We start from the raw sequence: 57,671 nt of genomic DNA on the forward strand, positions 1-57,671 counted from the left end.
ACTCGGAAAAGTTGGTGGCGTGGAGGATAATATTGTTGTCTCCGAGCAAGACGCACAAAAAGCCGTACCTAGCGAATGTGTCACTTTTGTAGAACAAACCAAGATTCCAACATTAGCACCAGCAATAGGTACTGCTCATGGGATTTACACAGGTGACCCTGACATTGATTTTGATCGAATTAAAGAGATTGCTTCATTAGTAGATATACCACTTGTATTACATGGTGGTTCGGCCATTCCAGATGTGGATGTGAAGCGGTGCATTTCCTTAGGTATGGTGAAAATGAATGTATCAACAGAGCTTAAAAATACCTATTCTAGAGCAATTCTCGAGCACTTTAATCAAGAGCCAGATTCATTAGACCCAAGAGCTTATTTAACTAAAGCAAAAGAAGCAGCTAAAGCACTAGTAAAAGCCAAAATAAAATTAGTTGGCTGTGATTATAAAGCTTAATAGCTATTTTAACTAACACCCAAAAGTAAATGCTAATTTTCTTTTGGGTGTTTACATTTTTTAACAAACGGCATTTCTCGATTGTATACAATGACATAACGATCGCCTATGACGGCAATACCTATATTTTCACCTCAAATGACCGAAAAGCTCTTATTATACACCTCTTCTCTTTTTCCTATCATGCAGAAACAATAAACCAACTTTATTACGCCAATTCGTTTATTCCTTTGCCATCAACGTACGATAAACTAATCGTAACCGATCACAGCCACTATTTTTTTACTGAAAATGGACATTAAATAAAAAAGCCTTATCATATCAATACTCAATTTTAGAACTTGCATGCGTAAATGTGCTAAAAATGGATAACCTAAAGTAAACAAAATTTAAATATAGGGGGCATTTAATGAATATACAGTCAGGAAGCTATTATTGGCCAACCACACTGATCGATACACCAATTTATCCAAAATTAGCAGAAGATATTAATTGTGATGTATTAATCATAGGAGGAGGAAGTTCAGGTGCACAATGTGCTTATTATCTAGCAGAAACTGATTTAAATGTAGTTTTGATTGAAAAAAATACGATAGGAAGTGGAAGCACAAGCGCCAATACAGCGCTTATTCAATATGCTGGAGAAAAGATGTTTATCAATTTACAAAACACATTTGGAAAGGCTTATATTTTCAAGCATTTATCACTGTGTAAACAAGCTATTGATGACATTGAAAAGGCAGCAGCACAGATCAAACGTGACTGCTCTTTCATTAGAAGGGATACTTTATACTTTGCAAGTCATCATGAAGATGTTGAAAATCTAAAGAAAGAATATCAACTATTAAAAGAAGCACAGTTTCCACTTCAGTTTTTATCAAGAGAAGACATTGCATCCATCTATCCATTTTCAAAAGAAGCAGCAATTTACTTTCAAAACGACGCAGAAATTAATCCATTTATTTTCACACATGGTTTAATCGAATTTGCTAATAACCATGATGCTAAAGTTTATGAGCAAACGAAAATGACCGGACATGCTTATCATGAAGATGGCGTTACCATCTATACAGATACAAAACAGAAGATTCATGCAAAAAAAGTTATCTATTGTGCTGGATACGAAAATGTCGAGTTGAAAAATGAAAAGCAAGCTTCATTTGTCAGCACGTATACCGTTACAACAGAACCTGTTAATGATTTTTCCACTTGGCCAAACCGTACATTAATATGGGAAACAGCTCGCCCTTATCTATATATTCGAACGACCGCAAACAACCGAGTCATTATTGGTGGATTAGATGATAATGCCATCTATGCAGAAGATCGTGATAACAAACTTATACATAAAAAAGATAAACTAATTCAAGAATTTAACAAGCTTTTCCCCGACATCCCCGTCAAGCCAGCTTACTATTTAGCTGCTCATTATGGTGGAACGAGAGACGGACTTCCTATTATTGGGCAATATAAAGAAGCACCACACAGTTATTTCTTATATGGGTATGGAGATAACGGGATGGTATATAGCCAACTATTAGCCCGTATTATTTCAGAAGATATTATTACAGGTGAAAGTGCCAACTTGCCCTATTACTTACAACATAGACCGAAAAAAAAACGAAACATAACATGCTGCCTTTGCATTTTTATAAATACTACGATTAGCTTGAGAGAAGCAATCGTAGTATACTTTAGTTAAGAATAAAGGGGACAAATTAAAGAAACGAGGTGGCAAAATGAAAATTGGATTGATCGGTTTAGGAGATATTGCTAAAAAAGCATATCTTCCAGTGTTGTCAGAGAAAGAAGGTGTTGAAATAGTCCTTTGCACACGTGATCAAACTACATTACATCAACTTGCAAAGAAATACCGAATTTCTACCTACGTTCAAAAAGTAGAAGCGTTAATTGAAGAAAATATTGATGCAGCAGTTGTTAGTACGGCTACCACAGCACATGTTGATATTGCAGAAAAGTTATTAGACCAAGGGATTCACACTTACATTGATAAACCCATTTCTTTTCATTTGGATGAGACAAAACGGATAATTGACAAAGCAAACGCAAATGACACAATAGCAATGGTAGGGTTTAACCGCAGATTTGCTCCTATGATAAAGAATCTAAAGGAAAAAAGAAAGCCTAACCTCATTTTAATACAAAAAAACCGTTTCGCTTTGCCCGGAGTTCCAAGACAGTTTGTTGTTGAAGACTTTATTCATGTCGTAGATACGCTTCGTTTTTTAATGGATACTGAAGTAACCGACATAAAAATCGACTTTTTATACAAAGAAGGCATGCTCCATCATTTAATTCTTCATTTAATTGGAGAAGAAACTACAGCAATTGGAATGATGAACAGAAATAGTGGGATAACAGAAGAAGTTGTTGAATATACAACAGATCAACACAAATACGTGATTGATAGTTTAGTAACTACAACACACTATCATAATCGAGAGAAAAACTTACAAACCTTCGGTGATTGGGAGCCTACTTTGTATAAACGAGGATTTTACCAGATTGTTGATCATTTTATTGATTGTGTACAGCATAACAAGACACCACAGCCGTCAATCAATGACTCCTTAATTACCCATGATATTTGCGAACAAATTGTTAGTAAGATAGAAGCGTCTCTATCTAATTAACAATGAGGTCACTAGCAAGCTAGTGACCTCATCATTGTGAGCTAAATTTAACAATATGCTTCTTCTGCCGTCATGTTTACTAATTTTATTTGGTATGCACCGGACTCAATTTCAGATTGAATACTCGTAATATATTCCTCTATATCTTTCGGTTGTTCATTTTTCTTTGACAATGGAAAATATATAAACCCTTTATCTTGATGAAGAACGGTTAACTGAACATCTTCTTTTTCTTTCACCGTTGCAACTAGTCTACACGTATCACCTTTTGGCGCCATTTCCAATGAGATCGTAATCTCCTCCTGATTGTGTGTTTTCTTAAGTTCTTCTTACTAATAAAAATTGTATCATAGCTACTTAAGGAATAAAAATGTAATAAGTAAGCCTATTTTTAAAGATATGCTGATAAATAACAAATAACGCTATATAAGTCAGCGGAACTTTTAATTCATTAATTATTCCTCAAAATCGGTCCAAATACTTTAAATTTGATAGTATTTAAGAAAAAATGAATACCGTGCTGCAATGGCTTAGGCAATCGCAAATCATACAACTGTATGAATTTGTGTAATACATTACGCTTGCTGACTTTCCCAAACACGAAAAAAATACAGACTTGAGTTTTAGACACACAACAATTTCTTTAAGATGAGCGCTTTACTATAAATTTATCCTACAGAAATGATATAGTTGAACCAAGACATTAGAATTCTTTTAGTAGCACAATCTAGCAATAACGATAAACAAAGGAGTGGATCATATGCTAGAAAGTCAACTAGAAACGATGAAAAAAGGGAATGGATTTATCGCAGCACTAGATCAAAGCGGAGGTAGTACCCCAAAAGCGTTAGCTGACTATGGTATTAGCAAGGATAGTTACAACACAGAAAAAGAAATGTTTGATCTGGTACATGAAATGCGCACACGAATCATCACTTCCCCAGCTTTTGACTCAAACAATATTTTAGGTGCTATTCTTTTTGAACAAACAATGGATAGTAAAATTGAGAATCGCTATACAGCAGATTATCTAGCAAATGTTAAAGGTATTGTACCTTTCTTAAAAGTCGACAAAGGATTAGCGGATGAAAAAAATGGTGTGCAAATAATGAAACCAATCACTAACCTTGATACACTATTACAACGGGCAAACGAGCGTGGTATATTTGGCACAAAGATGCGCTCAGTGATTAAAAAGGCAAATCAGCTAGCGATTAAAGAAACGGTTGATCAACAATTTGAAATCGGCAAACAAATCATTGAGGCTGGCTTAGTCCCAATTATTGAGCCAGAAGTAGATATTCATAGCCCTGAAAAAGAGCGAGCTGAAGAAATTTTAAAAAATGAATTATTGCAACACCTTAATAAACTTTCACCACATAAACACGTTATGTTAAAATTATCGCTTCCTACTAAACCTAATTTATACAAAGATTTAGTAGAACATCCACAAGTCGTTCGTGTAGTTGCTTTATCTGGTGGTTATTCTCGTGAAGAAGCAAATAGTAAGTTGAAAGAAAACAATGGTATGATTGCTAGCTTCTCCCGAGCGTTAAGCCAAGATTTGAGTGCAAATCAAACAGATGAAGCATTCAACGAAGAATTAAGAAAAGCAGTAAACTCGATCTATGATGCATCTGTTTATAAAAAATAATTACATTATACACCCTGGTTCATAATGACAATAACGTTAATTCATTTTAGGAGGCTGGGACATAAGCAAAAGGTGATTATCAAAAGACGAATTTTAATTCTGAAAAGAAGATTTAAGGTTCGTCTACTTGTTTGTAGCAACCATTTAGCTGTAGAAATACACGACACTCCTCGAAAATGAAGTGCAATTTTCTTCGCACGATGTATTGCTGTCGAAGTATTCCTTGTCCTGTAGGAACAGCACGAGCTGAAGCCGTGCCTACGGAAAGGGAGTGCATTTCCACAGCGACGTTTGTTCTCTTACATTAAAATAAATGTTCGGCTTTTCTCTTGAGAAATGTTGTTTTGTCCCAACCTCTTAAATATAGTTGTTTAACTTTTGATATAAAATAATTCAATTTTACTTAATTGAACAAAATCAAAGATTAAAAGTTGGATTCCTTTCCCATATATAACTATTCAGCTTCCTATGAATTACTATCCTCATCTTTTAAAACCATTTTTTTTATAACTTATTTTACTTCCTTCTAAACTCGTATTAATATAGATTTAAATAGATAATTAAAGTGTGGTGAACGTTTTGTTTACAATTATGTTGATCGAAGATGATCAAACACTATTTCAAGAAGTGAAAGATAGGCTCTCACAGTGGTCTTATCATGTGATTGGGGTCATGGATTTTAGTAATGTACTTGAAGAATTCGTTGATGGTAAACCAGATTTGATTATTATTGATATTCAACTGCCGAAATTCGACGGCTTTCACTGGTGTCGATTGATTCGATCACATTCAAATGTGCCGATTATTTTTTTATCATCACGAGATCACCCGACTGATATGGTAATGTCAATGCAGCTTGGTGCGGATGACTTTGTTCAGAAGCCGTTTCACTTTGATGTACTAATTGCAAAAATTCAAGCAACTCTAAGACGTGTATACAATTATAATACAGATACACAGTTAGAGCTGAAAACGTGGTGCGGTGTTACTGTTGATTTTGTAAAAGGAACCGTTTCTAGTGAACAAGACATGATTGAACTTACAAAGAATGAAATGTATATATTGAAGATACTGATTGAAAGGAAAAATGATATCGTGACACGAGAAGAATTGATAACAAGTCTTTGGGATGATGACCGGTTTGTAAGTGACAATACATTGACCGTGAACATTAATCGACTGCGAAAAAAGCTGACTAAGCTAGATTTAGGTGAAGCGATTGAAACAAGAGTCGGACAAGGATATGTTGCAAAGGAAAATGTGACTTAGATGATTAAAGTATTCTTAAGAGAACGCCTCAGTTGGTTTTTGTTTTTTATCTTTTCCCAGCTCTTTGTCCTGCTTATTGCGTTTTTGGATCCTGGAATTCAATTTAACTCGATGTTGTATATTGTATTTATACTGTCACTTTTCTTTAGCGTCTTCACAATTGTTCGTCATCATAAGGAAACTCGTTTTTATAAAGCATTGAAAAACTACAGCCAATCATTTGATTTAACCATGATACCTGAAGCAAGTAGTACGTTTGAATCAATCGCTTCTGACATGATTCAGAACCAAAAAAATCTATATAAAACAGAATTAAACAAATTGCATATAAATGTGGAGCGGGAAAAAGATGATACACTTAGTTGGATTCATGAGATGAAAACACCCCTTACAACGATGCAGTTAATTATTGAACGCACGAATGACCAAGAACTCAAAAGACAGCTTATGTACGAATGGTTACGCGTTCATTTTCTATTGGATCAAAAGCTACATCAAAAACGGATTCCCTTTATTCATAACGACCTTTTTATTGAAAAAACAAATTTAAAAGCCCTCTTATTCCAAGAAATTAAATCCTTGAAATTATGGTGTGTGCAAAAAGGCATCGGTTTTGATGTCAACCTTCAAGAAACTGTCGTGCTGACTGATGCAAAATGGTTTAGTTTTATGACTAGACAGATCTTGACCAACTCGATTAAATACAGTGAATCGTCCGATATTCTGATTGAAAGTTTTATTAAAGAAGAGCAGTGTGTGCTAACGATTACTGATTATGGTCGCGGGATTGCTAAAAAAGATTTACCGCGTATTTTTGACCGGGGTTTTACAAATACGGTTACGCATCTTGATCAAGTCGCAACGGGTATGGGGCTATATTTAACCAAACAAGTAGCGAACTCTCTTCATATAACAATAGAGGTGACATCTAAATTAGACGAGGGGACAATGTTTGCATTAACTTTCCCAAAAGAAAATGACTTGATCGATATTGCAAGCATGTGACAAAACTGTCACATGCTTTTTGGTGATTGTAAGAAATACTAAAGGAGAACGAGACGTTGTATAGGTATAATAGGGATAGAAGGAGTGAATTGCATGGCAATTTTAGAAGCAACGAAAATTTATAAGACCTATGGAAACAAATTTAACAAGCAAGAGGTGCTTCGTGCCCTTGATTTACAAGTGCAAAAAGGTGAATTCGCAAGTATTATGGGGGCATCAGGTTCCGGAAAAACAACTTTGTTAAATGTTCTTTCTTCCATCGATCGTGTTAGTCAAGGAACTATTACGATTGAAGGACAGGATTTTAATAAAATGAAAAATACACAACTCGCTGAATTCAGAAAACAGAATTTAGGGTTTATTTTCCAGGAGTATAATTTACTTGATACTTTAACAGTAAAAGAAAACATTCTACTGCCGCTTTCTATTAAAAAGGTAGCTAAAAAAGTGGCCTTAGAAAAATTTGATTTACTTGCCGCTGAGCTCGGGATTACGGACATCGCCAATAAATACCCGTATGAGATTTCTGGTGGGCAAAAACAACGAACTTCTGCTGCACGTGCATTTATTCATGAACCAAGTATCATTTTCGCTGATGAGCCTACAGGGGCACTTGATTCAAAAGCAGCATCAGATTTATTGAATAAGCTAAGTGATCTAAACGTCAAAAGAAACGCATCCATTGTTATGGTAACACACGATCCCGCAGCAGCAAGTTTTAGTGAGCGTGTGGTGTTTATCAAAGATGGACAAATTTATACGCAACTCCATAAGGGTGCACAGACACGTGATGAATTTTTCCAAGACATCATCAAAACGCAAAGTGTCTTAGGTGGGATTAAACATGAACATTAATCAAATTATTTACCGTAACCTAAAGAAAAATATTAAGAACTATTATTTATATATTTTTGCATTGATTTTTAGCGTGGCATTGTATTTTTCTTTCGTTACCTTACAATATGATCCTGCAATGGACACAGCGAAAGGTTCAGTCAAAGGTGCAGCGGGCTTGAAGACGAGTTCCATCTTGTTAATCGTGATTGTTTCGATTTTTCTACTATATGCTAATAATCTGTTTATTAAAAGACGCAGTAAAGAGATCGGCCTGTTTCAATTGATAGGAATGACCAAAAGAGCGATTTTCCGAATTTTAAGTGTAGAAAATCTAATATTGTATTTTGGTTCCCTTTTGATCGGAATTTTCCTTGGTTTTTCAGCTTCACGGTTACTGATGCTCATTTTGTTCAAAATCACAGATGTGAATGACGTTGCAACACTTAGGTTCTCAGTGGATGCGCTCGCACAGACATTAGTCGTTTTTTCAGCCATCTATATACTTATCATGCTAATGAACTATATTTTTATTAAACGACAGAGCATATTGGCATTGTTCCATGCGCCTTCCACTACACAGCAACGCGCGAAAAAAATGACACCATTTCAAATACTTATCGGTATATTAGGAATTGGGTTGATTGTGTTTGGCTATCACTTATCTTCTCGTTTGTTCAGCGGGGATTTTATCGCCAATCAATTATTTATTGCTATGTTAACCATTTTAGGTTCTGTGATTTTAGGAACGTACCTTTTTTATAAAGGATCTGTTAGCTTTATTTTCAATCTAATCCGAAAGAAAAAAGACGGCTATTTACATGTAACTGATGTTTTGTCACTGTCATCGATTATGTTTAGAATGAGATCGAACTCATTACTATTGACGGTAATCACAACGTTGTCAGCACTAGCCATCGGCTTTTTATCACTCAGTTATATTTCCTATTATTCCGCTGAAAAAACGGCATTGGAGAGTATTCCTGATCACTTTTCTATTCCCACTCATCATGAGGTATCAGAAGCACCGAAAGTGAAACAATTTACGAATGCTTTAGATAAAGCGAAAATCGACTATACAACAAAACATCTGGATATACTGGAAACCAAGGTCGATTTAGAGGATGTCATTTCGACACCGAGTCAAAGTGACAGTGATAATCCTGCATTTAACACTAGTGATACGACAATGACCGTTATCAGCGATGATGATGTAGAAACGTTTGATGTTGCACAAATCGACATATTTTTCACGTCTAACTATTTTAAGAAATTCTCCCCAATCAAATTTAAAGATCAAGGAAGGATAAAGCTCAGTGGGGAAACAGAATCTCTTAACCTCAACTTTAAAGGTTTTAAAGATATGAATGTATTGCCAGCACGCCTAACTAATGCATTTCCAGTTGCTGTTGTGGATCAATCGATTTATGATGCGTTAGTACGTGACCAACATCCGGATGTTAAACAAGAGTTTACAGATTATACAGGGGTTAATATAAAAAACAGTAGCAACGTGAAAAAAGCAGATGAAATTTTTCGAGAATTAGGCTTTAGTAAATGGGCTGGTTATGAATCAAGGTATGAAGAAACGATTAATCAAAAGAGATATGTTGGATTGATCATGTTTATCGTTGGCTTTTTAGGACTAACATTTCTCATTACATCCGGGTGTATTCTTTATTTCAAACAAATGGACGAAAGTGAAGAAGAGCGACCTAACTACACAATGCTTTGGAAACTGGGATTTACAGAAAGAGATTTATTAAAAGGCATTCGTCGCAAGCAAATTTTTAACTTTGGTATTCCACTTATCGTCGGACTGAGTCATAGTTATTTTGCAGTTAAATCCGGATGGTTTTTCTTTGGAATAGAAATGGTTACCCCTACAGCCATCGTGATGTTGATTTACACTGGATTGTATTCAATCTTCGGAATACTGTCAGTACTGTATTATAAACGTATGATAAGGATGCATTATAAAAGGTAACAGGTGCAGTTTTAGGAGGCTGTGCACAGATAGTGGGTGACATAACATATTTAAATGAGTAATAAAAAAAGCTAAGCAAATGTAATGGAATAAATCGTCCCCTGCAGAAAGAAGGGGAATCATGCCTGGATAACCTTTATCCAGGCATCCCTACATCAACTGTTCTTTTTTGGTGTTCTCGTTAACACAAACGCTGTAATCCATGCGGTGATAGGAATGATTAATGCAACACCAATTCCACCACTAAGGATAGTCATCATCTCCGCACTAAATATTTTATTATTAATAATCTCCCCAAACGTGTACTCTAAATCTATATATCGAATGAGTAATGCAAGATAACCACCAAAAAACGCAAAAAATAGTGTGTTCGCATTTGTTCCTAAAAGATCTTTACCAATCCGCATTCCAGCCAAAAAAAGTTCTTTTCGACTAATTACCGGATGATGTTTACGAATTTCAAACATCGGCGAACTAACTGCAATAGCTTCATCTGTTATCGCACCAATCGTACTCATGATAATCACAGAAGCAGCAATTTTGACAAAATCAATTCCGAGATAATAAGAATAAATGGTTTGCTCTTCTACCTCTTCTTCACCAAAACCGTGTATCATTGACTGCTCCGTCACAATAAAAATAAACAATAGCATGAGAGCTGTAGTTAGTAACGTTGAGATAAAAGCAGTTTTTGTCTTACTATTAATTTCATTAATAAAAAATAAAGTCACACAGCTGATCAACGCACAAGCAACTAAAGTCAAAAGAATAGGATCAGCATTAGGATCTGTCATAATTAAAACAGCGACAAGTAAAACAAAAAAGTTTACAAATAGTGCGATAAAAGAACGAACTCCTTTTTTACCACCGATGATTGCCATGAGTAAAAATAGCACTGCAGCTAGTACAACTAATGCATTCATGATTTCACCTGCTTCCAGCGAATAAATAGAATAGTAACATACAACCCAATCGGGATAGTTAGTACAATACCAATTCCTCCTGCAAGTGCACGAGTTAATTCTAATGATAGGTTCATTGAAAGTGTAAACCCTAGTGAAGCATCATTCATCAAATATAGGAGCAGTGACGGGATCGTCCCACTCACATAGGCAAAAAATAAAATATTTGTCATAGTACCCATAATATCTTTACCAATTTCAATTCCAGATTCCCTTAAATCTTTTATAGAAATATCATTATTTTTTTCGTATAAGCTAAACAACGAAGATGCCATCGATACACCAATATCCATGACTGCACCTAGCGCTCCCACCAATACACCTGCCATGAAAATAGCTTGAGGTGGACGGCTTAAAAATGACATCTCCTCGAAACGTAAACCTTGCGCATTAGTGACAGACAAAACATACATCGTAATAAACAGCAACATAAATGTTCCTAACAAAGTTGAAATAATTGCCGCATACGTTTGTGCGTGAAATCCACTTACAAATAATAAAGATAAAATAGACATGACAACAACTGCGCCACTCATAATAAATAACAGACTAACACTAGATGTATCAATGTATAAATGTAGTGCATATGCAATAATTACTGCATTTATGATTAAACTTATCATTGCAAAAAGTCCTTGTTTACTCCCCACTGCTAGTAAAACAAAAATAAAGATCCATGCAACAACAAGTAAAGCCTCATCACGTTTGATATCAGCGATACTTCCAACTAAATCACCCGAGTTTGTTTCTTGAACCGATACAAACACTTCATCACCGCTGGACAGCTTAGGATGGTATGCTCTTGAGTCGGAATATTCATTAGTTAACTCGATGCGACTCCCCTTCTGTTCTCCGTTTTTCAAGGTTGCATCAAGCAATTGTGTATATACAACATCATGATTTTGTTTACTGTCTGTTACATCCACTTGTTTTACATCTATTATTTCAGTAACCTCAGCAATTGGTTTATTATAGAACGTTGCATTATGGTTAACAAAAAATAGAGAGCCTAAACACAAAAGTAGGAGAATGCCCCAAGAAACCCACTGTTTTTTTTCTATATGTATCCTAACACGTTTGTATTTGTTCAAAATAACATCTCCTATTTTTCTAACGATAAAACAATACATCATTGATATATAACGCCAAATGACTCATTCATTTTATCACATTGTAAAGTTAATCGTTCTTTAAAGTGTTAAAAAATCGGATAACATCATTAATTATTAAAATCGCCCTTAAACAAGAGGGCTTAACCCACAGTAAGCAAAAGGATTCATATGAGTATACAATTACTAAGGCAAATCAGTAAGCAACATCTTATTTACTATCTTTTTTTATAAAAAATTTTATTACTTATCTACACTGTAACTTCATGCAAATATATTTTTTTGTCGAATCCTCCACGAAAGTCTCTTTTATTCTGCCTGATTGTATCTACTTCTTTCATTGAAAACCCTTCTTGTTTTGCTATAGCATGCAATAATTCTAACACATCTGCAAGTTCTTCAAGCTTGTCAGAGGAAGTGTTTGCATGAATTACTTCTTCTATCTCTTCACGCAATTTATCTTGCAACGCTGCTTTATAAGATGTATCCGTCAATATACTGTATCTCGGTTGTTGACCTGTTTCTTTAATAATGGTTGGAATATAATCTCTCACTAGTTTGTTATAAATTGTCATCCTAGTATCCTCCTATTTGATTATCCAAACTACATTATACTAAAAATTAATATGTTATTGCCTTAAATGAGTTTCCATGCTATCCTTTCATTGTCATTTGTGAACGAATGAACAATATAATGAAGGAGAAAAAAGAGTGAAAGCATTGATTGTATTTGCCCACCCGAGAGAAGGAAGTTTTTCTCACGCATTATTGGAACGTATAACAAAAGCGTTAGAAGCGAAACAGTATGAAGTGAACGTGAGAGATTTGTATAAAATGAACTTCAACCCCTTACTTGATGGACGTGATATGATTCATATTGAGAACGGTACATTTGTAAGAGAAAACGAAACTTTTCCAGAAGACGTACTAAAAGAAATGCAATATATGCTTGAAAGTGATCTATATATCTATATCTTTCCTAGCTGGTGGAACGGCATGCCTGCTATCATGAAAGGATATATTGATCGCGTATTTCAACATGGCTTTGCTTATAGTTTTGAAGATGATGAAGCAAAGAAGCGCTTTAAAGGAAAACGTGCATTATTCTTCACCCCAACAGGACAACCGCAACAAATTGATGGAAAAGAAAATCCTTTACTAGCCCCAATTCGCACACTAACCTCCGGGTGGTTGTTTAACGGGAACAGCGTTGAAGTCATTGACCATATTTTTTATGGAAAAGTTCCTTATTTAACAAGAGTTGAACTCGAGTTATACTTGCAAGATGCTGAGGAACGAATAAAAGCAGTTTAGACTAGCATATAGGTAAAAAGATAGCAAAAATGTGACTATTAAAAAAGAATATTTTATGACATCTTTCAAGAAAGAATTGACTGTGTAGTAATTGGTTCTATAATCAATTGAGATAGGGAGGAATACACATGACATTTACAACTGTACTATACCATGAAATCAGAAAAGAAAAAGAGTTTAATCCAGACAATTCCTCACACATTGATGTGAAACAAGCATATGATGATATATTGCCATCCGCTTTGTTTGTTACGCTTGAGCAATTTGAAGAGCAAATGACTTATTTAAAGGATAACAACTTTCATACACTAACATTAAATGAAGTCAAAGATTTTTACATAAAGCAAACACCTATTCCTAAAAAGTCAATACTACTTACATTTGACGACTGTTTTCAATCAGTAAAAGAATATGCTTATCCAGTATTAAAAAAACATGGATTTCATGCTGTTTCTTTTGTCGTAACAGGGTGGCTTCATGAAAACACAAAAACATTTAACCAAAAAAAATCAGTTTGTCTTTCCAAACAAGATCTAGAAGACATGGAAGATGTATTTGAATACGCCAACCACACAGATGCATTTCACCAAAGAAAAAATGAGTCTGTCAGTCTTATAATGGAAGCTACAGACGAAGCTTTTGAAAAAGACTTAGCTTTATGTAACGAATATGTTCCGGTGAAAGACGTATTCGCCTATCCATTCGGACTATTCACAGATAGAAATGTATCCTTATTAAAACAAAATGGATTTCATTTGGCATTCACTTGTGAAAATGGTAAAAACAACGAACATACAAATCCATTATTATTGAAAAGAAATGTGATACCGTACTTTTTAACGATAGAACAATTTAAAGACATCGTAGACTAAGAAGGAGAAATACAATTGAAACTAAAAATATTAAACTACCTATTCCTTGCATGCAGTATTTTTCTACTAGCAGCTTGTTCAAACAATGACACAGCTATTGATCAAACGACAGAGAATGAGAAAGAAAATGGTACTACACCAAGTGGTGAAACGTTTACCATTGGTACATTACCAGCAGAAGCAGCACTCCCCATTATTTTGGCGGAAGAAAATGGCTACTTTGAAGAGTCAGGTGTGAATGTATCGATTAAAACATTTACTTCACCAAATGATCGAAATGTTGCGCTACAAGCAAATGAATTAGATGCTGCTATCGGTGATGTTATGACAGCAGCCGCTTTTGTTGATAGAGGAATCAAACTTAAAATAACATCAGACATTAATGAAGATTTTAAGATTTTATCTTCACCTAGTTCTGGCATTACAGATGTAAAAGGGTTAAATGGGAAAGATGTCTCTCTCGTTCCTAATTTTATTCTTGAATACATAATGGATGAAATTGCTGAGGCAAATGAGTTTAACTACAACATTGTTGAAATCCCTTCTTTTTCAGGTCGAGCAGAGGCTCTTCTATCTAATCAAATTGACGGTGTTGTATTTACTGAACCTCAAGCTGGGATGTTAGTGCAACAAGGCGCACATTTATTAGCAAGCTCAAACGAAGCTAATATAAAAGGCGGGACTATTTTCTTTACAGAAGAAATGATACAAAACTATCCAGAAGATATAAAAGCTTTTTACACTGCTTATAACAAAGCAATTGATTATATGAATGAAACCGACGCAAATAACTATGCTGATATTTTATCTACTTATCAATTCCCAGCGGCAATGAGTGACTATATTAATAATAAAGCAACGTCTTATACACATGGAGCTATTATTGATCAAGATCAATTTGATCGAATCATTACATGGACGAAGGAAACAGAACAAATCAAGCAAGCCTATCATTATGATGAGCTAACTGATTTTTCATTTGTTAAGTAAAGTTAATTGTTATTAAAAAACCTTTTTGATAAAAAGTATCAAAAAGGTTTTTCATTCTAAGGAATTACCTTGGCTTCCAATCGATCAATTAACTTAAACATTACAATATCTAAAAAGCTTAAAACAAGGATTCCACTAAATATCTCATTACAATCCATTTTTGTCGATGTACCCAACATATAGTAACCGCCCGCCATATGTTGTTGCTTAATTTACCACAAAAAATAAAATTACAAGTGGAGTATCGTATGCTATTCATTTAACAAACAATTGAGCAAAGCAAGAACTACCCTTTATATCACCATTTTTTATAATAGCTAGATAATGTTTCATTGAATACTCTCACAAGTGGGTTTAGTTATATTTTGTTTGACAAAGACAAAGCAACAAAACTTTTAGGCAACACTACTAATTTTTATTTGTTCCAATCATTTAAAAAGTATTTTAATACACGCCAAGAAAAAAAGGCAATAGCTAACAAAAGTAGGCCAAAAATAATTCCAACTGGCAAACCAAGATATTGAGGAACAGATAAATCAGGAAAAATCTCCATTCTAATCTCTGCACCGAATGTATACAATAACCCTCCGACAATAACAATGACGGTACATAGAAATAACCCAATCGATAAAACACCAAGTACAGGTATTGCGAAAATACTAATTAATCGCTTGAACAAAGATGTACCTGTATAAATAACAGCCACCTCCATAATCTTAAACTTTATTACTTTTATTGACAACCGCACTTGGATGAACATCTAAAGCTTCTTTATAGAATACTTCATCCACTTTGCAATTACTTCCGATTTTCACTACTTCACCAAATACTTGACTAGCTTGCGTATGTTCAAGATCTACATTTTTTCCATGAATGGACCCTATAACCATCTTTTTTCTAATAAGAGATTTAACATTCAATAGAGTTAATTTTGCTAGTTTAATCGTTACCTCGTCTGTTACTTTGATTTCACTCACTTCTGATGGAGCAGAAACTTCTATTGACGCCCGTTCGCAAATAAGCCCCCCTTTTAGTTTTAAATGACCCATTGATTGAAAAGTTTTACACGAGATAGAATCGGTGGTTTCTAAGCTACCAGAAGACTCAATATTATTTGCTTCAATCAAGTTGAAAGAGCCCTGACCGATATTTACTAATTGATTACATGTTAATTTGCCATTAACAGAACAGGAACCCTTATTGACAAATCGGTCTGCCTGCACTGCCCTTTTCACCTTACATCGACCCAATATATGAAAGCTTTCTGCCTGAACATCTTGATGGAAGGTCGCAACACCATTTATAGATATTTCAGTTAACTCTTGTGCTTCCTTAAAATGCTTATTCCCAATTACTTTAAGTTTTTCACTGTTAAACATCATCCACCTCCTAGTTTTTATTCCTGAAAACATTCCCATTCAGAAGTTTTAACAAAATGATCACAACACTGTCACTTCCCACTCATGAACCTTTGATTCGTTAGAAAGATGACAAAGCAGAATAGTTAAGTGTCCTAAGTTTATTTTTAACTAACCAACATACTATATAGTATACACATTATTAAAGGTATGTCAAATTGCATGTATTATTAAGCTACTTTTAAAATAGCTATTTCACATCGTGTGTTACTCTCTTCAACAAATTCCCCAAAGGTTGATATACTATAATTTTAAAAGTACTTGATGATAAGTTATAGTTTCCATACTCATATATGTAATATGGGCAACACCACTAAGAAACAGGAATAACTACTAGGTATTTACATCCTATTGAGTCTAGTATATATTGTGTTATACTTGTCAAAAGGAGGATAGAGTAAAATGATTAGAAAACGATTAACCAATGAGGAACGGAAACAAGAAACACGAAAAATGCTCCTAGATTCAGCTACCATAACCTTTTCCAAACTAGGATTTCACGGGGCTTCTGTTGATAAAATTGCCGAATTTGCTGGATTTACAAAGGGGGCTGTCTATACACACTTTAAATCAAAAGAAGAACTATTCCTTGCTTTATTAGAGCAACAAATGCATGCACGTCTCAATACCATTCAACACATAATTAATGAGGAAAAATCCATTGACCATTTCATCAAAAAAATGCGGCATTTTTTTGATTTAGATAAACAAAATAACCAAGCTTGGAGTATACTAAACATGGAATTTCTCTTGTATGCAATGAGAAATGAATCTGTAAGAAAAAAGTGGACAGATATGATCTTAGAATCTGTAGAGCATGTCTCAACAGTAATTAATAATATGAATCCAAAGGATGGGAAACAATCTGATCTATCCGCAGAAGAATTAGCTTGGACCATTTTATCGTTAGAAAATGGAATGGCCATTTTTCACTTTATTTCTGGAGACAATGTTCCAATTAACTTATATGGAAAAGCATTACAAAACATTCTACAAACAGAAAAGGACTTCAATTCTTAATAGCATAGATGTGATTAGGTGTTCATCCATTAACTTTCTTTCAAATAATTTACATACAGAGGGGGGCTGATGAGAGATAATAATTGATATAAACGCTCCTCTCCTATCATATATTTTCTAGAAAAAAGAAAGCTCAGGTAACAAAAGAGACATTTATCGTGAGACTGTTATAGGAAAATAGCGATTACATACATATCATAAAGTTTAAACGGTGCGCTCTGCTCAGCGTGAATCCTTGTAAAATCGCAATAAACCTAAAAAGCTTATCCATATTAATTCACCATATTTATAATGCTAGTATAGTTTCACAGAGCCATATTAGTTAAGCCTAGATATCACGCAATGTTAAACGTTATAAGGAGTGACCTTAGCTTCCAATAGATCGATTAACTTAAACATTGCAATACCTAAAAAGCTTAAAGCAAGAATACCACTAAACATCTCAGTGTAATCCATTTTTGTCCATGCACTTAAAATATGGTAACCAACCCCATATGTTGTTGCGTAATTTTCCGCAAAAAATAAAGTTGCAAGTGAAATACCGACACTAACACGTAATCCGGAGAATATGTGTGGTAAAACTGCTGGAATAATTAAATAGCGATATGTATGTAATTTGAAAGAGGCGAAACTATCCATGACAGTAAAATATGAAGATGGAATTTGCCTTACTCCATCCCTCACTGACAAAATAATCTGAAATACTATAATAAAAATAATTAAGATGATTTTCGATTTATTCCCTAAACCATATAAAAGCATTAATACAGGTAAAAATGCTACCTTAGGAATAGGATAAATATAATAAAGAAAAGGGGAAAAAAATTGATTAAATAGTCGATTGACTCCGGCTAATATACCGATTGGCACTCCTATTATTAGAGCAATGCCAATAGCTACGACCACTCTAGTCATGCTAGCCAATACATGTAACAGTATTGATCCTTTTATTGTATATAGATAAATCAATGTTTCCATTGGTGCTGGGATTGTATGTGTATCAATTAGAAAGTAAACCATTTGCCAAGCTAAAAGCGTGGTTAAAAATCCAATAAAAAATTGATTACTACCTATCCACCGCAAATACTTCATCTGTCTCCATCTCCATGTTTATAAGTTTCCTTACATCAATACATGCTTGATAAAAGGCTAAGGTTTCTCTACTGTTTTCTTTTCCAAATAGAGGATTGGGAATCCGAGTTATTTTTCCGTCCTCTCGCATAATTAGGATAACTTCTCCTAAATAAACTGCTTCTTCAATATCATGTGTCACAAACAGCATCGTTGTTTGTTGTTTGTGATGTTGCGCTAGAATAAGTGCTTGAATCGATTCTTTTGTCATCGCATCAATTGCGGATGTCGGTTCATCCATTAAAAGAAAATCTGGTTCTGTGATAAGCGTTCTTGCTAAAGCTACTCGTTGTTTTTGGCCACCACTTAATTCATGTGGGTATTTTTTCGCACAATGCTCTATTTTTAACTCTTTTAACCATTTAAAAACACGTACCTTTAAATCTTCTTTTTGTATACCTGTCTGGATTTGCAGCGGCATTTTGATCGATTCAAAAGTCGTTTGCCATGGAAATAAACCTAGATCTTGAAATAAAAATCCGGTTTTCACTCTCGGCTTCATTAATCTTTCGTCATTAATATAAATCGTTCCACTTTCTGGTGAAACAAGACCAGCAAGTAATCGTAACAAGGTAGATTTTCCAATACCAGATTGACCGATCAGCGCATAAGAAACACCTTTTTGAAGCACCAAATTCAGCTGATTAATGACTACTTGTTCCCCAAAGTTGTAAGAAACATCTACCATTCGAATACATGCCTCATTATTTTTCATAACGCAATCGCCCTTCCTAAATAATACTATCATACCACAATAGCAACTTTCTTCCCTTTAATTAATACAGCATCTTTTCCATCTAAAAACAATGTTTGTTGTTTAGTAATTTATGGTAGACGATTCATCAACGGACATTAGCAACTGAACTATGGAACAAGAGGCTAAATGCTGAACCCTTGCTTTTTTCATCTATCAATAGAACATCTTTTCTTTTATCCATATGTTATTAAATTCATCTAACCATACCATATTAAATGATCACTTTAGAAACAAACAGGTGAAAAAACTTGATTTTTTCACAAAATAATCATACTATTTAATTAAGACAAATTACTCTTTTAATTTAAGTTTCAGTGTTTTTTATCTATATGGTACTAGAATCAATTTGTTATATGTGGGCGCCTTACAAATTGGGAGTGAGTGGCGCAACCGACCATTCCTATTGGTCGTTTTTTTATGTAAAAAGCGCTTTATTAAACTTTAATAGAATGGAATTAAGCAATATCGCTATTAATAGTCCTTCATTTACTAGGAGAGTTACCATGAAAAATTTTAAGTTTCATATCGCTATCGTTTTTTTTATACTACTAATCGGTATCACTATTTTCATTATAAAAAAGCCTACAGATGAATCAACACGCACCCACCTAGAAACACCATTAGAAAAATTCATATGGGAAGATATGCTCAATGCAAACAAACTATTAAAAACACACTATCAAACGAGTGATACAGATTATTCTTTATCAGAATCACTTGGTCTTTGGTTGGAATACGCCGTAAAAAGTGATAATAGAGCTCTGTTTGATTTAGGGTATCAGCAACTCACTGAATATTTCTTATCCAAACAAGGATCGATTCATTGGCGTGTCTTACTCAATGGTGAAGTAACAGAAAGCGTAAATGCATATGTAGATGACCTTAGAATTATCCAGGCGTTATTGGATGCTACAAATCAGTGGGATGAACGAACCTATCGAAAAACAGCAAAGCATATCTCACAAACATTGATCGAGAAAGGAACCTACAATCAATATTTTGTAGATTTTTATGATTGGAAATATGATGCGAAAAGCAGTGCACTGTCTACAGCATATTTGGACCTAAAAACGTTAGAAAGACTCAATCACTTAGAATGGATGGATCACGAACTTTATCAAAAAATGTATCGTATAGCAAAACAAACGGCAGTAAAAAGTAATCCATTATTTCCAACACGCTATTTAATTGATAAAAACGAGTTTGTTTATGATGACAAAGTAAATATGATTGAACAAACATACACTGCCTATCATTTAGGCAAAATTAATATGGATACGAATGATTTCCTTTCATTCTTAGAGCAAGAATTCGATACGCATCACAAGCTATTTGGACAATATGATTCAACCACTTTAAAACCTGCAGTGACCTATGAGTCACCAGCTTTATATGGTATTGCGATTCAATATGCACTAGTTGAAAAAAACGATTCTTTTGCTCTAAAACTTTATGACAGACTTCAATCATTTCGCGTAAAGCAAAGCCCATTCAAAGGAGCATATATGGATCAAACAACTAACAACACACACATCTTTGACAACCTTGTTCCTCTAATTGCAGAAAGGAGCTTAAGGGAGCATGAACTTATCAGATAACCATCATTTTTCAATGAGTATGGCACTACTTATTTTTTTGAATTTCGCTATTTCTATTTATTACTTTTATTACACTGCTCAAACAGGGCTAGATACAATGTTGTTCTTTATGACGATTGCTTTAATCTTCATTGGAGTATCAAAAGGGCTATTACTTAGTTTAGGTATTAGTCTTCTTGTCATTTTTTTCTTTGGAAGCTATATGATTTTAGCACAGACAATGAGCACTGACACCTTTTTTAACATACAAGGAATCGCTTCGTTTTCTGTTTCTAAAATGATTATTTGGCAAATGATACTACTTGTTACTTCTTTTGTTTCTGGTCATTTTCATAAAAAAAGAAAAATAATAACTACTAAATATCATTATTGGAAAGAACAATACTATCAACTAGTTACAATAGACCCTGCAACAAATTTTGACAATGAAAAACGCTTTTATATGCAATTAAATGAATCGTTTAAAAGAGCAAGTCGTTATGAACAATCTTTCTCATTATTATTAATTCAATTGAAAAATTGGGAAACATTTAAAAAGTTGTATGGAGAGAAAGAAACAAATCATGTCCTTCAGAGTTTTGCAAACCAAGTTACACAAGCAACAAGAGCAAGTGACAGTCGCTTTCGTATTTTTGATGATACTTTTGCACTGTTATTACCAGAAACAGATGTTGCAGGAGTGGAGACTGTCATGAAAAAAATCATAGGTAATATGAAAGACTATACATTATCCAAAAAAAATCGCATGGTAACAATTGAATTTGCATTCGGATATTGTGTGTATCACGAACAATTAGATGACTACATGAGGATGTTTAATAATGCGTTTGACGAACTTAATAACTATGTTGCTTAGCTGTCTACTAGGGACTGTTTTTCTATCCGCTAAACTGGTATATGCAAACCCGGATTCAGAGCTTAATTCATTAATTATTTATAGTAGTACGAACAATGAATTAAATGAACAAGTGTACCTATTAGATCAGCTAGTTAGCCATTACTCTAAATCTACCGTAACATCAGAAAGTAACGTTACTAACTTGTCCAACTATGATTATGTTTTTTATATAGGATTGGATCATAAAAAGCTAGATGGCTCTTTTATTAAATCCATGGAAGGCTATGATGGCTCGATTATATTTATAGGGGAGAATATAAATCAGTTTCAACAACGCTTTCCTATTAAAGATACAAATCAATCTGTCAATATAAAGGAAATTTCAATGGGGAGCAATCACTCCACATTTGAATCGTTAAAAGAAATGAAATTAGTTACCGAGCAATCGACTATGGAAGTAATTATCGAGGGCTTTCGAGGTAATTATAACTACCCGATTCTTATAAGCAATAAAAAAGACTATTATTTAGCTTCAACACAATTGGATGATCAAATAGCATATTATTTTGCAAAAGCGTTAGACACTATATTCAACACAAATCGCACAAGCTATCAATCTTCCTTTATTAAGATTGAGGATATTAACCCTACAACAGATGTAGAAGCACTAACCAAGATGACAACCTATTTAACATCTAATGATATCCCGCTTATCTTATCCGTATCTCCTGTTTATGAAAGCAACAATGAAGAAGCTCATTTATCTGATTCTAATGAACTAGTTCAAAAACTATTATCACTACAATCACTAGGAGGTGCTATTGTTTATTCCTATCCTTCCTTTTCAGACAGTGAGAATGAAGAGGAAAAACGCGCATTGATTGAAGCCGAAATATTAGAGCTGGCTAGTTATGACATTTATCCTGTTGCTGTATCTTTTGCAACAACATCAACATCTATCAGTCTAGAAGATATGATTATTGCAGATGATTATTTCTCTATATTATTTGCAAATGGTCGCTCTTCGCATTCAGCCGTACTTAAAGCAACTGCACCTTATGTAAATCAACCGTCTTATGTAGACGAAATGGTTTTGATTCCTGAAACCTTAGGTTATCTTAATAACACAGATACATTGTTATCTCTAAAAAGACATCACAAGCATTTAAAAATTGTACCTAATGCAACTTTAGGAATTTCAATTTTTCCTTATACAAAGTTAGACATATTAAAACAAGGTTTAACCGATTTGCAAGTATCTCAAAAGACCTCTTGGATGAATCTGTTTGATAGGAATGTCTCTGTTCAAACGCCTTTTTTATCTATTGAATCTACAATCGACAACGACATTAAAGTAGTGAACAATATGAATGCTTTACAATCTTTTATGTTTCGACATCAGTTGAGTAAAGTAGAAATAGTGCTATGGTTTGTTGCATTTATTGTTAGTCTATTTATCTTAGCGTTTTTCATTTATTCTGTCTATTTAAAACTAAACCTACGTAAATCGTTATTCGCAGAAAGGAGGGGAAAAGAATAAATGGCTAACACACTATTTATTCTATCGTTAACTATTATTTGGGTTATGCTACTATACCATATGTTTTTAATGCAAGGCGGTTACTTGCATTACTTACGCTATGAAAAGCTCATGAATAAATGGGAGAAAAACCAAAACAAAGCCTTGCCAAAAGTGACGATCTTAATACCAGCTCATAATGAAGAAATGGTGATTGAACGAACAATAAAAGCAATGTTAAAGCTCGACTATCCAAAAACGAAATTGGAAGTCATCGTTATAAACGATAACTCTTCTGATAGAACTGGAGAAATCATTGAGCATTATCACGCACTACATCCACATATTATCCCATTACATGTCGCCCCTGAACATGGGGGGAAAGGAAAATCCGGGGCATTAAATAATGGCCTAAAAATTGCCACAGGGGAAATCATTTGTGTCTATGATGCCGACAACACCCCTGAAAGTAAGGCTATTTATTATCTTGTACTGGCAATGATGAATGATCCAAAAGCAGGAGCTATTGTTGGTAAATTCCGCGTGAATAATGCTAAGAAAAACTTACTTACTAAATTTATTAACATTGAAACCATTTGCTTCCAATGGATGGCGCAAGCAGGAAGGTGGTTTTGGTTTAAAGTTACAACTATTCCTGGTACAAACTTCGCTATCCGACGCTCTATCATTGAAGAACTTAATGGCTGGGACGAAAAAGCGTTAGCGGAAGATACAGAATTAACCATTCGTGTTTATAATTTAGGTTACCATATTCGCTTTTTTCCAGCAGCAATTACTTGGGAGCAAGAACCAGAACATTGGAAGGTTTGGTGGAAACAACGAACGAGATGGGCTCGTGGGAATCAGTATGTTGTACTTAAATTTTTGTTTCGTTTTTTTCAATTAGATAGAAAGAAAATTGTTTTTGATCTTATCTACTTCTTTTTCACTTATTTTTTATTCTTTTTCGGTGTCATATTATCTGGTGCTATTTTTATTACAAACTTATTCTTCGATTTACAATTAGAGTTAGGTGCCATCGCTATGATTCTTTGGGCATTAGCTTATTTACTTTATATAACAGAAGTAATGATTGCTTTAAGTATTGAAAAAGAAGAAATGAATAGCAACAACTTTATCATTGTACTATTCATGTATTTCACATATTCTCAGCTATGGTTAGTACTAGTATTAAATGCGCTTTACCTTGAAGCAAAACGAATTATTTTTAAAGAAGACGTCAAATGGTACAAAACAGAACGATTCGAAAATAAAACTACTAACAGTTTGTAAGAGGACAGGTGACACAAATGAATCAAAATCACAATCAATCAGAATATAAACCAGAATATTCAACTAGAAAAAACACACATAAAAGAAAAAAAGCGAACACCTTTTATTTATCCCTTATATCACTGGTTATGCTTGGCGGTGTAATTTATTTATTAACGCCTCCCGGTGAACAAGTCGCAAATTCTATTAAAACAAAAGTAAGTGTTAGTATTTCTGATATTTTCAAAAAGAATGAATCCTTAGCAGTAACGAAACAATCTAATATATCTAAAAAAAATGCAAACAACACCGAACAAACAGCTGACAAACCCACTGAAGCATCCAACAATCCGAACTATGAACTAGAAGTGATTGCTTCAAAGGATAAAAAGGAAGCAAAAGCATCTGCTATAGATAATGGAGAGGTTCTTATCCTTGAACAAGATGACATTACTTTGAATGGTGTTTATGGTGGTCGTGATTTTTATTTCACATTACCTCGAAAAAATATAGGAAATAAAAGTTATCTTGAACTTGTCGTTAGTTCATCTGATCTTTTAATAGAAGACCTATCTTCATTAACAGTACTTATAAATGAACAACCGATTCAAAGCATCTCTATAAAAAACAGCCTTGAATTCAAATCGATTAAGATACCACTTCATCGTGATTTTTTAACCGATGGTGTGAATAAAATTAGCATTCAAACACAAACGTATATTAATACTGATGTATGTTTTGATCAAATAGATGCGGCTAATTGGATGATTTTACACAAAACATCTTATGCTTTCATCGATACCAAAAAATCGAATGATACAAAAGACTTATTAAACTTTTACCCGTATCCATTTGTAACACCAGGAACACAGGAAGAAATTCACACTTCTATTGTAATACCTAATAACAGTAGCGGTGATGTTATGAAAGCCGCGTTGCAATTGGGACAATATTTATCTAAACAAACAACCGCAAAAAACATCGTACCTATATTCTTTGAGAATGAGTGGAATGACAACATTAGTGAACATGTCATTGCACTTGGAGAACTCGATGCATGGGAAGATAAAATTGCTAATAAAATTACATTCAAGGACATTTCTCTACAATCTAACGAATTGTACTTAACGAATGTATTAGAAAAAAGTGAAAAATCATCAAAACAAGTATTATTTGTTACTGCAAATAATGAACAGACATTAATTGAAAAAAGCACTATCTTAACCGATGATAAACTAGTTTCACAATTGACTGGGAATGCGTTAAAGATTGGTAGTATGCCTGAAATAGATCCATCTATCGCAAAAGCGGAACGAACGTTACCACTTGTGAATGAACCTATTACTTTAAATGACTCCCAATTAAATTCCGAAACATTTTATTTAGACATTCCTTCTTATTGGAATATAAAAAATGAAGCAACGTTAAATTTATCATTTCGCGCGTCACCTTTACTAAAAGAATGGAATGATAGCAATCTAGAAAATCAACTAGGGTTGACCGTGTACATTAACGACGTACCACACACAGTCCCATTGGCAAAAGTATTAAAAGGCGAAGTTGAGAATGAAAAAAATGTATACAATTATTCATTTAACGTTCCAACAGAGCTTTTATTAAATCAAGAATTAGTTGCGATTCATTTTGAATTTAATAATCCAAACACACCTGAAGAATGTCGACAAAGATACAAAAGTGGGAATTGGGTAACGATAGAAAAAGATAGTGTCCTTGATGTTCCACATGAAATTGATGACAACCTTTCATTTACGAATTGGCCTGCTCCATTGATCAAAACAGAACAAAATAATTATGATGATGTAGCCTTCGTTATACCTGAAAGTATACAAAAAAATGGATTGAATCAGATTGCGTTGTTAGTTAATAATTTAGCAAGCCATTATACATTCAACAACTACCAAATTGTTCGTGGAAATTTAGATGAACTAGATCAGGACATTCGATCAGAACATCATCTTGTTATTTTAAAAGCAGCAAACGACAATTTCTACGGAGATAAAAATCAATTAATTGTTCCGTGGTCAACTGAAGGGAAACCCGATTTAGCTTCATTCGGTTTTATTACTGAAACAGCAAGCTATGTTTCTTGGATGCAACCTTCCATTTGGAATGAAGAGAAAACGATGGTGTTCTTTAAATCCTTAGATACTGATGAGGAAGCACCCTATATTCATAAAGAATTCTTTCAATCTTTAAGTACAATTGACTCTTCTAAACAAAGCCAAATTTTAGTTATTAATAAGGCTGATGAAGTAAATTCCTTTGGAAATGATGAGAACAATAAAAATGAAAAAGTAGTTCAAGAATCAGTAAATAATAATACTAAAATCTTAATCATTGTCTTTTCTACCATTTTATTGGTAGGAGTTATTGTATTCTTAATTATTTGGAGAAAAAAGAAAAAAAATGAATAACAAAGTTATGTTTATGACAAAATAAGATACTCCCCTTAAGTGTAGGCAGATTAAAAAATAAAAATCTGTTTCTATACTAAGGGGAGTTAATCATGTTAAATAGTACGTTTATACTAATAAGTAACTGGATAAGTAGGACATTCTCAATTTAGCTTACCTATCTGTTTGCTTGAGATAACAACTTATACTACAAAACCATTTGTAAAGCCCTTAAAGTAAAAAACATCTCTAAGAAAGATTATTCCTTAGAGATGTGGTAATTATTTATCTTTACTGCTTATTGGGCTTGTTTTTGTTGCAAACGTTTAATGTCCATTCTTATGACTAGAGATAATATCAAGGCTACTAAACATAATATTGTAAATAGAATTAACGTTCCACTATATTTTCCTGTCAAATCATAAATAAATGAAAGAATTAAAGGACCTGCCATTCCAGCCATCGCCCAGGCAGTTAAGATGTAACCATGAATAGCACCTAACTCTTTTGTTCCAAACATATCCCCTATATAGGCAGGAATCACCGCAAATCCCCCACCATAACAAGTCATAATGATATAAATTAAAATCATATACAATAGAGGGACTTTTGTGAAATATAACAGAATGAGGACAATAACATTTAACACAAAAAATGTTGTAAATGTGTTTGGGCGTCCAAAATAGTCAGAAAGTGTTGCCCAGAAAAACCTTCCACCACCATTAAAGAAGCCCATCACTCCAACCATTGTAGCTGCAGTAACTGCAGTCATACCAGTAATCTCTTGAGCCATAGGTGATGCTACTGAAACAAGTGCAATTCCGCATGTAATATTAATAAATAACATGAACCACATTAACCAGAAACGACGAGTTTTAACAGCTTGATTCGCTGTTAATTGTGACAAATCTTTTTGAATAACAGCTTTCGATTCATCACTTCCCTCTGAACCTTCAAACCCTTTAGGTTTCCAATCTTTTGGTGGTTTTTCTAAGTATAGAGAAGCTAAAAACATGACAACGAAGTAACTAATTCCCAAAACAAAAAATGTATTCGATACGCCAATACTATTTATCAATTGTTGAGCAACAGGTCCGGTGACAAGTGCAGCAAAGCCAAAGCCCATAATTGCTAATCCTGTTGCCAATCCCCGTCTATCTGGAAACCACTTGATCATCGTTGATACAGGTGTTACATAACCTGTCCCCAAACCAGCGCCACCTATAACCCCATATGTGATATATAATAACGGCAGTGATTCGAATTTTATTGCAAATCCCGTACAAGCTATCCCTAGTCCAAATAGAATGGCTGCAACCATACCTGATTTTTTAGGGCCTTGTTTCTCAACAAAATGTCCCATAAAAGCTGCTGATGTCCCTAAAAAGAAAATTGCCAGACTAAAAGCAAAAGAAATTTGGGCAGTTGACCAGCCTGTTAAATCTGATATAGGGATAGTAAATACACTCCATGCATAGGCTGAACCGATAGACAAATGTATTGCTACACCTGCTAACGCTATTAACCATCTATTTTTAATTCCTTTTTTATTTTCCAACGTCTATACGTTCCCCTTTTCATTAGAAGTAATGTAGTTAAAGTATAAGAAGAAAGATACACCTAACTGCTTATGTTATATGTAGTTCATGCTCACATCCATAAGAACTATTTATAACACTTAAAAAGAGCTGTAGCGTCGTAATCAATATTGATTCTACAGCTCTTTTAAAAAATAATTTTTAGTTAAATTTTATACTTGCCACGGTCTAGTACTAACTGGAGATTTCTTCAGTCTTTTAGGCAGTTGATCTCTTTTCATGACCTTAGGCGTTTTTCCTCCTGATTCTATCTGCTTTACCCTTGCATCTACTTTATAAACAATAGGAGGAGCAAAGACCCTTTTAGATTTCATTTTACAAGAAGGACATGCAGAATATTGTTTATTCCCTTTACTGCTAGTATGCCATTCTGTAAACACACCACATTTTTCACAATTAAACGTATAGTTTGGCAACTGGAACTCCTCCTAAAAATGTCATAAAATAGTTTCACTCAAATACACTTATTCAAAATCTTTTATTACACCTTTTTTGAAAATTTCTTTAGGTATTCCAATTGTACAAACAGCGTTTGGAATATCTACTACACTTGCTAATGTAGCTTCAACAGGAGCTGCCGTAAGAAGCATATATGCTTGTTCTCCAGTGTATCCTAGTGTTTTCATGTAATCAATCGCATTTAAGCATGCATTTTTAAATGCTACGTTAGTATCTAAATATTTTTGTTCTCCTGTGTTACGGTCAACTGAAATTCCTTGGAAAACAAGTAAGTCTTGATAATTTGGATCTACTGGACCTGGCTGATAGATAGGATTATTTTTGATGTTATATTTTTTGGCCCCACCTTTTATTACATTAACACGTAGATCAACAAACCCTGACATTTCTATTCCACCACAAAAGGTAATTTCCCCATCCCCTTGTGAAAAATGTAAGTCTCCAACCGAAAGTTTCGCTCCATCTACATACACTGGAAATAGTGTTCTTGATCCTTTTGAGAGGTTTTTAATATCACAGTTACCACCATTCTCTCTAGGTGGAACAGTACGAGCTCCTTCGCTTGCAACTCTATCAAAATCTTCACCCTCTAAACTACCTAACACGATAGCCTTTTCTGACGGTAAGTTCGCTAACTTCGGCACACGATTTGGATCTGTATCAACTAACTCTTTTTCTCTTCTATTCCATTCATCTAATAATTCTTGAGAAGGGGCTACGCCAAGAATTCCAGGGTGCATAATTCCGGCAAACTCGACTCCAGGAATGTGTCTTGATGTTGCAAATATACCATTAAAATCCCAAATTGCTTTTTGAGCTTCAGGAAATTCATCAACAAGGAAACTACCTCCATTTTCTTTTGCAAAAACGCCAGTATGTCCCCAATCAGTTAATGGGCCGATGTCTAGTATATCTACAACTAATAAATCACCAGGTTCTGCTCCGTTGACATGCACTGGTCCACTTAAGACGTGCACTCTTTCCAAGATGACATTTCTAACATCTGAAGGATCATCATTATTTTTAATTTGCCCATCAGTCCATTCAATACACTCTAGCCTAAATGACTCACCCGGATCAACAGAGAAAACTGCTGGGATATCAGGGTGCCAACGGTTATGACCTGGCACCTCTTGCTTATCCATTGTTTTGCTCAAGTCCACTTTGAAATGTTTTTTTGTCATTCTGACCACTCCTCTATTATGATGAAATATTTTGAATAGACTCTCGCTATTGCTTAGTTGTACTGATGAAGAGATACCTTCATACGAAAACGCTTCCACAATAAAGTGAAAACGCTTACAAAAATAAACTTTAATGTAGGGCAAACTTATGAATGCCCTTACAAATATTTATTTTATTGTAATTTAGTCAGTTTAAGCATTTGGTAGAGTCTATTAAATGCTAGTCTACGTCCTATATCAAAATAAGTCAAGCTATATTTCTATCAAACGATTAAAAAGAAAAATTAAGACTTAAATTAAAAAGATTCTCATTTGTTTTATTACTTGAAGTGTGCACCACTTCGAAAGGATAAAGGGCTCATCCTCTTTTCATTGCTTTTTAACCCTTACCATTACATGTAATATAAACAACACGACAAATCAAAAAGAAAAACTGGAGTACAAGAGATTCTGGATAAACGTTTCACAACTCATGCTTACATGAACTATTTGTTTTCAAAACGACAAGTAATAGGTACCAAATTGCTAAGTGACTTCCTTATCATTATAAAAGATACTTTAATTAAATTATTATTGTTAACTCAAAGGTAAAAACACCTCTTGACATGGTAGGAGAAAACTAACAATTTCACTTAAAAACTATTATGCGTAAAATAATTTCAAGACGACCATATAAAATTTACACAAATTAATTGTTTTTGAAAAAAACTTAGGTTAGTTTCTAAAGTTCTTCTGCGTTTGATTCTATTACTCTTTTAAACCAATAAAAGCTTTTTTTCTTATATCGCTTTAAGTCCAGTAACTCACTCTCACAACGATTGACATAAATCAGTCCATAACGTTTTGACATTTCGCCTTTTGAACTAAGTATATCTGTTGATCCCCATGTCAAATAACCAATCACATCAACACCTTCTTGCATGGAGATTTTCATCTGCTCTATATGCTGTTTCAAATAATCAATTCGATAGTAATCATCTACGAAATTGTCTTGATTCAATTTTTCTCTGACACCAATGCCATTTTCGGTAATAAAGATTGGTAGTTTATAACGCGCATAAATATCTTTTAAAGCAATTCTTAATCCGATTGGATCAATTACCGCACCCCATTCACTCATTTGTAAATGATGGTTTTTCATCATGCTGGTAAAAAGATTATCATCACCAGTATACTGTACTACTCTACTTTGATAATAACTAATGGATAAGTAGTCTACGATATTTTCCTTTAACAAAGCTACATCATCACGATGCATCTTCAGTACCCTATTCTCTTGTTCTAACTTAGCTGTAAAATAGCTAGGATATTCACCAGTTGTGAAAATATCAAGATAACAATCAATTAATAATTGTTTTACTTCGACATTGGCTAACACATCTACTGGCTCTGGGTTTGCTGGATAAGTTAAAAAGTAAGAAATCATACCACCCATTTTCGCATCTGGAATAATCTCACGCATCGCCTTTGTTGCTTTTGCATGGGCGATCAGTACATTGTGACAAAGCTGGTATTTTAACGGTTCCGAAAGGTTTTGATCCAGCACACCCCAATATTCCGGGTTAAGTAAAACCACATTTATCTCATTAAACGTGAGCCAATATTTAACTTTATCCTTATAACGATTGAAAACACATTTGGCATAGGCTTCGAACAAATCCACTACTTTTCTTGAAGCAAAACCGTTATACTTCTCAGCTAAAACTAGAGGTAAATCAAAGTGATACAATGTAATAACCGGCTCGATCCCATTTGCAAGTAATTCGTCAAAAAGCACATCATAAAACTGTAATCCTGCTTCATTCACTTCTCCTTCACCATTAGGAAAAATCCTTGACCAAGAAATACTTGTACGATACGCACTGTACCCCATCTCTTTGAATAGCGCAATATCCTCTTTAAAGCGATGATAAAAGTCTACCGCTGTTGTCCAATCGGAGTAACCTTCTGGAACTTCTCTTGCATCTATAATTGACAGGCCTTTTCCATACGAATTTGCTGCACCTTCTGTTTGGAAGGAAGTAACTGCTCCACCCCACATAAAATCTTCTGGTACAATACTTTTCGATTGCACGTTGTTCGCTCCTCTTCCGCTTTACTTTTTAGACACAGATTTACTTGCTCAAAATTAATGCAACCTCAGCAATTAGCTACTACGCAATTGTTTTTTAAGGCCATATACAGCACCTAATAGATTAGCATTTTGCCTGAATTTACAGATATCTACAATTGGTCTGACTGTCGCTTTAGGCATCGTTTTTAAAAATCTATCTAATTTATCATAAATACGATCAATTAAATCTTCTCGAGCACTTATACCACCACTCAACAAGATAACCTCAGGATCATAAACATATTGCAAATTAAATATACCTAATGCTAACAAATGAAAGAAATCATCAATGGCTTCGATACAAATCTCATCTCCAGCCTCTGCTAAGCTAAAAATTTCTTCACCTGACAATGCATCAACTGAAAGGTTTTTTCTTTTTGCTACTTTTCTTATCATCGAAGCTGTTGAGTCCATTCGAGTCCAAGCCTCTCCAGCTATCTCTTTATTTACACTCAATAGCATAAATCCAAATTCTCCACCGTGAAGATTTGCTCCTTTATGCAATTTTCCATCCTTGATTATAGCACCACCAATTCCGGTGCCAATAGCCATGACAATAACATCTTTCTTTCCTTTTGCAGCACCAGCCCAGACTTCCGCATAACCAGCACAATTCGCATCATTTTCCATATACACCGGTAAATTTGTTCCTTCTTGAATTAATTCTTTCATATTTGGCCCATGTATATAAGAAATAGCACTTGCACCATAAACAACACCATCATCTGAAACAGCACCTGGTATGCTTACAGCTACTCCTTTTGCATCGTTATGTAGTTCCGCATAGAGTTGTATCATTGTTAATAAATCTTCCAATTCTTTTGGTGTTTTAGCCTTTTGATGTTCTAAAATATTACTTTCACTATCAATAAGTCCATATTTTATATACGTACCACCAATATCAAATGCAATAAATTTATCCATGATTGTACCTCCTCGTATTTTTAAATATTATTACTCAAACAACTTATCACTTAGTGAAAGTGATAAGTTGTTATATCGTTATTACTTAAATTGCGGAACAAATTCCTTATGTGCTTCTAGCATTTCATCGAGTATTTGTTTTGCTATCGTATCCGATGGAACTAGCGGGTTGATCGTCATTGCTAAAAGAGCTGTATGGTAATTACCTGTTACAGCAGCATCAATCGTCGTTCTTTCAAAGGATTTTATTTGCTGTACAAGACCGAGAACGGGGATAGGTAAATCACCAATTGCAAAAGGTTTAGGGCCGTTTTTAGTAATAACACTACTAACCTCTATAACAGAATCAGACGGAATACTTGCAATAGCCCCTTTATTAAGCGTATTCACTGTTTGAATATCACCTTTATCATTGTAAATCGAGTTAATTAAGTTACAAGCTACATCACTATAATAAGCACCACCACGTTGTTCTAATTCCTTTGGTTTTTCCCGCAAATTTTCATTCTTATACGTTTCAAATAGCGTTTCTTCTAACTTTTGAACAACTTTTGCTCGAACACCTGATTCCTTAAGGTCGTTTAATTCTCCTTCTAACATTTCTTTTTGTTTATAATAATATTTATGATATGGGCATGGAAGAACCTTTAATCCTTTAATAAAATCAGGTTCAAAGGATACACTTTTAATATTTTTCATATTAATTTCACTTGCATCAGCAGCAATTTTATCAATCGCTTTTTCGGTAATATCCTCTCCATCTAGGTAGATCGTTAAGCCAAACACCATATGATTTAGTCCACCAAAGTCAATACGAATTCGCTCTGCATCTACCTCAAGGGATTTCGCCACTCCTCTTTCCATACCAATTGGAACATTACACAAACCTATAACTTTCTTCCAATTTGTATACCTGAAAATGGCTTCCACAATCATCCCAGCTGGGTTTGTGAAATTGATTAACCATGCATTCGGGCATAACACTTCCATTTCTTTCACAATTTCAAGCATGACAGGTATGGTACGTAATGCTTTAAACAATCCTCCAGGTCCATTTGTCTCTTGACCAATCACATCATACTTTAGTGGTATTTCTTCATCTTTTGCTCGTGCTTCTAGTTGTCCAACCCTAAATTGAGTAGTCACAAAATCAGCATCCTTTAAGGCTGCTTGACGATCTAAGGTCAAATGTATTTCCATTGGAATATTAGCCTTCTCTACCATTCGTTTAGCCAGATTTCCAACAATATCTAATTTTTCTTTTCCTTCCTCAATATCAACAAGCCATAGCTCGTTGATTGGTAATGTATCATACCTTTTAATAAATCCTTCAATTAATTCAGGCGTATAACTAGAACCGCCACCTATCGTTACAACTTTCAATCCATTCTTTTTCATACGTTACTCCTTTCATTTAAAAATGTATTAAATCTTTGACTTTCTGCTGAATTTCCAATTTTCACAACAAAAAACATCGCTACACTTATCCCAAAAAAGAAAGTAATCCCCGGGATGAAGGCAATGGCAAGTACGAATGCCATAAACACCATCACATAGCCTACATTATTTTTTGGCAATACCCACACGAATGCGAATGATCGTTTTACCTGATACAGCATTGATTCTCCGGATTCAAAATACTGAAAAAAGTGAATCATACTTAAAAATACCAAACCTAGCATACCTAATACTAAGGCTTTCATATATAACGATTGGAAAATCAATAGATTCATACTTATGAGGATATACATAAGTGAAAATACGATTCCAGCACCGCTTAATTTTAAAAAAGCATGCGTAAAAGCATTTCGGAATATACGAAATGCTTCTACAGCTGATAGATCTTTTTCTTTTAAAACCGTAATAAGCGCATGCGTGGCAGGGAAAACTCCTAAAACGACCAAACCTAATAGACTAAACAACACCCACAGAACTTGTAAATAGGCAAACCAATATATTTTTTGAATAACGATAGCATATTTTGAAAGAATCGTATCCAACTGCCACACCACCTTATCTATTGATCATTATCCTTTTACCGAACCAGCTACCATACCCTTCATAATCTGTTCTTGGAACATTAAATACATTACAATAGTTGGTAAAACAGCAATTGTCATTGCTGCCATGGTCAGCGCATAATCTGTACTAAATCCGTCTGAGAATATCGCTAAGCTAAGCGGTAATGTTTTTAATGAACTATCATTAATAAACACTAATGCAAAAACAAATTCATTCCAATATCTTAAAAATGCTAGAATTGCTACAGTTGATAATGCAGGAACACTTAATGGAAGCATAATTTTGAAAAATATCCCCCAGTAGCCACTTCCATCAATAAACGCTGCTTCTTCTAATTCTTTAGGGATCGTACTCATATAAGCAACTGTTAAAAAGATGGCAATCGGAAGCTCAAATGCAGTGTATGGCAAAATCAGTGCCCAATAACTATCTAGAAGTCCAACTTCATTCATCATTGTAAACAAAGGAACTAACGTACTATGAACAGGAATTAACATACCTAGCAAAAAGAATACGACTAAAAACCCTTTTAGTTTAAATGTAAATCTTGATAACACATAAGCAGTTAGTGCACCTAAAAATATAGTCAATACGGTGGCCGTAACTGTAACAATGGTTGAGTTAATCATTGCCTGACCGAGATTAGCCACATCCCACGCTCGTTGAAAGTTTTCAAACGTAAAATTGGTTGGGAAAGCATATGGTTGTGTAAAAAACTCTTCATTCGTTTTAAATGAGCTAGTAATTAACCAATATAACGGATACACCATTAGTAAAGAAAATGCAGTTAAAAACAATATTCTAATGGTTTTAAATAATCCCGTTTTTAATGAAAAACCCAAAGAGGAATGCTTGTTATATGTTTCCGTACTCATCTGATCAACACCTCCTTAGTCCTTTCTTCTCATTAAAACTTGACTTATTAAAATTAAAATTAAACTGAGAATAATAATCATGGTTGATATTGCAGATCCAAATCCATAGCGATACACCAGAAAAGTATTATTGTACATGTAGGTAGCCAAAATTTCAGTTGATTGTGCTGGTCCCCCACCAGTCATAACAAACACTTGATCAAATGCTTTTAAACTACCAGAAATACATAGTACAATTACGACTTTAATAGTTCCCCACATATTCGGCAAAATAATGTAGAATAGTTTTTTCCAACCAGTTGCCCCATCAAGTAAAGCAGCTTCTTCAATTTCTCCAGGAATATTCTGTATCGCAGCAATAAAAATGATTAAATATGGTCCGATGTAGTTCCAAATAATCGGAACTGCTACTGCATACATATTCACATCCGGATCAGCCAACCAAGCTCTAGTCCATGATTCAAGACCAACAGATCGTAATACTGCATTAATCACGCCTAGGTCAGGATCAAAGATGTAACCCCAAATCAAACCTACAACTACAGTAGATATAACCATTGGTAAAAAAACAGCTGAGCGAACAAATCGTTGGAACATATTACTTTTTCTTAATAACAACGCAAGCCCTAATGCAATTGGCACTTGCCCTAACACAGATGCCCCTACAATAATTAAATTGTTCTTAAATGCCTTCCAAAATATTGGGCTTTGAACAACCTCAATATAGTTTTGAAAGCCGATAAATGTCGCATCTCCAAGACCTGACCACTCAAAAAAACCGTAATAAGAAGACCAGAAAATTGGAATGATGACGAAAAAGCTGTAAAGCAAAAGGGCTGGAAGTAACGTAATTACTAACAATCCTCTTAACTTCAAACTAGATTGCATCATATTCCCTCCCTTTGCTTTTTAATTAATTATTTGCCGTTTGTGCTTTTTGAATATCTTGTGCTACTTTTTCAACATCTCCACCTAGCATGATTTCTTGAAGGCCGTTATTAACTGCTTCTCCACCTGCAGATGTTAAATGCAAATCATATACAGGTGCAAACGATGCACTTTTGACAAGGTTAAATGCTTCATAGAAAAGTGGGTTTACTGTTCCTTTATCAAGTTCAAGGTCATACATTACCATCGAATTACTTTCAGCAATTGTATTTTGCGCATCTGCATTACTTAATGTGTAAATTAGATCCATTGCGGCTTCTTTAGCAGCACCTTCTGTTTTACTACTTAACAAATATCCGCCACCAGGTCCACCTGTAATTGTGTTTCCTGCACCTTTACCATCTTCTATAGCTGGTACGGTTGTAATACCAATGTTTTCTAATACATCTTCAGATACGGACGCTGCCAAACTACTAATCGTCCACGAACCGTTAATCATCATTGCTGCTTTCCCCTGTGCAAAAGATTGTTCTGCTTGTGTATTGTCCATGCTGTTTGCTCCTTCAGCATACGCGTCATGATCAACAAGCTCTTTAAAGTGATTTAGTGCCTCAATAAAAACGGGGTCTGTAAATGATGCACCATCTTGATTCACCGCATCCATAAACCATTCTGTACCAGTTACTCGATCAGCAATAGCGCCAAATGTTGTTGATTGTGCAACCCAAGGTGCCTTGTTCCCCATTGCTAACGGTGTAATTTCTTTACTATTAAATGTATCAATTACTTCTATAAACTCATCCCATGTTGTAGGAACCTCTATATTATTTTCCTCAAATAATTGCTTGTTATAATACATGAACGATGTTGCAGACATTGCGACAGGTGCGGAGTATAATTCTTCATCATAGTTGTACGGTTCTAGTGCGCCTTTTAGGAACGAATCTTTCCATTCAGGGTTATCATCAAATAATGGTGTGATTGGCTGGATGAGATCACTTTTATGAAATTCATCTGTAAAGCTACCAGCATACGTTAAAAATATATCCGGAAGCTCATCAGCGGCTGCAACCGTACTAATACGTTGGCGATATCCATCAACTGGAATTGCTTGTTCATCAATTTCAATTTCTGGGTTATCTTCTTGGAATTGTGCAATCATATCTCTTACAGATCTTGCACGTAAATCATCTCCCGCGAAGTTATGCCAAATGGATAATTTCACTTTGTCATCGTCACCATTTGCTTCTTCCTTTTCTCCGTCGCCACCACATGCCACTAGAGCAAGGAGAAGAACTAACATCATAGCTAACAACTTTTTCATAATTAACCACTCCTTTTTTTATGTTCTACACTCATTTTATAATAGCGCTTTCATTATCGTAAGGTAGGGATTCTAAAGATGAAGGGAGACAAATCAAAGTGGATAAATTATACACTCATAATAAAAGCCCGAACCTGCTACACATGAGGTTCGGACTTGCTTCTCGCTGAGCGCTTAACCTGTGATTCGTCTCCTTAATAACAACTAATTCACTCACTTTTCTACAAAGGCAAACGTACTCCATGGCTTGATATAATCTAACAAGAATAGATTATCAGGGCTAACTTTTGCAACGAGATTCTTCCTCGAATCTTCCGGCATTTCTTTTAATACAATTTGTAGCTCCGCTTTATATTTCCCAAACGAATCATTACCAATCACAATATCACCCACTTGTTGCTTTTCAATTGAAAGTGTTGGTATCGAGCTGTGCGCATATTTTTTTCTTACTTCTGTTGAGCGAACTAAATATTCACTAATATCGCCTCGTCGAACATGCAATTCGTTTAAAATAATTTGTTTTTCTGTATCAGATAACTTATCTTCTAATTCAATTTCAAACTCTAATAAATAACGATTTAGCTTTCCTAATCCAATTATTTCTTCCTCACTTGCATAAGCATTTCCAATAATGACATCATCAATCAGTTCTGTCGCCCATAAGTGTTTTGCTTGCATTTGTATTGGTAAATCTCGATGTTCTTCTAAGGTACAAAGACCGTCATTTATATCCCAAGGACCTATTGTTGCATTGGAAGATGAAACAAATGCAGCTGTTCGAATACCGTGTTCTTTAAATCTCTTTGAGCATCTAACAAAAAAATCATACGAAATTCCTGTATATTTTTGGGGGTAAAAATTATGACAACCAATTATGCAGTGCTTATTTGGTTGATGTGAAAGGATATTGTTTAAATAATCAATGTCATTACTCATATTTAATTCAATTTTTAAACCGTACGGGTTATACGTTAATGCTGCTTCTCCTTTCCCATCAAAAGCAGCGTCTAAACGAATGCCATCTGCTCCTAACTCAGCGAAGAAGCTTAAATCATCATAACCGATACCTAATCGATCAAACACTGTAGGTGTCACATCGAGAATAACTTCTAATTCCAATCCTTTTGCATATAAAATAACGTCTTTAAAGACCTTTATCATTTCCTGCTTCGGCTGTTCTGCTGAAAGTAAACATGTAAACACGCGAGAAAAACCATTTTCTTTAGCTAATTTTAAATATTTCTTATCTTGTTCTAAAACAGATTTTTCAGGATAAATGGAAACACCAAGTTTTCGCATATCATACTATCTCCTTTAAGTACCGTTTATTTATTTTGCACATGTTGCTCGCGATATTGTGTAGGTGTCATTTTGTAATGTTTTTTAAAGATTTTAGTGAAATATTTACTGTCATTATAACCGACTAATTTCGTAACCTCCTTCACATTAATCGATGTATGCACTAGATAATCAGCGGCTTTTTTGATACGTAAATCAGTTAGTAATTCCACGTAGGACTTGCCTGTTTTTCTACGTATTACTACACTTAAGTAATTTGGATGTACAGGGATTTTTTCAGCTACTTCTTTAAGTGACAATGGTTCCCCAAGATGGCTTTCCATATAGATGATAGAATCTTCCACATAGTTTGTACTTTTTTGATAACATGATTTAAAATTTTTAGATATAATTAATAATAATGAAAACAACTCTTTCTTTGGTTGTTGAAACCACTTATGGAAAGGAGGTATCGAATCATAATTTTCGATACTTTCCTTTTGCCCATATTGATGAATAAATCGAATGCTGTCCACATATAAATGTTGCACATAAAATTGAATCGATTCAGGTGTAGCCTGTGAATGAGATATTAACCAATCAATGAAATCAGAAACCCATTCTTTCAGCTTTTGTTCATCACCATCTTTCATACATTTAATCAATTCATTTTTGTTCCTTGTCATATGTTCGGTATACGAAATTCCTTTACGATCTATAATATCATTTTCCATCAACATGGTATTATTTGTTAAAATCCATTGATATGGTATAAAAGAAACGACTTGTTTGTATAAATTAGACAATTCGTCAAGAGAACTTACAGCAGAGCTCATAATAATCGGCTTACCATATATTTGCTGCACTTTCCTAGAAGCAATTTGTAATAAATAATCATCCTTTAAATATTTTTTACGTTTTAACAGAATCAAGGTATGATTTTGATAACTAAACCACTTCCCGTTGATATAACTGTTCCATATTTCTTCATGTACTTGAATATCATGAGAATTTGTAGCGACGTCAATAAGAAGTAGTTGGTACGGTGGTTCTTTTAAAACAGGAATCGAATCACTTAAAGCGACTTGATCAACAGTTTTTAACTCATTTCGCAATACGCCTGTTAAGTGATCGACAACTGCGCGTTCAACTTCGGATTCTTTTAATTGATCATATTCTTTTGCTTTCTCTAATCGTTTTTTTGCTCTCTCTACCGCAGCGATAATCTCTTGAGGAGAGCTCGTTTTTAATAAATAATCACAAACATTTTGGCGAATCGCTTCTTGGATATACTCAAATTCATCGTAACCAGTAAGCAAAATAGATTCGATTTGATAATGACTTTGCGCAATTTGCGAAACCAATTCTAACCCTGACATCCCTTTCATTCGAATATCTGTAATTAATATGTCTGGGCATTCTTCCTCTATTTGTTTTAATACTTCTTCCGCAGAAGAAACTGGTTGGAGTAAAGTAAAACCCAATTCAGCCCACGGTATCACATTGGATATACCTTCTCTTATTATAATTTCATCATCCGCAATCAAAACTTTCATCATTTGATCCCTCCCTTTATTGGAGTAGAAAAACTGATTACTGTTCCTTTATTTACTTCACTTTCAATATACAACCCTGACGACTCACCAAAATGTAACATTAATCGTAAATTCACATTACGAAGACCATAATTCTTACCTACAACAACTTCTGTATGTTGATCATTGACAAATTGATCATTCAGTTCTTTAACCTTCTCTTCTGGAATGCCAATACCATTGTCTCTTACTTCAAAAAACATACATCCATCTCGCTCTGTCGCTATTACATCAAGTATTCCATAATGATCATCGATGGAAAAGAATCCATGATTAATACTGTTTTCTATTAATGGCTGAAGAACAAGCTTTAACATCACATGTTGCTTTAGCTCATCCGGGATGGCTAAATTGAGCTCAAAGCTATCTGGGTAGCGAACTTTCAAGATTTCCAAATAATGAATGAGATTCCCTACTTCTTGTTCAACGGTGCAATATTCATTCCCTTTGTTAAGACTAAATCGTAAAAACTCACTTAAATGAGAAACAACTTTAACAATATCATGCGATTTTGTACTTAATGCAATCCAATGAACCGATGCTAACGTATTGTATAAGAAGTGTGGATTTATTTGTGATTGTAACGCTTGTAAATCTAATGTCCGCTTAATTGATTCATTCTTTTTTACTTCATCCATAAGGGTAGCAATTCGTTGATTGAGATCATTATAACTTGTTATTAAATCACCAATTTCATTATCAGAATAGGATACGACAGTTTGTATACGATCTCCAGGATTCGATTTCTGAATTGATTTAGTTAAAGAAGTCAATGGCTTAAATACCTTGGATATGAAAAATATTACTAAACTTGTAATGAGTATCGCTGCCAATGCAACAAAATAGGTGGTCAATGATAAAACATATTGATTTTGCGAACTATATTCCTTAAATGGTATGACCTCTACCAATTCCCAGTTTACAGAGGGTATCTTTCGTGTGAAAACAGTTGCTCTTTCACTAGCAAATTGGTAAACAAAGCTTTGGTCACTATCCCAATTTTCGACAGAATCACTCAATTCTCCCATGTCTAATTCCATCGGTGCAGGGTTTGTGTTTTGCGCTAATACTTGACCATCGTTCATAATTAGTACCGATCCGCTCCACTCCAGATCAATTGAATCTAAATACTCCGTTATTACTTCTTGGCTCAAACTAATTGACAAGTAACCAGCCAACTCATAATTATACGTACTGCGAATCGGTCTTGTTAGCGTAATCATTTCTTTTCTTCCATCTAGTGTCTGATTCTTTTCTTTAACAGACCACCATTGCCCCTTTGTCATATGATCCGTCTCTATTTTAATATCTTCTGCAATTAACGATGTGGCTATGGTCGCGTTTCCATTTATCGGTGTTATTTTAATATTCTCAATATACCGTTTAGAGAAGGCAAGATTCGACAAAAATCCATATATATCTCTTTGTTGTGCAATAAGGTTTTCTTTTTCTCCTAAATAATCCTGAACAGACTGATGTCCAATTAAAAAAACCGAAATATTCTCAATATCACTTACAATAAATTCGATTGTATCTTGAAGTTGATCAATTGAACTCTGCCCTGAAATAGCGGCGCGTTCTTTTGAGACTTGAATCGTCATCACATATGCAAAGATACCTAACAAACATACTGGAATCAATACAACCATTAATATAAAAACAGTTAGCTGATTTTTCAAAGAACGACGAAACCATTTCTTCATAGTATGCAAATCCTTCTCTTTGAATTAATAAAAAATGTAGCTCTTGTTTATTTTGCTCATGACGTTCTATCAGCAAATTTATCTTTCTATCTATTTACCATACTACCTTCTTAAATCATGTTATAATATGTTGATAAAGTTATGGTTGGATTGATTGGTATGTCGCTATAATGATTTGTAATTAAATAAGAAATCTTTCCTCATAAATTTGTATCATTATATGTCACAACATAATTGTGATTTTCAGTATTATAGTACCCTTCACTATATTCGACAACTTTCCCATTTTCATCACTTGAACGTCGTATTCTTTTCAATACAGGCATACCTTCCTCTATTTGTAATACCTCACTAACCCGAGAAGGTACAACGGAAACTGAAAATTCATCACGAAAAGATTCTAGCCGAATATTAAACTGCTCTAAAAAACGATATAACGAGGATATTTGAGCATACTTTAGCTCTTCATCACTTAAAGGTAATAAAACGAAGTGATTAAAATAAATATATGGATTACCGTTCAAGAAATATACCCGCTCCACCTTAACACAATAATCACCAAATATAGCATGAAGCGGAGAATCAAGTGATAATGGAACCCGCTTTACACTTAATATTTTTTTGGTCATTTGGTGTCCTTCTTCTACTAAAACTTCTGTAAAGCGCTTTCCCTTAGAAAGTCGAGCCCCGGCAGTATTTGCAATTACTTTTGTTCCTTTTCCACTTTTCTTCTGAAGATACCCCTCTTGAACTAATTCCTTAATTGCATTCCTCACTGTGATTTTACTAACTTCAAATTCAGCTTCTAATTGAGGCTCAGATGGAATTTTTGTATTTAATGGATATTCACCATTTAAAATACGATCCTTTATTATCTCTTTAATCTGCAAATACAATAAACCTTTGCTTCTTTTAATCTCCATTACTAGTCTCCTAACTTACCTTTTAATATCTGCTGTCGTTCCTATCATGGCAGACATAATTTCTGCTTCTGTTGACATCGGTGTATCACCAGAAATTGTACACGCTAGCATACCTGAAGCAACAGCGAATTCTACTGTCTTTTTTTCTGAAAAACCAGCAAGCTCCCCGTGCAAAACACCACTTGCAAATGCATCGCCAGAACCGATTCGATCATAGACAGAAAAAGATCGATTCTCTGAAAATACAAAAGTATTATTTTTATACATATACCCTCTTAATACATGTGTATTATCGCTATTAATCTTTCGATGCGTTCCTGCTACCGTTTTAATATTAAACTTTTCCGCTACCATAGGAATAAGCTCTTTTAATTGTTCTTCTTTTGTTGTTTTAGCTGTTTCCATCCCCAAAACAAACATGGCATCCTTTTCATTCATCAGAACAATATCAGCTATAGCGAGCATGTCTTCGTAATGTGGTTTGGCTTGTGCATAACTACCTTCCCATAAAGATGGGCGATAATTACAATCAAAGCAGACGATCCCACCTTTTTCTTTTACTTTCTTAGCCAAAAGCTTCATATTCTCACGCACTTGATCAGTCATAGCTAATGTAATTCCACAAAAATGAATCATATCAGCTTTTTCAGCAATTTCATCCATATCATAGTCCGCTACGTTGGCTGTATTAAAGCTACTTTCTAAACGATTGGTATACGTTACACGACTAGGACGTTGGGCAAAACCATTTTCTAAAAAAAACATTCCAATATATTTATCGCCTCTAGAAATGAAATCTTTTTGGATCCCTAACCGTTGTAAAAAAGATATAGCTGCATCTCCCAATGGATTATCTGGAATTTTTGTGGCGAGGTACCCGTCATAACCTAGCTTTGTCATGGCAGAAGCAACGTTTACTCCCGTTCCTGAAAAGGAGTATTGTAAAGCATTTGCTTGTGTTAACAATTCATAACCTGGGACTGTCAGACGCATCATCACTTCTCCAAATGCGATTATTTTTTTAGCCATATTTCGTAACCAAACCTTTCGTAATTGCTAATAATTCCTTTACATCTTCCTCATTTGTATCACCTGTTTCTTTATCAATAATTGACGAATAAACATGGGGAATAATTTTAGGTACTTTTGCTTCTAATGCAATTTCTAATATGGTTGAAAAATTACCTAAATCAATACCACCAGTTGGTTCTAAAGCAAAACCCTCTTCACCACAAGCTTTTGCCACTGCACGAAACTCATCTTCATGGTTTAGCCCTTTCATTGGAAAGTACTTCAGTGCATTACCACCCATATCACGCACAAGAGAAATGGCTGCTTTAATTGGAACGATTGCCTTATCTTCTATTCTACCACTTAGTGGGCCAGTTGAGATATTGACATAACCAACTTTTCCTGTTGGAGACACTAGTGAGTTAATCCAACTATCTTGTTTATCTAAATTAGCTCGTGTTGCTCCTACCGATGGAAAAACTTGGTTGACATGACTACCCGGATAAAATTTTACGATTTCTGCGACTACAGCAGCCTGTTTATTGTCACCTGCTCCCAATCCAATGGAAACAGCTTGATCAATGGCTGCTCCATATTCTTTCATTGCTACAACAGCTTCATCAACAGTATTATAATCTTTAGAAAGGACTCCAACTAAAACATGTCCTTCTGCCGCTTCGAAAACCTTCTTTGCATTTTCAATACTACTTGCTAAAACATTTAATGCTACTCGATTTTGATAAAAATATTTTTCTATGTTCATTATTACTCTCCTCCTAATAAAATATCTTTTAACCTGTCTTTAATTATATGAATCTCGTCAGCTTTTAATGGGCGAGGGTCAATATCAAAGAAACCTTGTCGCACACCGTAATCTCTCGTATAAATGGCAATCTCACCATTTTTCAGCTTATCATTTACTTCTTGTGCTGTTGTATGTGCATGTACTGGGTCAATATGTACTCTCCCTCTAAATATTGCTCTCCCTGCTTCATCTTGAACTATTTTTACCTCCACTCCGTTTATAGCGTCAAGCGGCTGTAACACTGCAAGGCTTTCCTTTTCTTTTTCGCTGTTATCTTGTTTAACAAAAAACTCATCCAGTGCTTGTAATAAGCCAAAGGTCGATTCCTTTCCAACCTTCATACTTCTGCCAATACCATGTAATTGAACTTTTAGCCATTCAATATATTGTTTTTTACCAGCAACAATTCCGGAAGTAGGCCCTTCAATTGCTTTCGATCCACTATAAATAGCTAGGTCAGACATTGTCACATATTTCTTTACATCTTCTTCAGCAGCAGCATCCACAATTAGCGGAACCTGATTGTCTTGAGCAACTCTCCACGCCTCTTCCACAGAAATCATATTTTTTTGTACAGCATGATGAGACTTTACATATAGAATTGCAGCAGTGTTTTGATTAATCGCATCGGCAATATGAGTCGCTTTCCCTTCATTAGCATACCCTACCTCTACTAAGTTTCCTCCCCCAAGGTGCACCATTGTTTCAATAGGAGCACCGTATTGGACATTATGACCTTTAAGCAAGATAATTTCATTTTTCAGTATTGCTTCTTGATGCAACCGCTCACTTTTACGACGATTCCCTTCCGTAATAATCGCTGCTACAGATAACGCAATACCACTTGACGCAGAGTTAACAACAACCGCCGCTTCTGATCGAAGGAGATTAGCAATATGTTCTCCGGCCTTATCGACTAAATCAGCTATTTCCACATAATTTTTCCCACCTGTTTTCATTGCTTCCATCACCGTATCAGATGGAGCAGAGACACCTAAAATACTCATTCTTCCACTTGCATTAATTACTCTTTTTAATCCATATTTAGCATTCAATGAATTGTCCATTAACAACAACTCCTTTTACTTTAATTTGTTTATCACAAAAACGTTCTAGCCCATCTGAATCTGTTAACTTTATTCGTTGATCATCCACAGAAAATAGGGTGAGATTCGCCACATCTCCAATAACAACCCTTCCTAATTCAGGTTTATTTAACCACTTTGCAGCATTTACTGTAACAGCATCAATCACATCTTTTAAAGCGTAACCTAAATATAAGAACTTAGTTAAGGTATCAGCTAAACTATAAACAGGTCCATGCAAACGATTTTTTCGATAAATATCAGTACTTATTGTATGGAGCGGAATACCATGTTCTTTTGCTTGTTTTGCTGTTGGAAATGAAAAGCTCGCATTGCCATGTCCTACATCTAAGTGAATCCCTTTCTTCATGGCTGCTAAAAATTCAGGAAGTGGCTCTCCGGCATCGTTAAATAAATTATTTTTTTTACCGTGCAAATAATGGGTGATAACATCTTTTTTCTTAAGCAGCTCAAGGACTCCGGTTATATCCGGCGGGCCTGAACCGATATGTACCATCAACGGTAAGTTCGTTGCATTAGAAATTTTGCGAGCTATTTCTAAAGGCTCCAAACCGTTTTCTCCCACCACACTGTTGCTGATTCTAGCTTTCAATCCAACAATAAAATCTTGATATTTCTCTACGACTGTTTGAACTTCCTCTTCATTTAACCAAGCCAAATCAGATAACTCATCAATTCGCTGCAAGCCAATTTTAGAAATATTTAAAAATGCAAACACATTTGTTTTAGCCAATTTTGAATGCGCAATCAAATCATGAATTCGATCAGTTCCAGTACTTCCAGCATCTACAATTGTTGTCACACCTAATTTATAACCAATTTCATCTATTTCATCTCCATAAGGATTAAATTCATGAAATGCGTGTACATGCATATCAATCCAACCACTAGAAATATATGCGTTCTGGTCAAAATCTATTATTCTATCCCCCTTCCCTGTATTGGGTGCCGCAATTTCTACAATCTTATTATTAGCAATTACAAGATCAATCGTTTTTTCATCTGTCGTTTTCACATTCCGTAACACAAACCTATCCTCCATGTTATCATCCCTTTTTTAAGCCTGTTTGTAAACGCATTATTTTTGTTGTGTTAAAATTAGATTATCACCTAATCCAAACCCGGTCAAGATAACGTTATAACGTTTATGCAGGTAAAATTATATAAAAACATTTTTATATGAAAAAGCTGAGCTAAATGATATCGTTTAGCTCAGCTTTTTCATAGGCTTTTTTTAAGGTAATAAATTAAATGCTTTGAGACACACAGGTGCGTTCATAGAATATTTAACACCAGTATATTTAGGGGTGCCATTAGCTTGAATTTCCATTGCTACAATAGAGTTCGTATGTTGATTAGCAATAAACATAACTGTTTCATCAGGAGTAATAATAAAATTTCTCGGCCATTTACCTTCTGTTGACACATTATCAGTATAGGTTAACAAGCCATTATGGTTTATTTGAAACACAGAAATACTGTCATGTCCTCGATTCGATGTATATAAAAACGATTTTTCATGAGCAATATGAATATCAGCACCAAAGTTCTTTTCTTCCATTCCTTCATTGAGTACATTTATCTCTTGGACCAGTTCAATATTAGAGCATGTCTTATCGTAGCTATAAACTGATATTTGCGAATTAAATTCATTAACAATATATATTTTTCTATGTTTTGCGTGCACAGCAGCATGTCTCGGGCCCGCTTTAGCAGTAGTAGTAATTTCATTAATTAGAATTAATTTTCCTTTAGTAAATGTATATAAATATATTTTATCTAATCCAAGGTCGGTAACAATATATCTATCAGTATTAGGAATTTGTAAAATAGTGTGTGGACGAGATCCCGATGAATATATATGTTGATCTGATAATTCTGCTATCGTATGATCGTCTGCTAATTGGTAAACTAATATAGAACCTCCTCCATAATTAACAACAAACAAATATCGTTCACTTTCATCAAGCGCAACATAACACGGGCCTACTATCTCATCATCTTGTCGATTATTTTTTTCTTCTAAATCGTACGTATTTTCATCGATATGATAACAGGATACTTTTCCTTGCTTAACTTCACTTATAGCATATAATGTATCTTGATTTTTATTAACAGTGAGATATGAGGGATTAGCAATACCTTTAACCGATGTCAATTGCTTGAAAGAAAATGTCTTAGTATTAAATGTTAACACTTGTATAGCATCTTCTTCTTCTGTTCCATACCTACCCGTATACACAATAAATCTATCATCTTTAGTAAATATTTTTAACACATCCTTTATTACACTTTCAAACATAATAATATATTTAAGAAACTAATCAGGCTTTACTATATTTCACCGTATACTTAAGCCTCTTGATACTCATATTTCGGAAAGCTTTTAGAAACTGCCCACATGATAAATAATGCAGAAACACTTCCTCCAAAGAAGAATAATAGTGCCGGAACAGAAATCCAAATAATGTAATGAGCGACCCATAATCCCCCAAGTACAAATAACGTCAATATAGGATGAGAAAAACTTATAATAAACGGCCATTTAAAATAATCGAACCATGTTAATTTAAAATGAACAAATATTGGAAAGAAATAAACACAGACAATAACAAATAAGATTAGGATTCCTAAGACAGTATAGCTTACAAATAAGTAGATAAAACTATCCTGCACTCGTAATATATTAAACTCTAATACAAGTAGATACCCTATAAAAAACAATAGCAAACCAGCAGTATTTGTTTTAAAAAATTCTGATTTATAAACCTTCCAATAGGATCGCAGGATTGGGGTTTCCTCCTCACCGTTAATCCATTTTCTCACAATAGAAAACATCGCAGTAGTTGCAGGCATAAATCCGAAAACAACTAATCCCATAGCACTAAACAAAATCCAGCAAATATTTAAATACGCTAACCGAAGTGTCCACACTGCAAATCGATAATATACATTAACAAAGGAATCCATTTCTCTGCCTCCTTGCTCTTATGCCGTCATATGCTGTCACGTAACATTACTCTTTAACTGAACCAATCAAAACACCTTTAACAAAGAAGCGTTGCAAGAAAGGATACACAATTAACAACGGTAAGGCTGAAACGATAATCACAGCATACTTTACTAAGGAAGCTGTTTTTACTTGGTCGGAAAATGACTGCGCAGCACCCGCTGCCGTCGCTGCACTATCTGCACTTACTTCATTTAAGATTAAGATTTGTCTTAAAATTAATTGTAATGGAAATAATTTTTCATCTGACAAATAGATCAATGCATTAAAGTACTGGTTCCATAAGGCTACAGCATGAAATAATGCCATTACTGCAATAATTGGTAGGGACAATGGAAGAACCACTTTAAGAAATAAATAAAAATCACTTGCCCCATCTATCTTGGAAGCTTCTACTAATTGATCTGGAATGGTTTGCTGAAAGAATGTTCGTGCAACAAGTACAGACCAAGCACCAATAACACCAGGAATTACTATCGCCCACATCGTATCAACCATCCCTAGATTTTTAACTACTAAGTATGTTGGGATTAGTCCACCATTAAATAGCATTGTGAACAAAATAAACCATAACAATATCTTTTTTCCCATTAATTCCTTCCTTGATAATGCATAAGCAGAAGGGAGCAAAATGAACAAATGTATTAATACACCAGTAACTGTATAAATAATTGTATTACGATATCCGATCCAAATGGCATCATTTTGAAATACACGTGTAAATCCATCTAATGTAATATCTACAGGCCATAACCACATCTCACCAGAATTCACGGCTTGCGGGTCACTAATGGATGCGCTAATAACAAAGATCAACGGATAAATAATGATTAACGTAATTAACAACACAAATAACAAATTCAACCTATCGAACGCTTTATCAGATAAAGTGAAACGAGACATGTTCTTACCTCCTACCATAAGCTGTTATTACTAATTTTTCTAGCAATCTGATTAACTGTAATTAATAGAACAATATTGATCATCGATTCAAATAAACCAATCGCTGCCGCAAAGCTGTATTGCCCTTCCAACAAACCTGTTTCATAGACAAATGTTTGGATGATGTCTGAGGTTTCAGAATTTAAGTTGTTTTGCATGAGCAAAACTTTCTCAAACCCTATTTGCATAAAGTTACCTATATTTAGGATGAACAATATAATAATGGTTGGTAATATTGTAGGTATATTGATATGTATAATGCGTTGAAATCTCGTCGCACCATCCACTTTTGCTGCTTCATGTAGCTCGGGATTCACGGCAGCAAGCGCTGCAAGGTATATAATCGTCCCCCATCCAAGTGACTGCCATTGCCCTGACCAAACAAATATATGTCTAAACCATTCTGGACTAGTAAGAAAATGAATTGGTTCCATTCCAAATAGTCGAATAACATGATTAACTAACCCAGTGTTCGGATCAAGAAATGCAACTAGCATGCCAACAACAACTACTACAGAAATAAAATGCGGTGCATACGTTAGTGTTTGTGACCATTTCTTAAACGCACCATTTCTTAATTCATTCAATGATAAAGCAAAAATAATCGGTAAAGGAAACAAGAGAAGATTGTAAGCATTCAAAATAATTGTGTTTTTTAACAGCCTCCAAAAATAATAGGATTCAAAAAATCTCTCAAAATGTTCGAATCCTACAAAAGGACTTCCAAACATACCAAGGTTTGCGAAATAATCCTTGAAGGCAATTTGAATACCATACATGGGAATGTAATGAAAAATAAAGAAGTAGCTGATAGCTGGTAACAGGAAGATATATAATTGCCAATTTCGTTTTAAATTCTTGACTATTTTAGAATTTCCTTTATTCTTTACTGATTTAACTAATGCCATACTATTAAACCCCCTTATTACAATATGAACGACTAATAAAATATCATTAACCTCAAACATTTAGCATCAAAAGTAAAAAGGGCATGATGTCCACAATATTCTTGTAAGCGTTTTCCGATTTGTTATTGTTTGTCATGCCCATGACTCATATTTTTCTACTCAAACAAATATCATAGCTGGCTTAACAAGTTGATTGTCTTATTTTTAGTCCGAAAAGATCTGGAACTTATTTTACTCACTTTTGTATCTATCGTAGGCTTGTTGGTATACTTCTACAAACTGATCGAAATTCATGCTATTAATTGTTTCAACGTATTGATCCCATTCAGATAAATCTGCTTTTCCTGTAATAAACTTATCGCGCATTTCTTCAGCATATTTGGAGATGTCTTGCCCTGTTGATTGAAGTACTTTATTTTCTTCTTCTGTAAAGGTGAATCTAGGCCAGACTTCTTCCGTTGCAAATGGTGCGATTTTCTCTGCTGCCGCCATAGATTGAGGTGCAGATTCGCCTCCTTGGAAATAATCTGATTTAATAATGCCATTAATTGAACCAAGCCAAGTTAACTGTTTCGCAAGAGACTGTTCAAACGTCATATCACCTTCAGGATTGAGAATGTGATCCATATATTTCTTCTCCCCATCGACAACTTCAAACGTTTCTCCTTCAACCCCCATGTAATAGAGCTCTGCACCTTCATCACTGTAGAAGTGATCCATCCATCTTACCGTAGCTTCAGGACTAGGATTTTCTTTTGTAATGACGAGATTAGACGTTGCCCATACAGGTGATGAAATTTTATTATATTGCTGATGACCATCTTCACCTTCCAAAGCTGCTAAACTATTATATTGCGAACCAATTTCCTCTCCAAATAATTCAGTTGGATCATAGAAAATCATGCTGCCATACAAATTATTTGATGCATTTGCAAGGAATTGACCCCATTCAATAGAAAAAATACTTTGATCAATCAATTTTTCTTCATATAATTTATTCAAGTATTCTAACATTTTTTTGTATTCTTCAGATGTTGCATAAAACCTTACTTTGCTTTCATCGTTTGGATCTACATCGATATTCGCACCATTTGATGGCCCGCGATTCATCACACCGAATGAACCTGACATCCATTGCACTAGTTCTTGAATATCAGTGCCTCCATACGGAATGGTTTTTCCATTACCAGCTGGATCCATTTCCTTAACTGCTTTTAAGTAATCATAGAATTCTCCCGTTGTTTCAGGAATACTCATATTTAATTCTTCTAACCATTTCTCATTCACCCAAGGTCTTGCACTAAGCCTTAGTGATAAGAAATCCTCTTCGATAAGAGATGGCATAGAATAAATATTCCCATCCGGGAAAGTAAGCGCTTTCTTTATGCTCGGATCTTCTTCCATTAATTTTGTCAAATTAGGTGCGTGTTCTTCTATTAAATCATTTAGCGGTATAAAAACCTCTTGTTGTCCATATCTTAATAAATCTGAGTTAGGAATTTGTGATAAGTAAAAAGCATCAGGTAATTGCCCGCCGCCAAGCGCAAGGTTCCTTTTTTCCTCAAGTGCATCAAGACTGATTAATTCCCAATTAACATTAATATTAGTCATATCTTTATAATGATTCCAGACAAGAATGTCATTCCAATCATTATCCTCATTTTGTGCTGGCTTATAAGCAAAGAAATTCAAATCTAGGGAATCTTCAACAATTGGCATACCTGTTTTATTAACATCAATAGTTTCTTTTTCACCTTCAGTTTCACTTGTGTCCGTTTTCTCATCGCTACACGCTGACAAGGCAAACACAGCTACAAATATAAGAGACAACACAGTTAAAAAACTTTTTAACTTCATTAAAAAACCCTCCTTTAGAACGATTCTCTTCACCCGCTAAAATCAAAGTGTCAATTTACATTAACTACATTACTAACCATTAATTCCTCCTTTTGCAAATCAGGTTAGCAAATGATAATTTCTTGCTACCATTCTAAATAATACCACCGTATATTATTCTAGTCAATATAACATTATGATGTTATATCTTTTATTTTTTAATGCATACTTTTTAACACACAATAGGTACTATTCACAGTTATCATGATTACCTTTAAAAATTAATATTCTGAAATTCATTTAGACATAACGATAAAATTTATTATGTTACAAACAAATAAAGGCAAAATTAAAAGGCATGCGTCAGACAATTATCGGACGCATGCCTAACAAGTTACCTAATAAAAATAACCTGTCAAACGTTAGAAAAAATTTGATTATTTATACTTTAGTGACACTAGTATCAAAGGATCTAGATTATACTAACTTCTAAATGGAGAGCTAATGTATTATCATTCATATGCATTTTTCAAAAAAATATGTATCTTTTGTGATTGCTATTAGAATATTTTCTACCTAATCGTTTTCTCGCCCTAATAGAAAAGCAAAGTTGATCTCTACAAATAATAAGTTGTGACAATCTCACCATTTGACGCAAACAAAACTATCCCTGAATATGTTAAAATTACTATCACTTCTTCTCTAATACCCTTTGACAAGTCTATTTTCACATAATCGATACTGCGTGCACTGAGTATCTACTAAGGAAATCGTTCTATGCATAAAGCTGCGCTGATGAAAAACGACTATACCTCAACTACAGTGATCTTCACTTTATTGACATGAAAAGATCGTTCATATTATACATAAGAGGAATTTCTTGTACTACCTGCCAACATTTATTCAATTTAATGGATACTAGCATTCCTTTATTTAGATAAACTTTCTAAAAATATTTTATAAAAGGGTTATAAAATCGGGAACCATCATAAAATGTAAAATATAATGCACCCATAAAAAAACAAAGCTAATCACAATGACACTATAATCTGTTTTGTTTAAAGGTTTTGCAGGATACCAGGTTCGTTTTTTATACTTTCCAAAACTTCTAAGCTCCATTGCATTACTTATCGTTTCAATTCGATCAAGGCTTGAAAAAATTAGAGGTATGACAATTGAAACAATGTGTTTCATTCGCTTTGTTAGTTTCGCGTTCTTTGATAAATCAACACCTCGTGCTTGCTGAACTTGACGAATCGTCTGAAAATCACGCTGAATATCTGGAATGTAACGCAGAGCTAATGACACGGCATACGCAATCTTGTAATTTACCCCAATCCGATTTAAAGAAGCGGCGAATTCACTTGGGTGAGTAGCTACAATAAAGATTAATGCGGTAGGTGTAACTACAATGTATTTTAGTGTAATATTTAATTGATAAAATAATTGCTCCCACGTAATTGTAAAGCGTCCAATCCCTTCGAATAACAGATGCCTTGTACCATAGATCGCAACACCTTCTTCAGGTGAAAAAATATAAATTGCTATATTATTCAATAGTAAAAAGACTAGAATTAATATTAATACAAATGAAATGTCTGAAATGTTTACTTTAGAAACTCTAAAAATAAAAATGCTAAATATAAAAAGTATGATAAGAATACGTGTATCATAGGTAACCATTGCAACAGTAGACCACAGTAAAAAGACGGTCAACTTAGTCAACCCTGAAAGACGATGGATAACAGAAGGACGTTTAATATAACCTAAAATATTTGCTGCCATGTTTTTCGCGCCTTTCTATCCTGTGAAATGAAGTGTTCAATAAATTTTTTATAGTCACCAATACCAGCTTTTAAAGCAAGGTCAAATAATGATGTACGCTTTAAATGAGCCTTTTCAATTAATGCACGGTCGGTTAATACATCTACAGGGGGTTGATCAGCAACCACTTGTCCATCAACCATTACGAGGGCTCGAGTCGTATACTCAAGCATTACATGCATATCGTGGGTAACCAACAAAATCGTCATTCCTTGTTTATTGAGCTGATTTAAGAAATCCATAATCTCGGTAAAATGACGAAGGTCTTGTCCCGCAGTCGGTTCATCAAGGATTAATATTTCTGGATTAAGTACTAGAATTGCTGCAATGGTAACGCGTTTCTTTTGCCCGAAACTTAGAGCATCTATTGGCCAATTGCGCAATGCATATAGACCGCATATTTTAAGCGTCTCTTCAACTCGATGTTTCACTTCATCTTCTGGAACATGACGTAAACGTAATCCAAGCGCTACTTCATCAAAAATTAAGTGCTTTGATATCATATGATTCGGATTTTGCATCACAAAGCCAATTCGATTCGCACGCTCAAAAATGGTTTGTTTGTGAATTGGTTCATTATTTAATAAAATTTCACCTTGGTCTTGTTTTTCAAAGCCAGAAATTACTTTTGCTAGGGTCGATTTTCCCGCACCATTCTTTCCAACTAAACTAATCATTTCTCCCTTTTTAATCGAAAAAGAAATTCGCTTTAATGTTGTGCTAGTTAAATACGCAAAAGATAATTGATTAACCTGTAATAAGGATGATTCAACCTGATTATGATTGTCCTTTTTATAGTTTTGAATCCAATGAATCAGTTGTTTTTTATTCTCTTCACTCAATTGAAGGTTATTGATCTGTTCAAGTCGTTGATCATTTTGTAAAACTGCACCACTATACTTTAATGCTTTTATATAAAGTGGCTCTCTAATATGTACCTGGTCCAATGTTTGTGATACCAAAAGTTGACTTGGAGTTGTATCACTAAAAATCCTACCCTGGTCCATTACAATGATTCGATCAAATGATAGTTGCAGCGCATCTTCCAAGCGATGTTCGATCATAATTACAGTTTTGTTCTGATCTTTTTGAATACGATCAATAAGATCCATAGTATATTGCCCAGTTGCAGGATCTAGGCTTGCAAGCGGTTCATCAAATAAAAGGATACCTACCTCTTCATCTACCATTACACCTCCTAGTGAAACACGTTGCTTTAATCCACCTGACAACGCATGAATAGAATAATCAATGTGTTCCTCCACTTCCACGATCTGTGCAGTTTGTTGAACAATCTTTTTCATAGCGGCTTGACTCACACATTCATTTTCTAGGGAAAAAGCAATATCTTCACCAACTGACAAGCCAACAAACTGTCCGTCCGTATCTTGTAAAACCGTTCCTACCATTTGTGACAAAGTGAAAATATCAAGTTCATTTACTGGCTTGTCATTTATTAATAATTGACCACTGCTATCTCCTTCATATGAAAAAGGGATAAGCCCATTAATGCAATGGGCTAATGTACTTTTCCCAGATCCTGAAGGGCCTAGAATTAAGACTTTTTCACCTTCATTAATAGTTAAGTTAATATCAATTAATGAAGGTTCAGCTTGACTATGGTATTTAAAAGAATACTGATGAAATAAAATTACAGGCTTGTTCATACGCCACCTCTGTTAACTTTTATTATACTTCCTTTGAAAGACTTCCTGCTTTACTTTGTGTTTTAGCGTAGGAAACCAATAAAATTGTTCCGAGTACACCAACAGATATGATATTACTAACTCCTGCAACAGCCCCTTGCGTAAACACTTTATTTGCCGGCTCAGCGTAGATAATAATATCCAATATTGGACCAAAGAAGCACCAACCAACGACCTGAACAATTATTTGGACAATGTTAAAGTGAATGATTTGTCTTCTACCGAATGCCCCTTCTTGAACTTTAATTCGGTAAGCGAATAAACCGATAAAGAAACCTACGAACAAACTAATAAATACCCAACTCCACCAAACTGAGCCCCACATTAAGACGTCCTTTAATGCATGACCAATGAAGCCGATTAGTCCACCAGCAACAGGACCAAAGAGAACAGACATAAATGCTAAGAATGCGATTGTTGTTTCAATTTGTGTATTAGGAATACCTGTGGGAATATTAATAAAACGCCCTAAGATAACATACACTGCTGCACCTATACCAATTGCAACAATGGTTTTAATAGATAATGAAAATTTCACTATAAACCACTCCTTTTTATTATGTGCG

The 57,671-nt window shown here is 34.5% G+C and carries 50 protein-coding genes, 1 pseudogene and 1 riboswitch (1 of these 52 cut by a window edge); of the genes and pseudogenes, 17 read left to right on the plus strand and 34 right to left on the minus strand.

Going from position 1 to position 57,671, the window contains the following annotated elements:
* The 3 genes from ACH6CY_RS02555 to ACH6CY_RS02565 form a co-directional block, all read left to right on the plus strand.
* Positions 1-454, plus strand: the 3' portion of a protein-coding gene (locus ACH6CY_RS02555) for a class II fructose-bisphosphate aldolase (protein WP_374065664.1). It extends 401 nt beyond the left edge of the window; only the last 454 of its 855 coding nucleotides appear in the window; its start codon lies beyond the left edge, outside the window; its stop codon occupies positions 452-454.
* A 409-nt stretch (positions 455-863) separates the two neighbouring features.
* Positions 864-2,156 (plus strand): NAD(P)/FAD-dependent oxidoreductase, encoded by a 1,293-nt coding sequence (locus ACH6CY_RS02560; RefSeq protein ID WP_374065665.1) that lies wholly within the window; start codon positions 864-866, stop codon positions 2,154-2,156.
* Between the two features lie 37 nt (positions 2,157-2,193).
* A complete protein-coding gene (locus tag ACH6CY_RS02565; protein ID WP_374065666.1) occupies positions 2,194-3,108 on the plus strand; it encodes a Gfo/Idh/MocA family protein in 915 nt (304 codons plus the stop codon).
* Positions 3,109-3,155: 47 nt separating this feature from the next.
* Here ACH6CY_RS02565 and ACH6CY_RS02570 read toward each other — a convergent pair whose 3' ends face one another.
* On the minus strand, positions 3,156-3,386 hold the full coding sequence (locus ACH6CY_RS02570; protein ID WP_374065667.1) for a hypothetical protein: 231 nt from the start codon (positions 3,384-3,386) through the stop codon (positions 3,156-3,158).
* Between the two features lie 482 nt (positions 3,387-3,868).
* Here ACH6CY_RS02570 and ACH6CY_RS02575 point away from each other — a divergent pair, with 482 nt between their 5' ends.
* The 5 genes from ACH6CY_RS02575 to ACH6CY_RS02595 all read left to right on the plus strand — a co-directional run bounded on the left by ACH6CY_RS02575 (position 3,869) and on the right by ACH6CY_RS02595 (position 9,857).
* On the plus strand, positions 3,869-4,762 hold the full coding sequence (locus ACH6CY_RS02575) for a fructose bisphosphate aldolase (RefSeq protein WP_374065668.1): 894 nt from the start codon (positions 3,869-3,871) through the stop codon (positions 4,760-4,762).
* A 579-nt stretch (positions 4,763-5,341) separates the two neighbouring features.
* The gene (locus tag ACH6CY_RS02580) at positions 5,342-6,031 is read left to right on the plus strand and encodes a response regulator transcription factor (RefSeq protein WP_374065669.1); all 690 of its coding nucleotides are present in this window, start codon (positions 5,342-5,344) and stop codon (positions 6,029-6,031) included.
* A complete protein-coding gene (locus ACH6CY_RS02585; protein ID WP_374065670.1) occupies positions 6,032-7,036 on the plus strand; it encodes a sensor histidine kinase in 1,005 nt (334 codons plus the stop codon).
* A gap of 93 nt (positions 7,037-7,129) precedes the next feature.
* The gene (locus tag ACH6CY_RS02590; RefSeq protein ID WP_374065671.1) at positions 7,130-7,891 is read left to right on the plus strand and encodes an ABC transporter ATP-binding protein; all 762 of its coding nucleotides are present in this window, start codon (positions 7,130-7,132) and stop codon (positions 7,889-7,891) included.
* Positions 7,881-9,857, plus strand: a complete 1,977-nt coding sequence (locus ACH6CY_RS02595; protein WP_374065672.1) for an FtsX-like permease family protein — start codon at positions 7,881-7,883, stop codon at positions 9,855-9,857. The genes ACH6CY_RS02590 and ACH6CY_RS02595 overlap by 11 nt, the downstream gene beginning before the upstream one ends.
* Before the next feature lie 155 nt (positions 9,858-10,012).
* Here the strand turns inward: ACH6CY_RS02595 and ACH6CY_RS02600 are convergent, their stop codons facing one another.
* The 3 genes from ACH6CY_RS02600 to ACH6CY_RS02610 all read right to left on the minus strand — a co-directional run bounded on the left by ACH6CY_RS02600 (position 10,013) and on the right by ACH6CY_RS02610 (position 12,503).
* Positions 10,013-10,780 (minus strand): YibE/F family protein, encoded by a 768-nt coding sequence (locus ACH6CY_RS02600; RefSeq protein WP_374065673.1) that lies wholly within the window; start codon positions 10,778-10,780, stop codon positions 10,013-10,015.
* The gene (locus tag ACH6CY_RS02605; RefSeq protein WP_374065674.1) at positions 10,777-11,910 is read right to left on the minus strand and encodes a YibE/F family protein; all 1,134 of its coding nucleotides are present in this window, start codon (positions 11,908-11,910) and stop codon (positions 10,777-10,779) included. The genes ACH6CY_RS02600 and ACH6CY_RS02605 overlap by 4 nt, the downstream gene beginning before the upstream one ends.
* A 269-nt stretch (positions 11,911-12,179) precedes the next feature.
* On the minus strand, positions 12,180-12,503 hold the full coding sequence (locus ACH6CY_RS02610) for a nucleoside triphosphate pyrophosphohydrolase (RefSeq protein WP_374065675.1): 324 nt from the start codon (positions 12,501-12,503) through the stop codon (positions 12,180-12,182).
* Between the two features lie 136 nt (positions 12,504-12,639).
* Here ACH6CY_RS02610 and ACH6CY_RS02615 point away from each other — a divergent pair, with 136 nt between their 5' ends.
* From ACH6CY_RS02615 to ACH6CY_RS02625, 3 genes are all read left to right on the plus strand, one after another.
* The gene (locus ACH6CY_RS02615) at positions 12,640-13,242 is read left to right on the plus strand and encodes an NAD(P)H-dependent oxidoreductase (RefSeq protein ID WP_374065676.1); all 603 of its coding nucleotides are present in this window, start codon (positions 12,640-12,642) and stop codon (positions 13,240-13,242) included.
* A gap of 128 nt (positions 13,243-13,370) precedes the next feature.
* A complete protein-coding gene (locus ACH6CY_RS02620) occupies positions 13,371-14,114 on the plus strand; it encodes a polysaccharide deacetylase family protein (protein WP_374065677.1) in 744 nt (247 codons plus the stop codon).
* Between the two features lie 15 nt (positions 14,115-14,129).
* On the plus strand, positions 14,130-15,104 hold the full coding sequence (locus tag ACH6CY_RS02625) for an ABC transporter substrate-binding protein (protein ID WP_374065678.1): 975 nt from the start codon (positions 14,130-14,132) through the stop codon (positions 15,102-15,104).
* A gap of 415 nt (positions 15,105-15,519) precedes the next feature.
* On the opposite strand, the gene ACH6CY_RS02630 is transcribed toward ACH6CY_RS02625, so the two are convergent.
* Both ACH6CY_RS02630 and ACH6CY_RS02635 read right to left on the minus strand, forming a co-directional pair.
* On the minus strand, positions 15,520-15,810 hold the full coding sequence (locus tag ACH6CY_RS02630) for a hypothetical protein (RefSeq protein ID WP_374065679.1): 291 nt from the start codon (positions 15,808-15,810) through the stop codon (positions 15,520-15,522).
* Between the two features lie 10 nt (positions 15,811-15,820).
* On the minus strand, positions 15,821-16,483 hold the full coding sequence (locus tag ACH6CY_RS02635) for a hypothetical protein (RefSeq protein ID WP_374065680.1): 663 nt from the start codon (positions 16,481-16,483) through the stop codon (positions 15,821-15,823).
* 441 nt (positions 16,484-16,924) lie between these two features.
* On the opposite strand from ACH6CY_RS02635, the gene ACH6CY_RS02640 reads away from it, so the two are divergent.
* Positions 16,925-17,542, plus strand: a complete 618-nt coding sequence (locus ACH6CY_RS02640) for a TetR/AcrR family transcriptional regulator (RefSeq protein WP_374065681.1) — start codon at positions 16,925-16,927, stop codon at positions 17,540-17,542.
* 345 nt (positions 17,543-17,887) lie between these two features.
* Here the strand turns inward: ACH6CY_RS02640 and ACH6CY_RS02645 are convergent, their stop codons facing one another.
* Entirely contained in the window at positions 17,888-18,634 is a 747-nt protein-coding gene (locus ACH6CY_RS02645) for an ABC transporter permease (protein ID WP_374065682.1), read from the minus strand.
* Positions 18,609-19,388: an ABC transporter ATP-binding protein gene (locus tag ACH6CY_RS02650; protein WP_374065683.1), complete on the minus strand. Its 780-nt coding sequence runs from the start codon at positions 19,386-19,388 to the stop codon at positions 18,609-18,611. Before ACH6CY_RS02650 ends, ACH6CY_RS02645 begins: the two co-directional genes overlap by 26 nt.
* A 364-nt stretch (positions 19,389-19,752) precedes the next feature.
* Positions 19,753-19,835: riboswitch (cyclic di-GMP riboswitch) on the plus strand.
* Positions 19,836-19,933: 98 nt separating this feature from the next.
* Here ACH6CY_RS02650 and ACH6CY_RS02655 point away from each other — a divergent pair.
* The 5 genes from ACH6CY_RS02655 to ACH6CY_RS02675 are packed head-to-tail and all read left to right on the plus strand — an operon-like array spanning position 19,934 to position 27,092.
* A complete protein-coding gene (locus ACH6CY_RS02655) occupies positions 19,934-21,028 on the plus strand; it encodes a hypothetical protein (RefSeq protein WP_374065684.1) in 1,095 nt (364 codons plus the stop codon).
* On the plus strand, positions 21,012-21,884 hold the full coding sequence (locus ACH6CY_RS02660; RefSeq protein WP_374065685.1) for a GGDEF domain-containing protein: 873 nt from the start codon (positions 21,012-21,014) through the stop codon (positions 21,882-21,884). Before ACH6CY_RS02655 ends, ACH6CY_RS02660 begins: the two co-directional genes overlap by 17 nt.
* Positions 21,850-23,406 carry a DUF2334 domain-containing protein gene (locus tag ACH6CY_RS02665; protein WP_374065686.1) on the plus strand — a complete coding sequence of 519 codons (1,557 nt, stop codon included), beginning with the start codon at positions 21,850-21,852 and terminating at the stop codon, positions 23,404-23,406. Before ACH6CY_RS02660 ends, ACH6CY_RS02665 begins: the two co-directional genes overlap by 35 nt.
* Positions 23,407-24,678: a glycosyltransferase family 2 protein gene (locus tag ACH6CY_RS02670; protein ID WP_374065687.1), complete on the plus strand. Its 1,272-nt coding sequence runs from the start codon at positions 23,407-23,409 to the stop codon at positions 24,676-24,678.
* A 17-nt stretch (positions 24,679-24,695) separates the two neighbouring features.
* Positions 24,696-27,092 carry a cellulose biosynthesis cyclic di-GMP-binding regulatory protein BcsB gene (locus tag ACH6CY_RS02675; RefSeq protein ID WP_374065688.1) on the plus strand — a complete coding sequence of 799 codons (2,397 nt, stop codon included), beginning with the start codon at positions 24,696-24,698 and terminating at the stop codon, positions 27,090-27,092.
* Between the two features lie 277 nt (positions 27,093-27,369).
* On the opposite strand, the gene ACH6CY_RS02680 is transcribed toward ACH6CY_RS02675, so the two are convergent.
* From ACH6CY_RS02680 to ACH6CY_RS02805, 26 genes and pseudogenes are all read right to left on the minus strand, one after another.
* Positions 27,370-28,629, minus strand: coding sequence for an L-lactate MFS transporter (locus ACH6CY_RS02680; protein WP_374065689.1), 1,260 nt, complete (start codon positions 28,627-28,629; stop codon positions 27,370-27,372).
* 192 nt (positions 28,630-28,821) lie between these two features.
* Complete coding sequence (locus ACH6CY_RS02685; protein ID WP_374065690.1) at positions 28,822-29,085, minus strand: zinc ribbon domain-containing protein; 264 nt, start codon at positions 29,083-29,085, stop codon at positions 28,822-28,824.
* 48 nt (positions 29,086-29,133) lie between these two features.
* Positions 29,134-30,312 (minus strand): formamidase, encoded by a 1,179-nt coding sequence (gene fmdA, locus ACH6CY_RS02690; protein WP_374065691.1) that lies wholly within the window; start codon positions 30,310-30,312, stop codon positions 29,134-29,136.
* A gap of 721 nt (positions 30,313-31,033) precedes the next feature.
* A complete protein-coding gene (locus tag ACH6CY_RS02695; RefSeq protein ID WP_374065692.1) occupies positions 31,034-32,386 on the minus strand; it encodes a glycoside hydrolase family 1 protein in 1,353 nt (450 codons plus the stop codon).
* Between the two features lie 72 nt (positions 32,387-32,458).
* Positions 32,459-33,349 (minus strand): ROK family protein, encoded by an 891-nt coding sequence (locus ACH6CY_RS02700; protein WP_374065693.1) that lies wholly within the window; start codon positions 33,347-33,349, stop codon positions 32,459-32,461.
* 81 nt (positions 33,350-33,430) lie between these two features.
* Complete coding sequence (locus ACH6CY_RS02705) at positions 33,431-34,747, minus strand: 6-phospho-beta-glucosidase (protein WP_374065694.1); 1,317 nt, start codon at positions 34,745-34,747, stop codon at positions 33,431-33,433.
* Entirely contained in the window at positions 34,744-35,349 is a 606-nt protein-coding gene (locus ACH6CY_RS02710; RefSeq protein WP_374065695.1) for a DUF624 domain-containing protein, read from the minus strand. The genes ACH6CY_RS02705 and ACH6CY_RS02710 overlap by 4 nt, the downstream gene beginning before the upstream one ends.
* Before the next feature lie 27 nt (positions 35,350-35,376).
* Complete coding sequence (locus ACH6CY_RS02715; protein WP_374065697.1) at positions 35,377-36,246, minus strand: carbohydrate ABC transporter permease; 870 nt, start codon at positions 36,244-36,246, stop codon at positions 35,377-35,379.
* A 15-nt stretch (positions 36,247-36,261) separates the two neighbouring features.
* Positions 36,262-37,134: a carbohydrate ABC transporter permease gene (locus tag ACH6CY_RS02720; RefSeq protein WP_374065698.1), complete on the minus strand. Its 873-nt coding sequence runs from the start codon at positions 37,132-37,134 to the stop codon at positions 36,262-36,264.
* Positions 37,135-37,159: 25 nt separating this feature from the next.
* On the minus strand, positions 37,160-38,458 hold the full coding sequence (locus ACH6CY_RS02725) for an extracellular solute-binding protein (RefSeq protein ID WP_374065700.1): 1,299 nt from the start codon (positions 38,456-38,458) through the stop codon (positions 37,160-37,162).
* Positions 38,459-38,671: 213 nt separating this feature from the next.
* Positions 38,672-39,757 (minus strand): DUF871 domain-containing protein, encoded by a 1,086-nt coding sequence (locus ACH6CY_RS02730; protein WP_374065701.1) that lies wholly within the window; start codon positions 39,755-39,757, stop codon positions 38,672-38,674.
* Between the two features lie 26 nt (positions 39,758-39,783).
* Positions 39,784-41,295 carry a response regulator transcription factor gene (locus ACH6CY_RS02735; protein ID WP_374065702.1) on the minus strand — a complete coding sequence of 504 codons (1,512 nt, stop codon included), beginning with the start codon at positions 41,293-41,295 and terminating at the stop codon, positions 39,784-39,786.
* The gene (locus tag ACH6CY_RS02740; protein WP_374065703.1) at positions 41,292-43,034 is read right to left on the minus strand and encodes a cache domain-containing sensor histidine kinase; all 1,743 of its coding nucleotides are present in this window, start codon (positions 43,032-43,034) and stop codon (positions 41,292-41,294) included. Before ACH6CY_RS02740 ends, ACH6CY_RS02735 begins: the two co-directional genes overlap by 4 nt.
* Before the next feature lie 200 nt (positions 43,035-43,234).
* Complete coding sequence (locus ACH6CY_RS02745) at positions 43,235-43,957, minus strand: GntR family transcriptional regulator (RefSeq protein WP_374065704.1); 723 nt, start codon at positions 43,955-43,957, stop codon at positions 43,235-43,237.
* A gap of 15 nt (positions 43,958-43,972) precedes the next feature.
* The gene (locus tag ACH6CY_RS02750; protein WP_374065705.1) at positions 43,973-44,986 is read right to left on the minus strand and encodes a sugar kinase; all 1,014 of its coding nucleotides are present in this window, start codon (positions 44,984-44,986) and stop codon (positions 43,973-43,975) included.
* Positions 44,979-45,734 carry a 2-dehydro-3-deoxy-phosphogluconate aldolase gene (dagF, locus tag ACH6CY_RS02755; RefSeq protein WP_374065743.1) on the minus strand — a complete coding sequence of 252 codons (756 nt, stop codon included), beginning with the start codon at positions 45,732-45,734 and terminating at the stop codon, positions 44,979-44,981. Before dagF ends, ACH6CY_RS02750 begins: the two co-directional genes overlap by 8 nt.
* Positions 45,734-46,840, minus strand: coding sequence for a DgaE family pyridoxal phosphate-dependent ammonia lyase (locus ACH6CY_RS02760; protein ID WP_374065706.1), 1,107 nt, complete (start codon positions 46,838-46,840; stop codon positions 45,734-45,736). Before ACH6CY_RS02760 ends, dagF begins: the two co-directional genes overlap by 1 nt.
* On the minus strand, positions 46,818-47,921 hold the full coding sequence (locus ACH6CY_RS02765) for an amidohydrolase/deacetylase family metallohydrolase (RefSeq protein WP_374065707.1): 1,104 nt from the start codon (positions 47,919-47,921) through the stop codon (positions 46,818-46,820). Before ACH6CY_RS02765 ends, ACH6CY_RS02760 begins: the two co-directional genes overlap by 23 nt.
* A 192-nt stretch (positions 47,922-48,113) precedes the next feature.
* A complete protein-coding gene (locus ACH6CY_RS02770; RefSeq protein ID WP_374065708.1) occupies positions 48,114-49,181 on the minus strand; it encodes a lactonase family protein in 1,068 nt (355 codons plus the stop codon).
* A gap of 50 nt (positions 49,182-49,231) precedes the next feature.
* Positions 49,232-49,849, minus strand: a complete 618-nt coding sequence (locus tag ACH6CY_RS02775) for a YesL family protein (RefSeq protein WP_374065709.1) — start codon at positions 49,847-49,849, stop codon at positions 49,232-49,234.
* Positions 49,850-49,895: 46 nt separating this feature from the next.
* Positions 49,896-50,792: a carbohydrate ABC transporter permease gene (locus tag ACH6CY_RS02780; RefSeq protein WP_374065710.1), complete on the minus strand. Its 897-nt coding sequence runs from the start codon at positions 50,790-50,792 to the stop codon at positions 49,896-49,898.
* Between the two features lie 11 nt (positions 50,793-50,803).
* Positions 50,804-51,739 (minus strand): ABC transporter permease, encoded by a 936-nt coding sequence (locus ACH6CY_RS02785; RefSeq protein ID WP_374065711.1) that lies wholly within the window; start codon positions 51,737-51,739, stop codon positions 50,804-50,806.
* A 231-nt stretch (positions 51,740-51,970) separates the two neighbouring features.
* Positions 51,971-53,596, minus strand: a complete 1,626-nt coding sequence (locus ACH6CY_RS02790; RefSeq protein ID WP_374065712.1) for a type 2 periplasmic-binding domain-containing protein — start codon at positions 53,594-53,596, stop codon at positions 51,971-51,973.
* A gap of 925 nt (positions 53,597-54,521) precedes the next feature.
* Positions 54,522-55,360 (minus strand): annotated as a pseudogene (locus tag ACH6CY_RS02795) (energy-coupling factor transporter transmembrane component T family protein).
* Entirely contained in the window at positions 55,342-57,066 is a 1,725-nt protein-coding gene (locus ACH6CY_RS02800; RefSeq protein ID WP_374065713.1) for an ABC transporter ATP-binding protein, read from the minus strand. Before ACH6CY_RS02800 ends, ACH6CY_RS02795 begins: the two are co-directional and overlap by 19 nt.
* A 22-nt stretch (positions 57,067-57,088) precedes the next feature.
* Complete coding sequence (locus ACH6CY_RS02805; protein ID WP_374065744.1) at positions 57,089-57,646, minus strand: ECF-type riboflavin transporter substrate-binding protein; 558 nt, start codon at positions 57,644-57,646, stop codon at positions 57,089-57,091.
* Positions 57,647-57,671 lie beyond the last annotated feature (25 nt).

Origin of the sequence: Paraliobacillus sp. JSM ZJ581 (genome assembly GCF_044383835.1) — a bacterium.
Classification (GTDB): Bacteria; Bacillota; Bacilli; order Bacillales; family Amphibacillaceae; genus Paraliobacillus.

What these genes read in the sequence shown, in the direction of transcription:
- ACH6CY_RS02780 (WP_374065710.1), bottom strand. Translation starts at nt 50,792, where the DNA reads ATGTCTCGTTTCACTTTATCTGATAAAGCGTTCGATAGGTTGAATTTG.
- ACH6CY_RS02655 (WP_374065684.1), top strand. Translation starts at nt 19,934, where the DNA reads ATGAAAAATTTTAAGTTTCATATCGCTATCGTTTTTTTTATACTACTA.
- ACH6CY_RS02790 (WP_374065712.1), bottom strand. Translation starts at nt 53,596, where the DNA reads ATGAAGTTAAAAAGTTTTTTAACTGTGTTGTCTCTTATATTTGTAGCT.
- ACH6CY_RS02575 (WP_374065668.1), top strand. Translation starts at nt 3,869, where the DNA reads ATGCTAGAAAGTCAACTAGAAACGATGAAAAAAGGGAATGGATTTATC.
- ACH6CY_RS02660 (WP_374065685.1), top strand. Translation starts at nt 21,012, where the DNA reads ATGAACTTATCAGATAACCATCATTTTTCAATGAGTATGGCACTACTT.
- ACH6CY_RS02765 (WP_374065707.1), bottom strand. Translation starts at nt 47,921, where the DNA reads ATGGAGGATAGGTTTGTGTTACGGAATGTGAAAACGACAGATGAAAAA.
- ACH6CY_RS02675 (WP_374065688.1), top strand. Translation starts at nt 24,696, where the DNA reads ATGAATCAAAATCACAATCAATCAGAATATAAACCAGAATATTCAACT.
- ACH6CY_RS02715 (WP_374065697.1), bottom strand. Translation starts at nt 36,246, where the DNA reads ATGAGTACGGAAACATATAACAAGCATTCCTCTTTGGGTTTTTCATTA.
- ACH6CY_RS02740 (WP_374065703.1), bottom strand. Translation starts at nt 43,034, where the DNA reads ATGAAGAAATGGTTTCGTCGTTCTTTGAAAAATCAGCTAACTGTTTTT.
- ACH6CY_RS02570 (WP_374065667.1), bottom strand. Translation starts at nt 3,386, where the DNA reads ATGGCGCCAAAAGGTGATACGTGTAGACTAGTTGCAACGGTGAAAGAA.
- ACH6CY_RS02770 (WP_374065708.1), bottom strand. Translation starts at nt 49,181, where the DNA reads ATGTTTGAAAGTGTAATAAAGGATGTGTTAAAAATATTTACTAAAGAT.
- ACH6CY_RS02650 (WP_374065683.1), bottom strand. Translation starts at nt 19,388, where the DNA reads ATGAAAAATAATGAGGCATGTATTCGAATGGTAGATGTTTCTTACAAC.
- ACH6CY_RS02590 (WP_374065671.1), top strand. Translation starts at nt 7,130, where the DNA reads ATGGCAATTTTAGAAGCAACGAAAATTTATAAGACCTATGGAAACAAA.
- ACH6CY_RS02750 (WP_374065705.1), bottom strand. Translation starts at nt 44,986, where the DNA reads ATGGCTAAAAAAATAATCGCATTTGGAGAAGTGATGATGCGTCTGACA.
- ACH6CY_RS02635 (WP_374065680.1), bottom strand. Translation starts at nt 16,483, where the DNA reads ATGTTTAACAGTGAAAAACTTAAAGTAATTGGGAATAAGCATTTTAAG.
- ACH6CY_RS02600 (WP_374065673.1), bottom strand. Translation starts at nt 10,780, where the DNA reads ATGAATGCATTAGTTGTACTAGCTGCAGTGCTATTTTTACTCATGGCA.
- ACH6CY_RS02760 (WP_374065706.1), bottom strand. Translation starts at nt 46,840, where the DNA reads ATGGACAATTCATTGAATGCTAAATATGGATTAAAAAGAGTAATTAAT.
- ACH6CY_RS02610 (WP_374065675.1), bottom strand. Translation starts at nt 12,503, where the DNA reads ATGACAATTTATAACAAACTAGTGAGAGATTATATTCCAACCATTATT.
- ACH6CY_RS02800 (WP_374065713.1), bottom strand. Translation starts at nt 57,066, where the DNA reads ATGAACAAGCCTGTAATTTTATTTCATCAGTATTCTTTTAAATACCAT.
- ACH6CY_RS02560 (WP_374065665.1), top strand. Translation starts at nt 864, where the DNA reads ATGAATATACAGTCAGGAAGCTATTATTGGCCAACCACACTGATCGAT.
- ACH6CY_RS02730 (WP_374065701.1), bottom strand. Translation starts at nt 39,757, where the DNA reads ATGCGAAAACTTGGTGTTTCCATTTATCCTGAAAAATCTGTTTTAGAA.
- ACH6CY_RS02665 (WP_374065686.1), top strand. Translation starts at nt 21,850, where the DNA reads ATGCGTTTGACGAACTTAATAACTATGTTGCTTAGCTGTCTACTAGGG.
- ACH6CY_RS02620 (WP_374065677.1), top strand. Translation starts at nt 13,371, where the DNA reads ATGACATTTACAACTGTACTATACCATGAAATCAGAAAAGAAAAAGAG.
- ACH6CY_RS02645 (WP_374065682.1), bottom strand. Translation starts at nt 18,634, where the DNA reads ATGAAGTATTTGCGGTGGATAGGTAGTAATCAATTTTTTATTGGATTT.
- fmdA (WP_374065691.1), bottom strand. Translation starts at nt 30,312, where the DNA reads ATGACAAAAAAACATTTCAAAGTGGACTTGAGCAAAACAATGGATAAG.
- ACH6CY_RS02720 (WP_374065698.1), bottom strand. Translation starts at nt 37,134, where the DNA reads ATGCAATCTAGTTTGAAGTTAAGAGGATTGTTAGTAATTACGTTACTT.
- ACH6CY_RS02565 (WP_374065666.1), top strand. Translation starts at nt 2,194, where the DNA reads ATGAAAATTGGATTGATCGGTTTAGGAGATATTGCTAAAAAAGCATAT.
- ACH6CY_RS02640 (WP_374065681.1), top strand. Translation starts at nt 16,925, where the DNA reads ATGATTAGAAAACGATTAACCAATGAGGAACGGAAACAAGAAACACGA.
- ACH6CY_RS02735 (WP_374065702.1), bottom strand. Translation starts at nt 41,295, where the DNA reads ATGATGAAAGTTTTGATTGCGGATGATGAAATTATAATAAGAGAAGGT.
- ACH6CY_RS02700 (WP_374065693.1), bottom strand. Translation starts at nt 33,349, where the DNA reads ATGGATAAATTTATTGCATTTGATATTGGTGGTACGTATATAAAATAT.
- ACH6CY_RS02705 (WP_374065694.1), bottom strand. Translation starts at nt 34,747, where the DNA reads ATGAAAAAGAATGGATTGAAAGTTGTAACGATAGGTGGCGGTTCTAGT.
- ACH6CY_RS02670 (WP_374065687.1), top strand. Translation starts at nt 23,407, where the DNA reads ATGGCTAACACACTATTTATTCTATCGTTAACTATTATTTGGGTTATG.
- ACH6CY_RS02725 (WP_374065700.1), bottom strand. Translation starts at nt 38,458, where the DNA reads ATGAAAAAGTTGTTAGCTATGATGTTAGTTCTTCTCCTTGCTCTAGTG.
- ACH6CY_RS02745 (WP_374065704.1), bottom strand. Translation starts at nt 43,957, where the DNA reads ATGGAGATTAAAAGAAGCAAAGGTTTATTGTATTTGCAGATTAAAGAG.
- ACH6CY_RS02785 (WP_374065711.1), bottom strand. Translation starts at nt 51,739, where the DNA reads ATGGCATTAGTTAAATCAGTAAAGAATAAAGGAAATTCTAAAATAGTC.
- ACH6CY_RS02595 (WP_374065672.1), top strand. Translation starts at nt 7,881, where the DNA reads ATGAACATTAATCAAATTATTTACCGTAACCTAAAGAAAAATATTAAG.
- ACH6CY_RS02585 (WP_374065670.1), top strand. Translation starts at nt 6,032, where the DNA reads ATGATTAAAGTATTCTTAAGAGAACGCCTCAGTTGGTTTTTGTTTTTT.
- ACH6CY_RS02775 (WP_374065709.1), bottom strand. Translation starts at nt 49,849, where the DNA reads ATGGATTCCTTTGTTAATGTATATTATCGATTTGCAGTGTGGACACTT.